Annotated in this window: 48 protein-coding genes, 1 tRNA gene and 1 pseudogene (1 of these 50 only partly in view); 32 read left to right on the forward strand and 18 right to left on the reverse strand. The window is 50.6% G+C overall.

Going from position 1 to position 57,671, the window contains the following annotated elements:
• Both mscL and NQF86_RS03110 read left to right on the forward strand, forming a co-directional pair.
• A complete protein-coding gene (mscL, locus tag NQF86_RS03105) occupies window positions 1-468 on the forward strand; it encodes a large conductance mechanosensitive channel protein MscL (RefSeq protein WP_266116131.1) in 468 nt (155 codons plus the stop codon).
• The gene (locus NQF86_RS03110; protein WP_266116132.1) at window positions 465-803 is read left to right on the forward strand and encodes a hypothetical protein; all 339 of its coding nucleotides are present in this window, start codon (window positions 465-467) and stop codon (window positions 801-803) included. The genes mscL and NQF86_RS03110 overlap by 4 nt, the downstream gene beginning before the upstream one ends.
• A 62-nt stretch (window positions 804-865) precedes the next feature.
• Here NQF86_RS03110 and secF read toward each other — a convergent pair whose 3' ends face one another.
• Together secF and secD are read right to left on the reverse strand one after the other, a co-directional pair.
• Window positions 866-1,795, reverse strand: a complete 930-nt coding sequence (gene secF, locus NQF86_RS03115; RefSeq protein WP_266116133.1) for a protein translocase subunit SecF — start codon at window positions 1,793-1,795, stop codon at window positions 866-868.
• A 5-nt stretch (window positions 1,796-1,800) separates the two neighbouring features.
• Window positions 1,801-3,339 carry a protein translocase subunit SecD gene (secD, locus tag NQF86_RS03120; protein WP_266116134.1) on the reverse strand — a complete coding sequence of 513 codons (1,539 nt, stop codon included), beginning with the start codon at window positions 3,337-3,339 and terminating at the stop codon, window positions 1,801-1,803.
• Window positions 3,340-3,493: 154 nt separating this feature from the next.
• Here secD and NQF86_RS03125 point away from each other — a divergent pair, with 154 nt between their 5' ends.
• On the forward strand, window positions 3,494-4,474 hold the full coding sequence (locus NQF86_RS03125) for a Gfo/Idh/MocA family protein (protein WP_266116455.1): 981 nt from the start codon (window positions 3,494-3,496) through the stop codon (window positions 4,472-4,474).
• A 14-nt stretch (window positions 4,475-4,488) separates the two neighbouring features.
• On the forward strand, window positions 4,489-4,899 hold the full coding sequence (locus NQF86_RS03130; RefSeq protein ID WP_266116135.1) for a superinfection immunity protein: 411 nt from the start codon (window positions 4,489-4,491) through the stop codon (window positions 4,897-4,899).
• A gap of 63 nt (window positions 4,900-4,962) precedes the next feature.
• Here the strand turns inward: NQF86_RS03130 and NQF86_RS03135 are convergent, their stop codons facing one another.
• Window positions 4,963-6,774, reverse strand: a complete 1,812-nt coding sequence (locus NQF86_RS03135) for an ABC-F family ATP-binding cassette domain-containing protein (RefSeq protein ID WP_266116136.1) — start codon at window positions 6,772-6,774, stop codon at window positions 4,963-4,965.
• A 73-nt stretch (window positions 6,775-6,847) separates the two neighbouring features.
• On the opposite strand from NQF86_RS03135, the gene cydD reads away from it, so the two are divergent.
• The 4 genes from cydD to recQ all read left to right on the forward strand — a co-directional run bounded on the left by cydD (window position 6,848) and on the right by recQ (window position 12,652).
• Window positions 6,848-8,608, forward strand: coding sequence for a thiol reductant ABC exporter subunit CydD (gene cydD / locus NQF86_RS03140; RefSeq protein ID WP_266116137.1), 1,761 nt, complete (start codon window positions 6,848-6,850; stop codon window positions 8,606-8,608).
• Window positions 8,605-10,242 (forward strand): thiol reductant ABC exporter subunit CydC, encoded by a 1,638-nt coding sequence (gene cydC, locus NQF86_RS03145; protein WP_266116138.1) that lies wholly within the window; start codon window positions 8,605-8,607, stop codon window positions 10,240-10,242. The genes cydD and cydC overlap by 4 nt, the downstream gene beginning before the upstream one ends.
• A gap of 107 nt (window positions 10,243-10,349) precedes the next feature.
• Window positions 10,350-10,766, forward strand: coding sequence for an OmpA family protein (locus tag NQF86_RS03150; RefSeq protein ID WP_266116139.1), 417 nt, complete (start codon window positions 10,350-10,352; stop codon window positions 10,764-10,766).
• A 41-nt stretch (window positions 10,767-10,807) separates the two neighbouring features.
• Window positions 10,808-12,652, forward strand: coding sequence for a DNA helicase RecQ (recQ, locus tag NQF86_RS03155; RefSeq protein WP_266116456.1), 1,845 nt, complete (start codon window positions 10,808-10,810; stop codon window positions 12,650-12,652).
• An 11-nt stretch (window positions 12,653-12,663) separates the two neighbouring features.
• On the opposite strand, the gene NQF86_RS03160 is transcribed toward recQ, so the two are convergent.
• Window positions 12,664-13,149 carry a copper chaperone PCu(A)C gene (locus NQF86_RS03160; protein WP_266116140.1) on the reverse strand — a complete coding sequence of 162 codons (486 nt, stop codon included), beginning with the start codon at window positions 13,147-13,149 and terminating at the stop codon, window positions 12,664-12,666.
• A gap of 161 nt (window positions 13,150-13,310) precedes the next feature.
• On the opposite strand from NQF86_RS03160, the gene nrdR reads away from it, so the two are divergent.
• Genes nrdR through thiL form a run of 3 tightly spaced genes read left to right on the forward strand, consistent with a single transcriptional unit; the run spans window position 13,311 to window position 15,226 of the window.
• Window positions 13,311-13,790, forward strand: coding sequence for a transcriptional regulator NrdR (nrdR, locus tag NQF86_RS03165; RefSeq protein ID WP_266116141.1), 480 nt, complete (start codon window positions 13,311-13,313; stop codon window positions 13,788-13,790).
• Window positions 13,787-14,269 carry a transcription antitermination factor NusB gene (gene nusB / locus NQF86_RS03170; RefSeq protein WP_266116142.1) on the forward strand — a complete coding sequence of 161 codons (483 nt, stop codon included), beginning with the start codon at window positions 13,787-13,789 and terminating at the stop codon, window positions 14,267-14,269. The genes nrdR and nusB overlap by 4 nt, the downstream gene beginning before the upstream one ends.
• A 12-nt stretch (window positions 14,270-14,281) precedes the next feature.
• Entirely contained in the window at window positions 14,282-15,226 is a 945-nt protein-coding gene (gene thiL, locus NQF86_RS03175) for a thiamine-phosphate kinase (protein ID WP_266116143.1), read from the forward strand.
• A 26-nt stretch (window positions 15,227-15,252) separates the two neighbouring features.
• On the opposite strand, the gene NQF86_RS03180 is transcribed toward thiL, so the two are convergent.
• A complete protein-coding gene (locus NQF86_RS03180) occupies window positions 15,253-16,431 on the reverse strand; it encodes a hypothetical protein (RefSeq protein WP_266116144.1) in 1,179 nt (392 codons plus the stop codon).
• Window positions 16,432-16,491: 60 nt separating this feature from the next.
• Here NQF86_RS03180 and NQF86_RS03185 point away from each other — a divergent pair, with 60 nt between their 5' ends.
• From NQF86_RS03185 to NQF86_RS03195, 3 genes are all read left to right on the forward strand, one after another.
• Complete coding sequence (locus NQF86_RS03185; RefSeq protein ID WP_266116145.1) at window positions 16,492-17,307, forward strand: SDR family NAD(P)-dependent oxidoreductase; 816 nt, start codon at window positions 16,492-16,494, stop codon at window positions 17,305-17,307.
• 105 nt (window positions 17,308-17,412) lie between these two features.
• Complete coding sequence (glk, locus tag NQF86_RS03190; protein ID WP_266116146.1) at window positions 17,413-18,396, forward strand: glucokinase; 984 nt, start codon at window positions 17,413-17,415, stop codon at window positions 18,394-18,396.
• A 63-nt stretch (window positions 18,397-18,459) separates the two neighbouring features.
• On the forward strand, window positions 18,460-19,101 hold the full coding sequence (locus NQF86_RS03195) for a phosphatase PAP2 family protein (protein ID WP_266116147.1): 642 nt from the start codon (window positions 18,460-18,462) through the stop codon (window positions 19,099-19,101).
• Between the two features lie 100 nt (window positions 19,102-19,201).
• Here NQF86_RS03195 and NQF86_RS03200 read toward each other — a convergent pair.
• A tRNA-Cys gene (locus NQF86_RS03200) sits at window positions 19,202-19,275 on the reverse strand.
• 153 nt (window positions 19,276-19,428) lie between these two features.
• Here NQF86_RS03200 and NQF86_RS03205 point away from each other — a divergent pair.
• A complete protein-coding gene (locus NQF86_RS03205) occupies window positions 19,429-20,919 on the forward strand; it encodes a TolC family outer membrane protein (RefSeq protein ID WP_266116148.1) in 1,491 nt (496 codons plus the stop codon).
• 98 nt (window positions 20,920-21,017) lie between these two features.
• Window positions 21,018-23,723 carry a valine--tRNA ligase gene (locus NQF86_RS03210; protein ID WP_266116149.1) on the forward strand — a complete coding sequence of 902 codons (2,706 nt, stop codon included), beginning with the start codon at window positions 21,018-21,020 and terminating at the stop codon, window positions 23,721-23,723.
• An 81-nt stretch (window positions 23,724-23,804) separates the two neighbouring features.
• Here NQF86_RS03210 and ilvD read toward each other — a convergent pair whose 3' ends face one another.
• Window positions 23,805-25,664 (reverse strand): dihydroxy-acid dehydratase, encoded by a 1,860-nt coding sequence (gene ilvD, locus NQF86_RS03215; protein ID WP_266116150.1) that lies wholly within the window; start codon window positions 25,662-25,664, stop codon window positions 23,805-23,807.
• A gap of 170 nt (window positions 25,665-25,834) precedes the next feature.
• On the opposite strand from ilvD, the gene msrA reads away from it, so the two are divergent.
• Window positions 25,835-26,377, forward strand: coding sequence for a peptide-methionine (S)-S-oxide reductase MsrA (gene msrA / locus NQF86_RS03220; protein WP_266116151.1), 543 nt, complete (start codon window positions 25,835-25,837; stop codon window positions 26,375-26,377).
• A gap of 42 nt (window positions 26,378-26,419) precedes the next feature.
• Here msrA and NQF86_RS03225 read toward each other — a convergent pair whose 3' ends face one another.
• From NQF86_RS03225 to ubiE, 6 genes and pseudogenes are all read right to left on the reverse strand, one after another.
• Window positions 26,420-27,742, reverse strand: coding sequence for an ABC transporter ATP-binding protein (locus NQF86_RS03225; RefSeq protein ID WP_266116152.1), 1,323 nt, complete (start codon window positions 27,740-27,742; stop codon window positions 26,420-26,422).
• A 3-nt stretch (window positions 27,743-27,745) separates the two neighbouring features.
• A complete protein-coding gene (locus NQF86_RS03230) occupies window positions 27,746-28,381 on the reverse strand; it encodes a hypothetical protein (RefSeq protein WP_266116153.1) in 636 nt (211 codons plus the stop codon).
• A 135-nt stretch (window positions 28,382-28,516) separates the two neighbouring features.
• Window positions 28,517-29,224 (reverse strand): annotated as a pseudogene (locus tag NQF86_RS09145) (hypothetical protein); the annotation flags it as partial.
• 93 nt (window positions 29,225-29,317) lie between these two features.
• Window positions 29,318-29,770, reverse strand: a complete 453-nt coding sequence (gene dut / locus NQF86_RS03235) for a dUTP diphosphatase (protein ID WP_266116154.1) — start codon at window positions 29,768-29,770, stop codon at window positions 29,318-29,320.
• A gap of 28 nt (window positions 29,771-29,798) precedes the next feature.
• Window positions 29,799-30,989 carry a bifunctional phosphopantothenoylcysteine decarboxylase/phosphopantothenate--cysteine ligase CoaBC gene (coaBC, locus tag NQF86_RS03240; RefSeq protein ID WP_266116155.1) on the reverse strand — a complete coding sequence of 397 codons (1,191 nt, stop codon included), beginning with the start codon at window positions 30,987-30,989 and terminating at the stop codon, window positions 29,799-29,801.
• A gap of 5 nt (window positions 30,990-30,994) precedes the next feature.
• Entirely contained in the window at window positions 30,995-31,783 is a 789-nt protein-coding gene (gene ubiE / locus NQF86_RS03245) for a bifunctional demethylmenaquinone methyltransferase/2-methoxy-6-polyprenyl-1,4-benzoquinol methylase UbiE (protein WP_266116156.1), read from the reverse strand.
• A 30-nt stretch (window positions 31,784-31,813) separates the two neighbouring features.
• Here ubiE and mutM point away from each other — a divergent pair, with 30 nt between their 5' ends.
• From mutM to NQF86_RS03295, 10 genes are all read left to right on the forward strand, one after another.
• A complete protein-coding gene (mutM, locus tag NQF86_RS03250; RefSeq protein ID WP_266116457.1) occupies window positions 31,814-32,668 on the forward strand; it encodes a bifunctional DNA-formamidopyrimidine glycosylase/DNA-(apurinic or apyrimidinic site) lyase in 855 nt (284 codons plus the stop codon).
• A 108-nt stretch (window positions 32,669-32,776) separates the two neighbouring features.
• Window positions 32,777-33,049: a 30S ribosomal protein S20 gene (gene rpsT, locus NQF86_RS03255; protein ID WP_266116157.1), complete on the forward strand. Its 273-nt coding sequence runs from the start codon at window positions 32,777-32,779 to the stop codon at window positions 33,047-33,049.
• 198 nt (window positions 33,050-33,247) lie between these two features.
• Complete coding sequence (gene dnaA, locus NQF86_RS03260) at window positions 33,248-34,723, forward strand: chromosomal replication initiator protein DnaA (RefSeq protein WP_407652846.1); 1,476 nt, start codon at window positions 33,248-33,250, stop codon at window positions 34,721-34,723.
• A gap of 74 nt (window positions 34,724-34,797) precedes the next feature.
• On the forward strand, window positions 34,798-35,922 hold the full coding sequence (dnaN, locus tag NQF86_RS03265) for a DNA polymerase III subunit beta (protein ID WP_266116158.1): 1,125 nt from the start codon (window positions 34,798-34,800) through the stop codon (window positions 35,920-35,922).
• Window positions 35,923-35,928: 6 nt separating this feature from the next.
• On the forward strand, window positions 35,929-37,038 hold the full coding sequence (gene recF / locus NQF86_RS03270; RefSeq protein WP_266116159.1) for a DNA replication/repair protein RecF: 1,110 nt from the start codon (window positions 35,929-35,931) through the stop codon (window positions 37,036-37,038).
• A gap of 108 nt (window positions 37,039-37,146) precedes the next feature.
• Window positions 37,147-39,594: a DNA topoisomerase (ATP-hydrolyzing) subunit B gene (gene gyrB, locus NQF86_RS03275; RefSeq protein ID WP_266116160.1), complete on the forward strand. Its 2,448-nt coding sequence runs from the start codon at window positions 37,147-37,149 to the stop codon at window positions 39,592-39,594.
• Complete coding sequence (locus NQF86_RS03280; protein WP_266116161.1) at window positions 39,584-40,456, forward strand: DUF3108 domain-containing protein; 873 nt, start codon at window positions 39,584-39,586, stop codon at window positions 40,454-40,456. Before gyrB ends, NQF86_RS03280 begins: the two co-directional genes overlap by 11 nt.
• 75 nt (window positions 40,457-40,531) lie before the next feature.
• Window positions 40,532-41,857, forward strand: a complete 1,326-nt coding sequence (glmU, locus tag NQF86_RS03285) for a bifunctional UDP-N-acetylglucosamine diphosphorylase/glucosamine-1-phosphate N-acetyltransferase GlmU (protein ID WP_266116162.1) — start codon at window positions 40,532-40,534, stop codon at window positions 41,855-41,857.
• Window positions 41,857-43,680, forward strand: a complete 1,824-nt coding sequence (gene glmS / locus NQF86_RS03290) for a glutamine--fructose-6-phosphate transaminase (isomerizing) (RefSeq protein ID WP_266116163.1) — start codon at window positions 41,857-41,859, stop codon at window positions 43,678-43,680. The genes glmU and glmS overlap by 1 nt, the downstream gene beginning before the upstream one ends.
• Before the next feature lie 162 nt (window positions 43,681-43,842).
• A complete protein-coding gene (locus NQF86_RS03295; RefSeq protein WP_266116164.1) occupies window positions 43,843-46,428 on the forward strand; it encodes a cation:proton antiporter in 2,586 nt (861 codons plus the stop codon).
• A 10-nt stretch (window positions 46,429-46,438) separates the two neighbouring features.
• Here NQF86_RS03295 and NQF86_RS03300 read toward each other — a convergent pair whose 3' ends face one another.
• Window positions 46,439-47,824 carry a peptide MFS transporter gene (locus NQF86_RS03300; protein WP_266116165.1) on the reverse strand — a complete coding sequence of 462 codons (1,386 nt, stop codon included), beginning with the start codon at window positions 47,822-47,824 and terminating at the stop codon, window positions 46,439-46,441.
• Between the two features lie 1,002 nt (window positions 47,825-48,826).
• Window positions 48,827-49,810, reverse strand: a complete 984-nt coding sequence (locus NQF86_RS03305; protein WP_266116166.1) for a hypothetical protein — start codon at window positions 49,808-49,810, stop codon at window positions 48,827-48,829.
• Window positions 49,811-49,960: 150 nt separating this feature from the next.
• On the opposite strand from NQF86_RS03305, the gene NQF86_RS03310 reads away from it, so the two are divergent.
• Window positions 49,961-50,104: a hypothetical protein gene (locus NQF86_RS03310; RefSeq protein ID WP_266116167.1), complete on the forward strand. Its 144-nt coding sequence runs from the start codon at window positions 49,961-49,963 to the stop codon at window positions 50,102-50,104.
• A gap of 526 nt (window positions 50,105-50,630) precedes the next feature.
• Here the strand turns inward: NQF86_RS03310 and alr are convergent.
• Window positions 50,631-51,674, reverse strand: coding sequence for an alanine racemase (gene alr, locus NQF86_RS03315; RefSeq protein WP_266116168.1), 1,044 nt, complete (start codon window positions 51,672-51,674; stop codon window positions 50,631-50,633).
• Window positions 51,675-52,066: 392 nt separating this feature from the next.
• On the opposite strand from alr, the gene NQF86_RS03320 reads away from it, so the two are divergent.
• From NQF86_RS03320 to spt, 3 genes are all read left to right on the forward strand, one after another.
• Window positions 52,067-53,815 (forward strand): fatty acyl-AMP ligase, encoded by a 1,749-nt coding sequence (locus NQF86_RS03320; protein ID WP_266116170.1) that lies wholly within the window; start codon window positions 52,067-52,069, stop codon window positions 53,813-53,815.
• Window positions 53,816-53,892: 77 nt separating this feature from the next.
• Complete coding sequence (locus tag NQF86_RS03325; RefSeq protein ID WP_266116171.1) at window positions 53,893-54,147, forward strand: acyl carrier protein; 255 nt, start codon at window positions 53,893-53,895, stop codon at window positions 54,145-54,147.
• Complete coding sequence (gene spt, locus NQF86_RS03330) at window positions 54,144-55,343, forward strand: serine palmitoyltransferase (protein WP_407652847.1); 1,200 nt, start codon at window positions 54,144-54,146, stop codon at window positions 55,341-55,343. Before NQF86_RS03325 ends, spt begins: the two co-directional genes overlap by 4 nt.
• Window positions 55,344-55,418: 75 nt before the next feature.
• Here spt and NQF86_RS03335 read toward each other — a convergent pair whose 3' ends face one another.
• Together NQF86_RS03335 and NQF86_RS03340 are read right to left on the reverse strand one after the other, a co-directional pair.
• The gene (locus tag NQF86_RS03335; RefSeq protein WP_266116173.1) at window positions 55,419-56,360 is read right to left on the reverse strand and encodes a hypothetical protein; all 942 of its coding nucleotides are present in this window, start codon (window positions 56,358-56,360) and stop codon (window positions 55,419-55,421) included.
• Window positions 56,353-57,321, reverse strand: a complete 969-nt coding sequence (locus NQF86_RS03340) for an acylglycerol kinase family protein (protein WP_266116174.1) — start codon at window positions 57,319-57,321, stop codon at window positions 56,353-56,355. Before NQF86_RS03340 ends, NQF86_RS03335 begins: the two co-directional genes overlap by 8 nt.
• Before the next feature lie 226 nt (window positions 57,322-57,547).
• Between NQF86_RS03340 and NQF86_RS03345 the strand changes: the two genes are divergently transcribed.
• Window positions 57,548-57,671, forward strand: partial view of a metallophosphoesterase family protein gene (locus NQF86_RS03345; RefSeq protein ID WP_266116175.1) — the 5' end (the start) only. The gene runs 731 nt beyond the window's last position; 124 of the gene's 855 nt are visible here — the first part of the coding sequence; its start codon is at window positions 57,548-57,550; the stop codon falls past the right edge of the window.

Raw genomic sequence — 57,671 nt, forward strand, 5'->3', positions numbered from 1 at the left:
ATGAGTCTTCTCAAAACACCCGGTTTTAAATCACCTGGCTGGCTCACTGACTTCCAGAAATTCATCATGCGTGGGAACGTGGTGGATCTGGCGATCGGTGTGGTGGTTGGTGCTGCATTCAGCTCCATTGTCAGTAGTGCCGTGAAGGATATCCTGACCCCGGTTCTGGGATGTCTGACGGGTGGTGTGGATTTTTCCAATGTCTTCATTACTCTAAAGGGCCCTGTGAAGGCGACTTTAGCAGAGGCGCAGAAGGCAGGGGCCGTAACCATCAATATTGGGCTGTTCCTCAACGCTGTTATTCAGTTTCTGATCATTGCCTTCTTCATTTTCTGGGTGATGCGGTTGATCAGCAAGCTGCACCGTAAGGAGGAGGCTAAGCCTGCGGCTCCACCGCCGCCTTCCAAGGAGGAGGTGCTTCTGACAGAGATTCGCGATATTCTGGCGGCGCGTTCATCAGAAACATGAGCTGTTTTTCGTTCGTAAAAGAAGCGGGACGTTGCCTTACGATAGGCGGCGTCCTGATGGCTGTGCTGTCCGTTCGAGAGGTGAAGGCAGATGATGCTGCTTTTGGGGTGCCGTTGTCCCCTAATGCGCATTTATATTCCTATTTCATCATCAATGGGATGGCTCGTGGTGCCTTTCTGATGGGACGATTGCATCAGAAAGATATGCCCACCCTCATTCAGATGGATGAGCAGACGCGAAAAGTGATGATTCACAATCTGGATTCCCAGACCATTCGTTCGGATTTTAAGGCGGATCAGATACTGACCCGTTATCTTAGCCTTATTCAGAAGTGACGGTTTGAGAGGGTATAGGGTGTATAAAAAAGGGGGCTTTAATGAGCCCCCTTTTTCATATGTCAGCCTTCCTTGCGAAGTCTTTTCTGCCCCATCAGGAGCAGAAGCGGTGCGGCAATGAAGATGGAGGATGATGTTCCAACAACAATGCCGAACAGCATAACCGTAGCGAAGCCGGTCAGAGTACTTCCTCCGAATAGGGCCAGTGGGAGCGCTGCCAGAAAGACCGTCATGGAGGTTCCCAATGTTCGGTTCAGCGTCTCATTGATGGAAAGGTCCAGCAGTTCCTTCAGGGGCATGGTGCGGTATTTACGCAGATTTTCACGCACACGGTCATAAACCACGACCTTGTCGTTCGTGGAGTAGCCCAGAATGGTCAGCAATGCTGCCACCATAACGAGATCAAACTCGAAACGTGTGACGACCAGAAAACCAATGGTTTTGGTCAGGTCCAACACCAGCGTGATGACGGCGCTCAGGGCAAATTCACGCTCAAAGCGGAACCAGATATAGATGAGGATCATGCCAAGGCTGAACAGGAGGGCCAGCACGCCATCCCGGAATAGCTCTGAGGAAACAGAGCCACCAACAGCATCGGCTCTCTGAATCTGCACACCGGGTACGGCCTGCACAATGACAGTTCTTACATGATCTACCAGCTGTTGGGTAACGTGCTCATCTTCACCACCACGGGGTAGGTTAATAGCGATGCGCATATCCTGCGGTGATCCAAAAGATTGTACGGATGCCGCATTGATATGACCAGCTTTGAGGATGGCCCTCATATGAGCAGGGTCTTCTGCAGTGGGAGAATGTGTTTCCACAATGACGCCACCACGGAAATCGAGCCCCAGATTAAGACCTGGTGTGAAGAATAGGATCACCGAGGCGATGGATAGAAGGGCAGAGATGATCAGACCGGCATGGCGTCCACGCATAAAGTGGATCTGTCGGTCATCACGTACGAAACGGAGAAGGGGACGAGAAAACATGATGATTAGACCGGCAATTCCTGTGGGCGTTTATGGGCGTACCAACGGACAATCAGCATGCGTGAAAGAACCAGTGTGGTGAACAGCGTGGTTGCAATACCGATGGTGATGGTCAGCGCAAAGTTCCGGACGGCACCTGTGCCAAAGACAAACAGCATGACATGGGCCAGAAATGCCGTGGCATTACTATCAATGATGGTACCTGTAGCCCGCTGGAACCCTGCCTGAAGGGCCTGAAGGGGTTTACGCCCCTGACGGACTTCTTCACGGATACGCTCATTGATGAGAATGTTGGCATCCACGGCCATGCCGAGGGTCAGCAGAATACCAGCCATACCCGGTAGGGTGAGTGTTGCCTCAAAGAGAGACAAGATTGCCAGAATCATAATGAGATTGGCAAAAAGGGCAATATCTGCATACAGGCCGAAGCGGCCATAGAATAGCAGCATAAAGAGCACGACCAGCACGAAGCCGACTGTGAGGCTGATGACGCCTGCATGAATGGAGGCCACGCCAAGGCTCGGGCCGATGCTTCTCTGCTCTACAACGGTAAGCGGAGCGGGAAGGGCGCCAGCACGCAGCAGCAAGGCGAGGTCGGAGGCGGAGCGGGCTGTGAAATTGCCGGTAATGATTCCCCGGCCAGCCGTGATGGGGCCATTAATGACAGGGCTTGTTAGAACACGACCATCAAGAACGATAGCAAATGGCTTGCCGACATTCTGCGTTGTGATGCGTGCAAAATCGTCTGCGCCTTTATTATCAAATTTCAGTTCAACAACCCATTGGTTGTCACTCATGGTAGCGGCTGCATCTGCCAGGTTGGCGCCATCAACGTCAATTCGGTCTTCAACGGCAATCTCTCCACGACCCTCCGGCAGAGGCAGCATCGTTGCGCCCGGTCCGGCATGGGTTGGGTCTGGAGCGACCAGATGGAAGGTCATGCGGGCTGTTGTGCCCAGTAGAGACTTAATGCGTTGAGGATCGCTGATGCCGGGCAGTTCCAGCACGATGCGATCTTCACCTTCACGGGCAATACTGGGATCAATAGCGCCGGTGCTATCAATACGGCGCCGAACGATCTCAATAGACCGTGAGACGGCTTCGCGAGCCCGGTTGCGAATGGACTCTTTTGTGAGGCTGACGACAAAATGGCCATCTTTTTCACTAATGGCTAATTCGCCTGGGGTAGAAGGTGTCAGGTCTTCCAGAACCTTCCGATCATTGTCCTTTTCACTTTCAGCACGAGGAGTGACTAAGACGGAGGTTGTGGCATCATCACGCTGGATAGCACCATAGCCTAGATGAGCGCTTAACAGGCCCTGACGGATTTCGCCTTCAAGTGACTGGAGACGGTCATGCTGGAGTGTCTTTGTATCCAGCTGCAACAGGAGATAGGAGCCCCCTCGCAGGTCAAGACCGAGATGCACTTGATGCCATGGCAGGGACTGTGAGGGAGATTTTATGAAGTTGGGGAGGCAGAGAAGGGCACTTATCAGGCAGATACCCACCACGCCCAACATCCTGAGGCGGCTATAATACAACATAGGGGGTTAGAGAACCTCAAAAAACGTGGAAAAAGAGGCCAGAACTAATCTCGCAGATGGGTGCGACCATGCCCTTTTAAGTATTTTATTGCAACCATTATGCAGGGCTGGGTGGCGTCTTGCACAACCTTGCACCAGTGCTATGATTCCGATGATGAAAAAGAGACAGACCCTTGATGTGGCAATTGTAGGGGCCGGTTATTTTGGCCGTTTCCATGCTTTGCAGGCTACCCGCCATGAACGTGAAAATCTGGTCGGTCTTTATGACCCGGACCATGACCGGGCCCTTGTTGTGGCTAGAGAGGCGGGGACATCAGTTTTTAGAGATTATGAGAGCCTGTTAGCGCATTGCGAAGCGGTCATCATCGCTTCACCAGCAGAAACCCATTATCATCTGGCGAGACAGGCACTGGAGGCCGGGTGTCATGTTCTGGTGGAGAAGCCTCTTTCATCGACAGGATGCGAAGGTGAAGCGCTGGTACGTTGTGCAGAGGAAACGGGGCGTGTTCTTCAGGTAGGGCATCTTCTGCGTTATTCGGCAGAGCATCATGCCATCAGCACCCGCATTAGGCATCCTCTTTATATCGAGGCAACACGGATTGCCCCCTATAAGGAGCGGGGCACAGATGTTTCGGTTGTGCTGGACCTGATGATTCATGATCTTGATTTCATCCTCTCCCTTGTGGACAGTCCGATCCTGCATATTGATGCTATGGGTGCTGCTGTTTCCAGTGCCCATGAGGATATCGCGAATGCCCGTGTGCGTTTTGAAAATGGATGTGTTGCGTCCATCACGGCCAGTCGTATTTCTCTCAAAACAGAACGGAAGATGCGTCTGTTCGCACAAGAGGGGTACCTGTCTGCGGATTTTATGAGTCGAAAGCTGGTGTTTATCAACCGTTATGAGGGGATGCCTTTGCCCGGCGGTAATGGCTTCCGGCGTCAGAGTGTTCACTGGCAGGATCATGACAATCTTGCGGCCGAGCATGATGCCTTCGTGGCGTCCTGTCTGGATGGTGCGGCCGTGACTGTTGACGGGAAGGCGGGGCTTAGAGCTCTTGACGCCGCCCTGAGAGTTGGAAAAGAGATACGGGCTGCGCAGGACATGGTTCGGCGTTCGGGCCTGATTGATTGAGAAGGGATATCTTTGTGGACGTAACTGAATATACGCATCAGATTAATGCGATAAATCCATATCTCAGCCTGCTCATTTTTGCGTTTTTGATGCTCGCTATGCTGGCACTGTATTTTCTGCCTAGCATCATAGCTATCGTAAGGCATCATCCGCAGAAATGGTTGCTGGTTGCGTTGAACGTTTTTTCCGGCTGGACAGGTATATTATGGATTGGTCTGCTTATCTGGTCTCTGTGGTCAAAAGAGCAGCTGGTCTCTTTTCAAGACAAGCAGGGATGGGGACCGTATCAGGCTCATGACAGGACGCAGTCCTTCGGCGGCACGTCTGCTGATACGATGGAACAGCTTTATCAGATGAAGGAGCGTGGCGCCCTGACGGAAGCTGAGTTTTCCAAAGCTAAGGAACGCCTCATCAACAAGCTTTGATAGGGGGCTTCTCTCCGGCCTTCTGATGTAGGTCGGAGAGAATAGGGTGTCGTGTGGGTGGCGTCAGCCTTCCAGTTCTTCCCGTTTGCTTTCTAGTTCAACCCAGCGTTCCTCTGCTTGACTGAGTTTCTGCTCGGTTTTTTCCAGTGTTACCGTAATCTTTTCAAACCGTACGGGATCACGATTGTAAAGCTCCGGATCGGCCAGAGCGTTCCGGCAGAGGGTGGCGTCCTTTTCCAGTTTTTCCATGAGTTCAGGCAACTGGTCGAGTTCCCGCTGTTCCTTATAGCTCAGCTTGGCGGCTGCCTTATTCGTGGGACGGGAAGAAGCGGGTTTGTCACCTGCTGAGGATGCAGAGTCTTTCTGCTGCCTCTCCGCTGGGGAACGTCCTTTACGCTGGGCCAGCATGTCGGAATAACCACCGGCATATTCAATCCAGCTGCCATCTCCTTCAGCTACAAGAGTGGACGTTGCCAGTCTGTCTAGAAAATCACGGTCGTGGCTGACAAGAAGAACCGTACCGGCATAATCGCCGATCATGTCCTGCAACAGGTCTAGAGTTTCGAGGTCCAGATCGTTGGTAGGTTCGTCCAGTACGAGAAGGTTGGAAGGGCGGGCAAGGGCGGCAGCAAGAGCAAGACGGCCTCTTTCCCCACCGGAAAGATGGCTGACAGGTGTGCGGGCCTGTTCGGGGCGGAAAAGGAAGTCCTTCATGTATCCGATGACATGACGTTTCTCCGTCCCGACCTGTACCATTTCCCCATGCCCATCCGTCAGGAAGCTGGCAACGCTCTGGTCGCCATCCAGAGCACTGCGCTGCTGGTCCAGCGTGACCATTTGGATGGAAGGACTGCGGCGGATTTCACCTGTCTGTGGTTCCATGTCACCGGTCAAAAGGCGGAGAAGGGTTGTCTTGCCGGCACCGTTGGCACCGCAGATGCCCAGCCGGTCTCCCTTGGTGATTTTCAGTGTCAGGTCATGGATGAAAGAACGGTCTGGATATGACCAGCCTATTTCCTCGGCAGCGATAACGATCTTGCTGGTATTCTCAGCTTCACTTACGTCTAGTTTCAGTGTGCCCCTCTGGCGGGAGGCGATGTCACGCCGTTCGGCACGCAGAGCGGCGAGTTCGGCAACACGGCGGACATTCCGCTTTCGGCGGGCCGTGACACCGTAACGCATCCAGTCTTCCTCACGGGCGATCTGACGGTCAAGCTTGTGTGCGGCCCGTTCAGCCAGTTCGATCTGTTCGTCACGCCATGATTCGAAATGGGCAAAGCTGGCATCAAGCCGCTGGGTAGTGCCTTGCTCCAACCAGATGACGGCTTTGCATAATGTTTCCAGAAAACGTCGGTCATGACTGATGATGACCATACCTGCACCAGAAGCAAGAAGCTCTCTTTCCAGCCATGCAATGCAGGGGAGGTCCAGATGGTTGGTCGGTTCGTCAAGAAGAAGGAGGTCTGGTTCGGTTGCCAGTGCACGAGCTAAAGCGCTGCGCCGGGCTTCCCCACCGGAAAGGCTGGCGCATGTCTCATCGCCACTCATGCCCAGCTCGCTCAACATAGCACGGGCCCGGTAATGGGCTGTTTCAGCAAGGCCGGCCGTTACATAGTCGAAAACGGTCTTCCATGCGGAGAGGTCAGGTTCCTGCGGAAGGTAATGAACCTTCAGTCCGGGCTGAAGGAAGCGGTCGCCACTATCCTGTTCCAGCTCTCCGGCTGCAATGCGCAGCAGGGTGGATTTGCCAGACCCGTTCCGTCCGACAAGGCACAGCCGTTCGCCAGACATGACGGAAAATCCGGCGCCGTCCAGCAGGGGCCGGCCGCCCAGTGTGTAGGAGATGTTCTGGAGATTGAGAATTGGTGCAGACATGCGTCTGATGTGAGGAAAATAGAGAGGATTTGCAATACAAAACAGGCTGAAGGAGGAGAGAAAGATTTTTCCGATGGAAAACTTTCATTCTGTCTGTTTTTCTTTTTCCATCTTCGCCTGTATATGTCTCCGCATGAAGGCAGACAAGAAGATGCTCAAAGGCTGGGTACGGCAGCAAAATCGCGCCAATCGTCCAGCTACCATGATATTGGCCCTGATAGGGATGCTGAACGTCCTTGTCGGAATGATCCTGATATGGAGCCTTGCCTCCATTCTCGCACGACTTCTGACAGGGGGACAGGGTCTGGATTTCCGTTATCTGGGACTGTTCATTCTTGCCTCCGTTCTTCGTGTCCTGCTGGGGTATGCTCAGGAGCTTCTGGCCGTTGCCAGTGGAGAAAAAGCCCGTAAGCGTCTGCGCCGTGAACTGCTGGACCGTTTCTTTGCTCAGGGACCGTCACTGCTTCGGCATCAGCATAGTGCCTATCTCGCCTCTATGTTGACGGATCGTGTTGAGGCTTTGGAGGGATATTTCTCTCGGTGGATGCCAGCCTCTGCACTCTGGGTCGTGGCGCAGTGGTCTGTTGTGCTGGTTGTGTTCTGGCAGAATCACAGGGCTGGTCTCATTCTTGGTGGGTGCTGCCTTTTCCTGCCTGTCTTTCAGGCTGTTTTCGGTATTGCCACGGCTGTGGCATCCCGGCGTCAGATTCTGGCTCTTAACCGTCTTCAGGTTCGTTTCCTTGACCGTATCCGGGGCATTGCGACCATCGTGCTGTCCGGAAATGCAGAGAAAGATGCGCAGGCTTTAGGGCATGCTGCTGACGAGCTGCGCCAACGTACCATGAAGGTGCTGCGTGTGGCTTTTCTAACGTCTGCTTCAACAGATATTGCGATGATTGTAGCTCTGGTCTGGATCGTGATTGATCAGCGCCATGGCCTTCTTCATGTCGGTTCCGTGCCGCAGACAACAGCTATTCTATTCGCTGTTCTTATGGTTCCGGAAGCCTTTGCGCCGTTCAGGGCTCTGTCCGCCGCCTATCAGGATAGGGCACAGATTACCAATAGCGGCGAAGCCATACAGAAACTTCCAGCCCTGCCAGTCTCTCAGGGAATAAAGACGGCTACTCATCAGTCTGTCCCTCAGCGGTCAGACCGTGGGATAGAGCTGAACGTAAGAGATATTTCTTATAGATGGGTAGAGGATCGCCCTCTGGCTCTGGCCGATGTGTCATTTCATCTCAAGGCTGGAGATATTGCTCTTTTGACGGGCCTTTCCGGTGCTGGGAAGTCAACTCTCATAGAGATGCTTCTGGGATTCATCCGGCCTTTACAGGGAGAAGTGCTGCTTGGGGGCGCTGATCTTCAGGGATTGAAACCGGCAGATGTGACCCGTCAGATTAGTTGGATCGGACAGAAGCCCGTCATTTTTGCGGGTACGTTGCGGGACAATATCATGTTTGCCGCTCCGGAGGCTTCCGAGGCGCAGCTTCGGGCGGCTCTGGAAGCATCATCAATTACGGACTACCTGCCTCTTTTGCCTGATGGTCTGGACACTCAGTTGGGTGAACGAGGGTTTGGCCTCTCTGGTGGGCAGGCTCAGCGTATTGCCATTGCCAGAGCATTCCTGAAAGATGCGCCTTTGCTCATTATGGATGAACCTACAGCTCATCTTGATCCGGCAACTGAGAAAGACATTCTGGTTGCTCTGCGGCGGCTTCTGGATGGGCGAACGGCTCTGATTTCTACCCATTCTCCTCAGTTCCATAATATTGGTGAGACGGTGCGTCTTGTCATGGAAAAAGGGCGGATTACGGCACAGGAGACATTGTCATGACGCAGCTGCGCCCCTTGTGGAACGTATGGAAAGCTCGCTGGGCTCGCCTCCTGATCGGACTTCTTCTGGCTGAACTGTCAGTCTGTTCAGTCTTTCTCCTTATGGGGCAGACAGGCTCCCGGCTAGGGTTGATTGCTGTTGGAGCTGCGGCTGCCTTCGGTATTCTGCGGTTTGCGGGTGCAGCCCGTATCATCCTGCGTTATCTGGAACGTCTAGCAACGCATGATGCTACCTTCCGGGTGCTGGCTGATATCCGCCTCTGGTTCTATCGCCGGCTGGCTCATGGTGCTGCGGCAGGGTTGGGATTTCGGCGTTCTGGTGATTTGCTGTCACGCCTTGTTTTAGATGTTCAGAGTCTGGACAGTCTTTATCTGCGCATTCTGGTGCCACTGGCCACGGCTCTGCTTAGCTTGCCGATTGTTATTCTGGTCTGTCTGAAGGGAAGTGTGCTGCTGGCCATTTGTGTTGGCGTCATTTTCTGTCTGACGGCCTTTGTTCTTCCGGCCTTCATGGCAAAACTGTCCTATCGTTGGGGACCAGAATTGCAGCGGACGCAGGCTGAGATGAATAATCAGGCCCTTGATCTTGTAGGGGGTATGCGTGAGCTGAGAATCTTCGGGCAGGAGGAAGCCGCTACTAAGCGTTTCCTGGATGCAGAGAGTGCCTTTTATACAGCACAAAGGCAGCAGGGACGGGCCATGGCGCATATTCATGCGCTCTCGCTCTTGCTGACACGGTTGGGTGTCATTTGTGCTCTGGGGGGCTGCGCCGGGCTGTTCTTCCCTAAAGAACAGGCAGTAGTGGGGATTACCGTTCTTTTTGTGGTTATGACGGCATTGGATAATGTTGTGGATTTGCCACGTGCCGGTCTCCTGTTCGGGCAGGTGCGTCATGCTGCTGAGCGTGTAGCAGAAGCGACAGTTGTACCGGAAGGTACCCCTGATGAGGGAACGCTGCCTGTGCCGGCTGGGTCTGAAATTGAGGTCAGAAATGTCACGTTTGGCTGGACAGCAGAGCGGACGGTTCTGAAGAATATCAATTTCAGGCTTCGGGAAGGTGAACGGGCTGCACTGATCGGCCCCTCAGGTGCGGGTAAGTCCAGTCTTGCGGCTCTACTGCTTAAGGTTGTCTCTCCTCAGGAAGGGGAGATCATTCTTGGAGGTGAGGATATTGCCGACATCAGCACAGAGGCGTTGAGGAGTCGGGTTGCTTGGTTGTCTCAGGCAAGTCATTTATTTGATGATACAATCCGGTCCAACCTTCTTCTGGGGCGTGAGCATCTATCTGACGAGGCTATGTGGGTAGCTTTGGAACAGGCGCAGATCGCTGACTTTGTTCGCTCTCTGCCGGATGGTTTGGATAGCTGGATTGGCGAAAATGGGTCGCATATTTCTGGTGGACAGGGGCGGCGTATTGCTCTGGCCAGAGTTCTTCTGTCTGATGCACCCGTCCTGATCCTTGATGAGCCGGGAACAGGGCTGGATGTGGAAACGGAACGGGCTTTTCTTGACACGCTAAACAGTCTTGACCGTTCCCGTACCATTCTTCTTATAACACACCGTCTGACAGGTGTTGAGCAGCTGGATCATCTCTGGATGCTGCAAGATGGTGTTTTGAAGTCTCATGCTCTGTGATGGGGGGAGTGTTTTTACTGCCCCTGTAGCAAGAGCATATTGACCACAGGAAAAAGCACGGGCAGTTAAGGATGGTATTTTCTGTAATGGATGGGAAGGATGTTACCATGAAAAGGGTTTCTGCTATCGTGCGCCGTCTGGCCCCTGTGGGAGCAGCCTCCCTCGTGCTGGCCGGGATGCTTTCAGCCTGTGTTTCGCACCCGCCTCGGGATGATTATGTCGTCTTCTTCGACAGGGAGTCCGTTAATCTGAGCCCGACAGGGGAGGAGATTATCGCTGAGGCTGTGGATGCTGCTCACAAACGCCATATTTCTAAAATTACAGTGTCTGGTTCTGCCGGTAAAAGCGAAGACCCGGATGTGTTGAAGAAACTGGCTGACGCCCGTGCAGACAATGTCATTGATGTTCTGGTGAAAGATGGCATTAAGCGTGAGGACATCCATAAGGAGTCGTCCGTACCGACAGCTGTTGAGGATTCCCGTGTTGCGCTTCGCCGTGTCACGGTTCATCTGGGGGCACATTGACACTCGGGTATGATTATCAAGCTGGGGAAACGTGTCAGGGTATAGGAAACCCGATAGATCGTTTCCCTCGGCATGTTGGTGACACTCCAGAGGATGTCCTTCATCGGGTTTTTGGCTTCCAGACCTTTCGGGGGTTGCAGGAAGACGCCGTCAGCGCTGTAATGAATGGTGAGGACGTGTTGGTCCTCATGCCGACAGGGGGAGGCAAAAGCCTTTGCTATCAGGTGCCTGCTTTGTGCCGAAAGGGCGTGGGGCTGGTTATTTCCCCCCTGATAGCGCTCATGGAAGATCAGGTAGCCGGGTTACGCCAGCTGGGTGTGAGGGCGGCCTCTCTCCATTCCGAAATGGACTATCAGGACCAGCAGACGGTTCAAGAAGATCTGACATGCGATCAACTGGACCTGCTCTATATTTCTCCTGAGCGCCTGCTCACATCTTACACGCTGAATCTTCTGAAACGATGCCGCTTGTCGCTCATTGCTATTGATGAAGCGCATTGTGTTTCTGCTTGGGGACATGATTTCCGGCCCGAATATAGAGAGCTTGCTAACCTGAAGCAGCTTTTTCCGGGCGTCCCACGGATAGCCCTGACAGCAACGGCTGACCCTCGGACACGCAGTGATATTCTCACGGCGTTGGATATGCCTCAGGCTCATGTTCTGATGGGAAGTTTCCATAGGAAAAATCTTTTTCTTCAGGCACAGCCAAAATTATCTGAAATCCGTCAGGTGCTGGACGCATTGAGCCGCCATATGGGGCAGGGGGCAGCCATCGTTTATTGTGGTAGCCGTAAGAAAACAGAAACGATGGCCCGTCAACTAAGGGAAAAAGGCTATACGGCCTTTGCCTTTCATGCCGGACTTCCCCCAGCGGAAAAGAAAAATGTTCTGCTGCGTTTCCGTTCCGGTGAGCCCATGGTTGTGGCAGCGACCATCGCTTTTGGGATGGGAATAGACCGACCTGATGTCAGGGCTGTTATTCATCTCGATATACCGGCTTCACCAGAAGGCTATTATCAGCAGATTGGCCGAGCTGGGCGTGATGGTGAGTCTTCTCATACATTGCTGCTCTATAGTGGTGAGGGTGTTGCGCGGGCTCGTTACTGGCTGGAGGAATCTCAGGCACCAGAGGGCGAAAAGCGTGCCATGCAGGGGCGGTTAGAGAGCATGATCTCTCTTACGGAAACAACAGGCTGCCGAACGCAGGCCATCCTTGCCTGTTTTGGGGAAACGCTGCATGAGCCCTGCGGCCACTGTGATAACTGCTTACACCCTCCATCAACGTTTGATGCTACCGAGGCTGCTCAGAAAGTGCTTTCCACTATCTACCGGACAGGGGAGCGTTTTGGGGCATTACAGCTGATTGCTGTCCTTAAGGGAAAAATGACTGAAGCAGTGGAACGTCATGCCTTGCATCATCTTTCCGTCTTTGGGATAGGCAAAGACAAAACAGACACATGGTGGCGTATGGTCATACGGCAATTGATTGCACGTGGAGCCATCGGCATGACGGGCGATCATGGGGGGCTTGGCCTTCGGCGGGATACTGCCCGCCCCATATTGAGAGGGGATATTGTAGTCAGCCTGAGGGAAGATGCCTCTCTGCGCCATGCGATGGCAGCATCAAGCACGTCTCAGAGCGATCCGGCTGATGACCTCTCAGAAGAAGAACATCAGTATTTTCTGAAGCTGAAGATGTGGAGGCGGGAGGAAGCCTATCAACAGGGGATCCCGCCCTACATCATCTTCCGTGATGTCACCTTACGTGACATCATTAAGGCCCGACCTGCTAGCAGGTCGGCACTGGGAGATATCCGGGGAGTTGGTCAGAGCAAAATCGAGCGTTATGGCGATGCTGTCCTGACCATTCTGAACGGTCCTTCGTAATAAAAAAGGGTTCAGGGCCCGACATGAGGTTCTTCAACGATGGGCTGCATGGTGAAGGATGCAGTTACATCACCGATATTCTGGAAGTGAAAGATGAAGTCCATCTTGTTGCCCGGTTTAAAGGGTACCTTCAGGCTATGGCAGATCAGATGATAGCCGGTTGTGGGGAAATATAGTGTTCCTTCATGCGGGACGGCCATTCTCTGAAAGATGTTATATGTTTCCCGCGGGGACTGGATTGCAACCTGACTATTACGGTTTGACGTGACCGATGCGCAGCCGGGGGAGGAAATGCCTTGCAGTAGGAGGTCAGTCTGCCCCTGATTGGTCAGGGCAAAGGTCCCAAAGGCGAAAGGCGCATCCTTGTAGCGGGTGTGCAGCGCTGTATCGGTAATGGAAATGTCTTTGATGGAGGGGGTGGTGTTGTCGGCAGCGAGTGCGGTACCCGTAGCCAGGCTGGCCAGCATGGCCATCGTCATCAGGGAAGTACGCATCATTGTTTCCGTTATCCTTGTTTCTGCTACCTGAATTGAGGAAAATGTAGCGGGATCATAAAGAAAAAGGCCCTTTCATATTCCTCAATGCTGCTATTTCCGATAAACTGCGTTGCATGTGGGGTCAAGTAAGACCCTGCTCTGGTTGCTTTTTGGAATATGCCATGCACTGCCCTTTTTGCGGAAATCAGGAAACGCAGGTCAAGGACAGCCGTTCTACAGAGGACGGAGCAGCTATCCGCCGGAGGCGTATCTGCTGTGCCTGTACTCAGCGTTTCACGACCATAGAGCGTGTGCAGCTTAGAGAGCTGACCGTTATAAAAGCGGATGGCCGTCGCATTCCTTTTGAACGTGACAAGTTGGCTCGTTCCATTCGTATCGCTTTGAGAAAACGCCCCGTTGATGAGGTCCGGCAGGAAAGGCTGCTTAATGGGCTTGTCCGGCAGTTGGAATCATCAGGAGATCAGGAAATTCCGTCTTATAAGATCGGAGAGCTGGTCATGGATGCTTTGCGTGATGTGGATGGTGTGGCCTATGTCCGTTTTGCCAGTGTTTACAAAGATTTCAGGGAAATAGAAGCCTTCTCAAAGATTCTCGTGGATATGAGTAAGACTTCCAATCCTCCCTCTCAGGAGCCTTCATGACTGAATCGTCATCCTCTACACAGCGGAAACGCAGCCGGACCATTGCCCGTATGGCAGCAACGCAGGCGCTTTATCAGTGCGAGCAAACAGGGGCTAATCCTGAGAGTGTTTTGATGGAGTTCATCCGGCATCGGCATATCGCTCCCACGGCCAGCTTTGAGGAAGGGCATATCCCTGATGCAGACCTTAACCTGCTAGAGGAGATCGTTAGGGGTACGGTTACTCGGCAGGATGCTATAGATCAGGCATTAACATCCCTACTGCCGGAAAGCTGGCCGCTGAATCGTCTTGATCCGGTACTCCGGGCTTTGCTGCGGACAGCTATCGGGGAAATTATGGCGGGTCTTCCGGCACAGATTGCCATTAATGAGTATCTGGACGTTGCTCATGGGTTCTTCAGTGGTGATGAGCCAAAGATGGTGAATGGTATTCTGGATAAATTTGCTCGTCAGAAAACTGGTGAGCGGGAGGCAGAATAAGGATCGAACGTCATGGGAGAATTTGATTTCATAGCTCGCCATTTTCGTTCATTAGCGGGCGAGGGGGCTATGGAGCTTCGCAATGATGGAGCGACCATGCGTCTATCTGCTGGCGAGGAGCTGGTCCTTTCGAGCGATACCATGGTTGAGGGGCTTCATTTTCTCCCTGACGATCCTGCCGACACGATCGCCCGGAAGCTCCTGCGCTGCAATTTGTCCGATCTCGCCGCAATGGGAAGTCGCCCTCGGCATTATATGCTGAATGTCAGCCTTCCAGCCGGGCGTCATTATGATGATGGTTGGTTTGCACAATTCGCTGCTGGGTTGGCAGCAGATCAGAAGCAATTCAACATTAGTCTGTTGGGAGGGGATACCACAGGTAGCCCATCTCCATTGATGCTGAATGTCACCATTCTGGGAACGGTTCGTCAGGGCGAAGCCTTGCGGCGTGATGGCAGCCGTCCAGGAGACGGGGTCTGGGTTACCGGGAATCTAGGTCGGGCAGCTCTTGGGTTGCAGGCACGGCTTGGCAGGATTGATGGCGTTGATGAGGCGTTAGTGCAGTTTTATCGGGTGCCCATGCCGCGGGTTGGGCTATCGCTATATGGCATTGTCAGTGCGGCCATGGATATATCCGATGGTTTGGTGCAGGACTGTGGTCACATAGCAGAGGAATCGGGAACAGCGATTACTCTGTTTGAAGAAAAACTGCCTTTTCTGCCTTCTGTTAAAGCTCATATGACCCATCACAGGGAATTGATCCTGTTGGGGGGAGATGATTATGAGCTGCTTTTAACCTGTCCGGTAGAGAAAGAGGCAGCCTTACAGGCTCATTGTAGTGAGCGAGATGTTCCCGTTACACAAATAGGGGAAGTCACCGCTGGCAGCGGTGTGAAGATGCTGGATCGCCGAGGAGAGCCCATACAGTTTTCACGGACGGGCTGGCAGCACTTTTGAAATGACAAAGACCCTTCTTCCCAAAATCAGGAAGCAAGGGTCTTTTCATAAAGACGATGTGTTTTGTGAGGGTGTGGCACGAGCGATTCAGCTAGATTACGCATGCCTGTATCGTTTTCCAGCACCCAGCCCAGTTCGACCCATTTGTAAGGCAGTGTATGGCCACGGCGCATGAGCTCAACAATGGCGAGTGAAGGTAAGAGTGATCCCAGCATGGTGCCACGCAGCTTGCTTGATACGCCAAGCAGAATGACGCGGGCAGAACGGAACTTATGCGTTGCTAGCCGGTAGCCCAGACGCATCCAGCCAAGAGGAGAGGGGGCACCACCCAAGTCACCGGCAATATCGTAAAGATTGGGTAGCACCATCGCCATGGCTACGGGCTCACCATTCTGGTCAATCTGTACATAGTGTTCAGGACGTAGAAGGGGCTTGATCTGCTCGATCATGGCCGACATTTCATAATCCTGCATGGGTACAAAATTATATTTATGCGACCACGCATCATTATAAAGCTTGCGTAGAACTTCACCCTGCGCCGTTATTTCTTTCTTCGAGAGATCACGGGTCGTGATGCTGCTGAGACGTCCTTCGCCCAGCCTGAGATTGCCGGGGACCTTGAACTTATTTTCAGTATTTTCATCAAGCTCCAGTCGGTAGCTCAGCAGATCCTGTGCTTTTTCGTAACCGGATTGACGGATAAGCTCATCTAGTCCTTTTGGATGCCATGGAATGGCGATCATAGGGGCAGAAAGCTGCCCTTCCACCATCGTCCCAGTCTCCGCATTTCCACTGAGGGTTACTGGGCCACGCACCTTAGAAATCTGCCGTTTTTTCAGCCAATCTTCAGCAGCCTGTAGAAGTGCGGAAACAATTGGTAATTCAGGCAATGCATCTAGCGCCCCAAACTGACCGATCACTTCCTGCCAGTGCTCAATTGCCTTAAGATCGACTATAGCAGCGATTCGCCCAACAGGCCGATCACCACGCCAGGCGAGGAAGTACTGAATTTCCGCATGGCGAAAAACAGGCGCTTCCTTGGGGTTGAGCAGATGTCTCTGCTCCATGTCTAAGGGGGGAACGAACCCGTCCATTCCCTTATAGATATGGCGTGGAAGTGTGATAAAACGACGTAGATCTCCCCGTGTTGTAACGGGACGAACATCGACCTCGGCAGACTGAGAGTTTGGCGCTTCACATTGCATAGCAATGGCTATACTCGTACACGGGCTTTCCCGCTAGAGGGCAAAAAAGAAAGGGGCTTCATGTCCAGACCAGAAAAGAACACAACGACGCTCCGGCATCACATCCTCATAACTGGCGCTTCCAGTGGCATCGGAGCCGCCTTGGCGGAGTATTATGCTCGCCCTGGTGTTCATCTGACATTGTGGGGCAGGAGTGAAGAAAGACTGGAAAAAACGGCGACTGCTGCGCGTACGAAAGGTGCCAGTGTCGATACACTCAGCATTGACCTGACTCAGGCCGAAGTGGCTCTGAAGGAGCTTATCAAGGCGGATGATAAGCTGGCTGTTGATATTCTGATTCTTTCTGCTGGTATGGCTGATATTCGTCCTCATAATGCTTTGGCAGAATCAGCTGATACGGCTCTCAAGATGTCGATGGTCAATTTTGCCACACCTGTTGCCATGGCGACTGAGATGGCTAACCGTATGGCTGCCCGCCGGCATGGCCGTATCGGGATCATGGGGTCTGTCGCATCTTTCCATGATCTGCCTCTGGCAACGGTTTACAGCGGTTCCAAAGCAGGGTTGGGGCGCTTTAGCACGGCACTTCAGGCGGCTATGACGCCGTATAATGTCCGTGTCTGTCTCATTGCTCCGGGTTTCATTGATACGCCCATGAGCCAGCGACTGGATGGTGAACAGGCCTTTCTGGTGCCAGTGGAAAAGGCCGCTCGTAAAATTGCCCGTAGCATCAATTCAGGTAGAAGCGTGTTGGTGTTCCCATGGGTGTTCCAGCTGACCCGGCTGTTGGAAATGGCGTTGCCGCGGCCTATTGCACACAGAATTCTGCGCCGTTTGGATGTTATGCAGCACCCTGAAGGAGAGGGGGGGGCGTAATTCATTTCAATATGATCGCCTTCCGGTAGGTGGGTGCTTGCAGCTATGAGGTTGGCGTGGGAAAAGGGGGCAATATGTCTCTCTGCGCATTGAAGGAAAGATCGCATGAAAGAAATTGTTGCGCTTGATATCGGTGGGACCCACGCCCGATTTGCCCTTGCCAAAATTAAGGATGGGCATGTTGTATCCCTCGGGGAAGCCACAACGCTGAAATGTGCCGAACATGCCTCTCTCGCTCTGGCATGGGAAGCGTTCGAGCGGCAGCTGGGCCGACCTGTCCCACGTGAGGCTGGGATTGCTGTTGCTTGTCCGATCACGGGTGACGTGCTGAAGATGACCAACAATCCGTGGATCATCCAGCCAGCTCAGCTTGGTAGCCGTCTGAAACTTGATGATTTCGTGCTGGTCAACGATTTCGGGGCTGTAGGGCACGCTGTGGCCCAGGTTGGCCCCGAATATATGAACCACCTTTGTGGCCCTAATATTGATCTTCCTTCTAAGGGAACCATTACCATTCTCGGCCCAGGGACGGGCCTTGGTGTTGCTACCCTTTTGAGGGGGGAGAATGGGTATCATGTGATCGAAACAGAAGGCGGTCATATGGATTTCTCACCGTTGGATGCAATTGAAGATCACATTCTTCGCGCACTGCGTGATCGCTTCCGGCGTGTTTCTGTTGAGCGAATCGTTTCTGGTCCCGGACTGACCAATCTTTATGAGGTCATTGCTGAGCTGCAGGATCGGCCGATTACCATCAAGGACAATCGGACCTTGTGGACCACAGCGATGGAGGGAAGTGATACACTTGCTTCTGCTGCATTGGAGCGCTTTTTCCTGAGCCTTGGCGCAGTTGCTGGAGACTTGGCACTCGCACACGGAGCTCATGGTGTTGTTGTTGCTGGTGGGCTTGGTCAGCGTCTGGCGCATATTCTTCCGCAATCGGGCTTTGCTGAGCGTTTCCTTGCCAAGGGACGCTTTGAAGCCATGATGGGGGAGATGCCTGTGAAGATCATTACCCATCCACAGCCGGGCCTGTACGGTGCTGCGGCTGCTTATGCAAGTAAGGTCGCTCATTCAGATATGGCATGAGCGATCGGGGGCTGGTGATGGAGCTAGCCCCCATTCTTTTGCTGCATCAGAGTGTATAATTTAATGCGTTTTTCAACGGTAATTTTATCAGGTCTTGTTTTGCTGGCCGGATGTTACGGCTTTGTGACTGGTCAGTATCAGAATACTCACTCGGATGCGTGGTTGGCGCCACCACCTGATATGATGTCGGCAGAAGCTGCGGAAGATAAAAAAGTCTATCTTGCAACTCGTCAGTTAGAAGGATCTGAACGGTGGCATCAGGCCATGTTGGATGCAACTCTAAGTGATGAGGAAACCGTTCAGAAGTTTTTGGATATAGGTCACCTGCGTCTGACCGATGCGGATAGACGAGAATTGAAAAGGCGTCTTGAAAAAGCTCAGGCGCTGGCTCGTTCGGCCATGTCACGAGAAAAAGATATCTGGCGCAGAAGGCGTCCTTTTATTGATTACGGAGGAAGAACGTGTGTTGTTAATTATAAGCGCTTCGTTACCAGTTGGTCTTATCCTTCAGGGCATACGGTGAGAGGTTACACAATTGCTTTGATATTGGGAGGAATGTTTCCCGATAAAGAGAAGAAGTTATTGGAACAGGCCCATGAATTTGCGGAAAGTCGTGTTATTTGTGGAATGCATTGGGTTTCAGATGTTCGAGCAGGGGAGCAGTTTGCACGTAAATTGTATGAAACGGTAAGGCGAGTAAAGTAAAGTCGTAAATCTATAGTTGGCATAATCATTATTTTATTTTCTTTTAAATTTTTAACTAATCACAGAAATGAAAGGTAATTTTAGATGTAGGGAAGAACACTGGAGGTCTGGGCGGGAATCGAACCCACATACGCGGATTTGCAGTCCGATGCATAGCCATTCTGCCACCAGACCTCATGTGTTGCCCCCTTATTAAAGATAAATGCATAAGGGTCAATAGGGAAAAACGCTGTAAGGCATTTTTCACTTATTTTCAGAGACATTCTCCCTTATAATCCGCCTCGAACCTATCCCAGTAACTGATGATCAGACCGGCGATCCAATCACATGAAGTTTCTTCCTTTGTCATTTCCGAGAATCAAACGGTCCATTCATCTTGGGGGTAGCCTGTTCATATGCGTCAGTCTGATATCAGAAGGGGCCTATGCTCAAAACGCTCCAATGGCTGCAAACAATCCAGAATTTATCCCACATACGCTGAATGAAGCACTTTCCTTAGCTTATTTAACAAACCCTCAATTACGTGAAGCCAGAGCTCAATTACGTGCGGTTGATGAACAAATGTCAGCGGCAATGGGAGGGTGGCGACCAACTATCTCAGGAAGCGGTGCCCTTACATATTATAAAGGGGAAAGCAGATATGAACAGCAAACTACAGTAAATGGACAAAAGGTAAAATTCCCCAATCTGCAACGCTATAATAGCGGTGGATACAATACATCAGTGACACTCAACCAGCCTATCTATCAGGGTGGTAAAACAGTTGCTGGTATTCACATGGCTAAAAACCAGATTTTTGCACAACGGGCCCGTTTAATCCAAATCGAGCAGGAAGTGCTTTATAATGCCATGGATGCCTACGTCCGCCTTGTTGGAAATAAGCAACTTTTGCAGGTCAGTATCAATAATGAACGCTCTCTGCAGCAACAACTTGATGCTACAAACCGGCGCTTCAGATTAGGGGAACTCAGTCGAACTGATGTTGCACAGGCACAGGGGGCTCTGGCAACAGCGACAGCCGAACGGCAACAGATTGAAGGAACAATACAGTCTATCCAGGCAACTTATCTTCAGGCAGTTGGCGTTCCTGCTCCACCTGATCTAGTTCCACCTCAGCCGCTGGCACTTCCGGTGAAAACGGAACAAGAAGCGGTCATGGAAGCCGTACGAAATAACCCTAATGTTATCGCTGCTCTTTTCAATGAGGCACAACAGAAAGATAACATTTCGGTGCAGATCGCAACCATCATGCCAAAACTATCAGCTGGTTTGGGCTATCAAAGATCTCGTGACCAAGGTCAGGATCATTCACTGCAGGATAATAAATACGCTTCGCTCAATCTTCAGGTGCCTATTTATCAGGGAGGGAGTGAGTACTCTGCTATCAGACAAGCTCGACAAACTGCCATCGCTGCCCGGCATGAAGTTGATGTCCAGCGACGTTTAGCCCTTCAGCAAGCATCAGCAAGTTGGCAATTCTACGTAGCACTTAAGGAAACACTCGAAAGTCACAAAATTGCTGTCTCCTCCAATCTTGCAGCTCTTGCAGGTGTGGAGAGACAGGCTCTTGTCGGTACAGCTACAACTTTGTCCGTATTACAACAGCAGGCAACATTACTGCAGGCACAGAGAGATTTAATCCAGAACGTCACATCACTGGTTACAGCATCTTATGATATTGCCCGTTCTATGGGTAGGCTGACAGCTGTGGACCTTAAGCTGAATGTTCCTCTCTATGATGAAAAGGCTTATTACCGCGCTGTTAAAAATCGACTTTGGGGTATCGGAGACTATCAGACGAATCTTCCGGGGCGCTAAGAAAACAAAGATTTTCAAAGGCTGCCTATCGGCAAGTTTTTCTGCTGATGGTATGAAAAAACCCACCTTACACGATAAAATCAACATTCTGGGAAACCATGTCTGAACATACCCCCCATGCCGCTCTAACTGAATCTCAGCTGGAAAAGGCTTTTATCCCGGCAGACTACGAGACAACGCTATATTCCCAGTGGGAAAAGGATGGCATTTTTACAGCTAAGGTAGAAAATGGTGCCCATCCTTATTCTATCATGTTCCCACCGCCTAATGTGACAGGGACATTGCATCTAGGGCATGCTCTGACATTCACATTGCAGGATATCCTGATCCGTTGGCAACGAGAGAAGGGGGCCAATGTACTCTGGCAACCCGGAACCGACCATGCAGGTATTGCCACCCAGATGGTCGTTGAACGAGCATTAGATAAAGAAGGCATTAACCGGAAAACTATTGGTCGCCCCGCTTTCATTGAGCGTGTCTGGGAATGGAAAAAAGAATATGGCGGCACAATTATCCAGCAGCTACGCCGCCTTGGTGCCTCTGCTGACTGGACACGTGAACGCTTTACCATGGATGAGGGGCTTTCACGGGCTGTCCGTAAGGTTTTTGTTCAGCTTTATAACGAAGGCCTGATCTATCGTGATCGGCGTCTAGTTAACTGGGACCCTGTTTTTCGATCTGCCATTTCCGATCTGGAAGTGGAGAACAAAGAAACAAAGGGCTCCATGTGGCATATCCGTTATCCTCTGGAAAACGGCAAAACAATTACCATTGCCACAACACGGCCGGAAACGATGCTAGGTGACGTTGCCGTAGCCGTTAATCTTGAAGATGACCGCTATGCCGATTTAGTGGGGCAAAAAATCATTCTTCCGCTAACGGGTCGTTCCATCGTCATAGTAGCCGATGAACACTCAGATCCGGAGAAAGGAACAGGGGCGGTCAAGATCACCCCAGCACATGATTTCAATGACTTTGAAGTTGGTAAACGGCATAACCTCCCTGCACCAACCATTCTTGATGAAAGCGCCTGCATCAGCCTGGATGAAATTCGCTCCGAGCTATCAGAGCATGATGGTATAAGCGATCTAACATTCGTTCAGTCTTTGGAAGGTCTGCATCGCGATGAAGCCCGTAAAAAAATCATCACACAACTGGAGGAAATGGGCTGGCTGGAGAAAGTTGAACCACACGTTCTGCAAGTCCCTACGGCCGAACGTGGTGGAGCCATTGTTGAGCCGAGACTAACCCTGCAATGGTACTGTGATGCGCCAAAGCTGGCACAGCCTGCCGTCGATGCTGTCAAAAATGGCAAAATGGTTTTTGAGCCTAAACAGTGGGAAAATACTTTCTTTGCATGGATGAGAGAGCTCCAGCCATGGTGCATCAGCCGTCAGCTCTGGTGGGGACATCAAATTCCAGCGTGGTACGGCTCTGACGGGAAAACCTATGTCGCTGAAAGTGAAGCAGAGGCTCAGAAACAGGCGGGGCCCTCCGTAACACTGACACAGGACGAGGACGTGCTGGATACATGGTTCAGCTCAGCACTCTGGCCGTTCACCACACTGGGGTGGCCTGAAAAGACCGCTGAACTGGAGTTCTATTATCCCACCAGCACATTGGTCACTGGCTTCGACATCATTTTCTTCTGGGTTTCCAGAATGATGATGATGGGTCTCCATTTCATGGGGGATGTACCCTTCCGCAAGATTCTCATTCATGGTCTCGTCCGTGACGAGAAGGGACAAAAAATGTCCAAATCGCGCGGCAATGGTATCGATCCACTGGATCTGATTGCTGAATATGGCGCTGATGCAACTCGACTTGCTATCGCAGCCGGAGCGGGCTTAGGTCGTGATATTAAGCTGGGCAGGGGGCGTGTAGAAGAACATCGCGCCTTCATTACAAAACTGTGGAATGCTTCCCGCTTCTTACAGATGAATGATGTGAAGCCTCGTCCGGACTTCAACCCATCAGAAACAAAATCCATACTTGCCCGCTGGATTCTGGAAGAAGCCCGTAAGGCCGTCACACAAGCAGATTCAGCGCTGGAAGCATCTCGCTTTGATGAATACACACGGTGCTGTTACCATTTCGTCTGGAATATCTTCTGTGATTGGTTTGTAGAATTTTCCAAACCGACCTTCCGGGTAGGAGGGGCTGAAGCAGAGGAGCTCAAAGCAGCAGGGGCTCATGTTCTGGGCATCATCCTGCGTATGATGCATCCGGTCATTCCTTTCGTTACGGAAACACTCTGGCAGAAGCTTGGTTATCAAGGCCCGTTCGCAGTTTCTAATTGGCCGGAACAGACACAGATTCCGGGCGCAGACGCTGCAGCAGATGAAGTGAATTGGGTTATCCGTCTCATCAGTGATGTGCGAACCGTTCGTTCTGAAATGAATGTGCCACCTTCACAGAAGGCACCTTTGTTGCTGCGTGACGCCTCTGCGCAAACGATTGAGCGTGCTCATAAATGGCAAGCAGCTATTGACCAAATGGCTCGAGCTTCTGAGGTGTCACCACTTACTACTGAACCTCCTCATATGGCTGCCCAGATCATTCTGGATGAGGCAACCATCTTCCTGCCACTTGAGGGAATCATTGACCTGGATGCTGAAAAAGCCCGCCTAAACAAAGAAATCGCACGACTGGAAACGGAAATAGGTAAGGTGGACAAGAAGCTTTCTAATGAAAACTTTATCTCCCGTGCAAAACCTGAAGTCGTGCAAGAAAACCGAGATCGCCTGTCCAGCTTCCAACAAGAACTAGAGAAACAGAAGATTGCTTTGGGGCGCATTAGTTAAATTACCCCCGCTGGCACCATAATAAAAAAGGGCCTGCCTCTCTTTTATGAGGCAGGCCTTCCTATTTTTATAGTTTCAGTTTTACTGCCGTTTTTTTACAACAATCTGAGATAGATCACGCACAGCTCCATGAGCAGCGCTGGTCGTCATGGCAGCATAGGCCTTCAGTGCGGTAGAAACTTGCCGTTCACGGTCAGGCTGCCATCCTGCAGAGCCCTTTGCATTCATATCAGCCCGGCGTGCGTCTAGCTCATCCTCTGAAACATCCAGATGCAGCAGGCGTGCAGGAATATCAATGATGATGGAATCACCTTCATGGACAAGACCGATCAGGCCACCTTCTGCAGCTTCAGGTGAAATATGACCGACTGAAAGACCTGAACTGCCACCAGAAAAACGGCCATCAGTAATCAGAGCACAAGCCTCGCCCAGCCCCATGGACTTGAGATAACTTGTCGGATACAGCATTTCCTGCATCCCCGGCCCACCTTTAGGGCCTTCATATCGAATGACAACTACATCACCGGGAGCTATCTGCTTGCCCAGAATGGCGTTCACGGCAGCGTCCTGACTATCAAAGACACGGGCACGCCCACGAAACTTCAAGATATTTTCTGCAACACCAGCCGTCTTCACAATGGCACCATCAACAGCCAGATTTCCGTACAGCACGGCAAGACCACCATCCTGAGAAAAAGCGTGCTTCTTATCTCGCAGAACGCCTGTCTGACGGTCTTTATCCAGCTCCTTATAAGTACTGCTCTGAGAAAAAGCTTCGACAGTTCTTACCCCTCCCGGTGCAGCCTGAAAAAGAGCAGCAGCTTCATCATCATTAGCCTGCATGATGTCCCAATGCTTGAGGGCTTCAGACAGGCTTGAGGAATGAACTGTCGGAATGCTGGTATCCAGCAGTCCTGCCCGATCCAGCTCTCCTAGAATGGCAGGAATACCACCAGCACGATGGACATCTTCCATATGCACATTCGCAACGGAAGGTGACACCTTACAAAGATGAGGCACCTTGCGAGAGAGGGCGTCAATATCACTCATTGTGAAATCAACCCCGGCCTCATGCGCAGCCGCCAGAAGATGCAGCACCGTGTTCGTAGAACCGCCCATAGCAATATCCAGCGTCATGGCATTGGTAAAGGCTGCCTTTGTAGCGATGCCTCGGGGCAAAACGGTTGCATCATCCTGCTCGTACCAGCGCTTGGCTAATTCCACACTCAGGCGCCCAGCCTGCAGAAAAAGGTTTTTCCGTTGGCTATGCGTGGCCAGCAAAGATCCATTACCCGGCAGAGATAAACCCAAAGCTTCGGTCAGGCAGTTCATTGAATTTGCAGTGAACATGCCGGAGCATGATCCACATGTCGGACAGGCAGAACGTTCCACTCGCTCGGACACGTCATCACTGACACGTTCATCAGCAGCGGCAACCATGGATGTTACAAGATCCACGGCCCGTTCAATGCCATCCATATCCGCTTTGCCAGCTTCCATAGGACCACCAGAAACAAACACTGTAGGAATGTTCAGCCGCAGGGAGGCCATAAGCATTCCCGGTGTGATCTTGTCGCAGTTGCTGATACAGACCAGCGCATCAGCACAATGCGCACTGACCATATATTCTACAGAGTCAGCGATAAGCTCCCGTGAGGGGAGGGAGTAGAGCATTCCCCCATGCCCCATGGCGATCCCATCATCCACGGCAATGGTATTGAATTCTCTGGCAACGCCACCGGCTTCCTCCACAGCAGAGGCAACCAGTGCGCCCATGTCTTTGAGATGAACATGACCGGGGACGAATTGGGTATATGAGTTAGCAATAGCAATAATCGGTTTGCTGAAATCACCATCCTTCATGCCCGTTGCTCTCCAGAGCGCACGGGCCCCTGCCATATTGCGGCCACGGGTGCTAGTATGGGAGCGGTAAACGGGCATTAAAAACCTCTTTCAGATAGAAACGTTTGATGGCGTTTTATAGCAAGAAACATAATGATAAAACAAAAAAACTGAAAGATATGAAAAGCGTGATCTACTCCCTCTGGTTTAAACCTGTTCCGGGCATCATATGCACGATACTCATCGTTTTATGTCTATAGGACCATATCATGACACAGACATCATCCATCATTCTCGGAGGCGGCTGCTTCTGGTGTGTTGAGGCTATTTTTAACGGGTTGCGAGGTGTTGTATCGGCAAAACCTGGTTATGCTGGTGGGCATACGGAGCAGCCGAGTTATAAAGAGGTATGCACAGGCAAGACAGGCCATGCCGAAGTCGTACAGATTATTTTCAATCCCGTAGAGATCAGTCTTGAAGATATTCTACGAGTTTTCTTTACAACGCATGACCCCACCCAGTTAAACCGTCAGGGAGATGATGTAGGTTCTCAGTATCGCTCCGTCATTTTTGGAGATAAAGCGCAACAGACTACGGCCCGCTCTATTCGAGACGAAATTGCTAACCAGAATATATGGGACGCTTCACTTGTGACTTCCATTGAAGGCCCTGCCCATTTTTGGGAAGCCGAGGAAAGTCATCACGATTATTTTGCCCGTAACCCAGAAACGGCTTACTGCTCTGCCGTTGTAGCCCCGAAAGTGGCCAAGGCTCGGAAACTATACCGAGACCGCCTGAAAACAGCTGAATAACCAACCATTGGCCATCAGAATGAGGGAATAACTCACATTCCCTCATTCATCATCTTCTAGCAGGACCCTGTCTGTCTCCTCATCATACCCAAAGAGGCTTGCATACCGGGCCCATGATATGGCCGTGTTCAGTGTCTGACGTGCGTAGGATGTGGACATGGTATCTTCCAGTTTCCGCCGGAAAATATCCGCATCCATGGCATGACTGCTGCGTTCGTCCAGAGTGCCACGAATCAGCCTCAATAGCGGTACGGCATGGAGCAGGGCTGTCCTCATAATGTCACGGCGTGCATCTGCATCGCCTTCTACAAATGTACGGCCCGTACTGGTGAGCATAATGTCACCATCCTCAAGCTCAGCAAGATCGAGGAGCTGCAAGGTCTCGCCAAGGGGAAAAAGGTCATCCAATGTCATCTGAAGCTGGTTAGCGAGCTCAGGCAGATCGGCTCGGCCTGAAAGAGGCGCATGGTCCAACGCCTCCATCAAACCTACCAGCAGTTCAATCGAAATATCTGGCAGAACGATAAAGGAGCTACTTTCATCCTGTATCTCATCCTGCTTGGCAACAGACAAATCAGCTTCTGAAACACTGGGAGCTCGTAATGTCATGAGCGTGTAGATCTGATCCACGAAATGCCGGAAGTCATTATCCTGCCTGTTACGTGGATGAGGGAAGGGAACCACAACCTCATGAGTGATACGACCCGGCCCAGAAGAAAAAAGCAAAATCCGATCGCACATGAGTACGGCTTCTTCAATGGCATGCGTTGCTAGAACCATTGCCTTCAATGGTCCAAGCCGGTGTTCCTGCCAGAGTTCTATCAGGTCAGTTCTCAGATTTTCTGCACTTAGATGATCGATATTTAGAAACGGCTCATCAAGCAGCAATATTTCTGGCTGTCGGGCTAAGGCACGGATAAGAGATGCGCGTTCTTCCAAGGCCCCGGAAAGCTCTCTAGGATACGCCCCTTCATAACCGTCCATATCAAGCACGGCGATGATGGCATCAGCGATCTTTTCCCGTTCCTCTTTTGGCTGACGTTTGGCTTCTAGAGCAAGAAGCACATTTTCTCTAACCGTCAGCCATGGGAAAAGCACATCATCCTGTAATATGATCGAAACAGCTTCCAGAGCCTGAATAGTAGCCTTTTTCTCTTTCCAGAAAACGTCCCCCGTTCTGGGAGTATCCAGCCCGGCCATGATTTTCAAAAGGCTCGATTTTCCCGAACCCGAACGCCCGACAAGGCCGAGAATCTCACCTTCTCGAACCTCCATATTGACCTGTTCAACAATTGGCACGTCCTGATTGCGTGATTTACGCGCAAATTGTGCACAATCAGTCAGCCGTAAGAGTGTCGCACTCATGAACTAGATCCTATAACGATGCGCCATGCGTTCCTGAAGGGGGATGAAAATACCCCAGCGCACACAGGCAGCTAACAAGGTCATCAGACACAGAAACAGAAGCTGCATTCCGTAAAGATGTTTCTGAAGCAGGCCAAGCAATACCGTATTATGCTCTGCATCCAGGGTAGCGACCATATAGACACCATCCCAGAAGAAAGGCAGCACGATAGTACCAGCCTGAAGAAGAACCGGGCAGATTAACGGGAAACGAACATTCCTCCATAAAGAAAAAGAGGGCAGGCGCAAATGCTGCCCCATTGTTACGAACTGTTGCCCCATCGGTCCATTTGCATAGCCTAGGACAATCCAGCCACACATTCCCATAACTGCCATTGCGGGGAGTATCACCTGCGGTAGGTGGATGGCCAGCCATGGGAAAAGGAGAGGAACAGGGAGTAGAGCACCCGTTAAAGAGACTTTCCTAATCCAGCGTCTTGTTTGCCCAGTATATCCAAGCAACAGCCCTCCCACATAGGCCCAGAATCCCCCAACTATAAAAAGGGCAACAGCCAGATACCCTAAAGGCCCCAGAATGGTCAGAGCTCCTTCTGGCCATGGCCAGAATCGATAGGAAAGCAGAATTGCCGTCAGAATCATCCCGGATATTCCGACCCATATGACATACCGGCCGGAACTTCTATTTTTTGCAGAATGCGCAAGGTCGCAGACTGCATAGCGCCGTCCGTATCCCCTTAATGGAGCGATCAACCCGTGCTGGACCAGAAAGACCAACAGGATCATTAGGCTGAAAAGACCAACAACAGCTGATAGGTCATGCCCTCTGATGGCAGACAGAAATGTTCCCCCTAATCCCAGAGCTTTATGAGGCATGAATAGAGAAACAATCATCTCCCCACCGAAGATGCATAGCCAGAAATCCGGAAGATTTTGGAGAACAGACCTGACAAGGTCAGGAAAAGCGAACGGAACATGCAAGCGCCAAAAACTTTGCCAACGGCCTAATCGCAGCGCTCGGGCAGTCTTCAAAAAACCTGCAGGAATATCATGCCCGGCTTCAAGAGTAGCATTAACGCTTCTGGTCAACAGGCTGAACATGGCTATTGCAGCCACACTCCAGAATGCAGGGAAAAGAACGCACACAGGCCCGAGCAGACAAAGTGACGGTATTTCTGCCAACACGGCCGTCACTTTTGACAAAATCTGCCGGGCTCCTGCTGAACAGGCAGCCACAGATAATAAGACACAATGCCCCACAGCAGAAAGGAGCAATGCCACTACGACTTTTTCAAGAGACCAGAAGATTCCTTCCCACTGCACTGGAAAGGCTGCCGGAAAAGCATAACTGCGATAAAAGCCGTACAATATGCCAATGGCCAACAAGGAGCAGGAAATGCCACTTCCTCGATAGGCCAGAAGCCAACGCATGAATTTACTTTCCAGTTTAGAAAGATACGCAAAAGGCCACGACTGTCTTCTCATGATGTGCCCAAAGTTAGATGGACTTTCATAACTGGACCTTAACAGTTAGCCTCATAGCTCCACGGGCGGCCTATTCAACGTGGGCTCGATCGGTCAGTGACCAGTGCTGCCAAAGCCACCTTGTCCTCTTTCCGTTTTATCAAGGCTGGTACATTCCTGCCACTGCATTCTTACTACAGGCGCCAGAACGCCCTGCGCCACACGCATGCCACGTTCAATCACAAAATCTTCTGTCCCGGCATTAATGAGAATAATGCGGATTTCACCCCGATAATCCTCATCAATTGTCCCCGGACTATTAGGCACCATAATTCCATGTTTCAGGGCGAGCCCAGAGCGGGGCCGTATCTGCAATTCATACCCTTCAGGCAAGGCAATACATAATCCCGTTGGAACAAGAACACGTTCACCTGGCTTGATGACGAGCGTTTCATTCACAGCGGCTTGGAAATCCACACCGGCGGCTCCGGCCGTTCCGTAAGCTGGAAGTTCCAGACCTTCAGAATGAGGGAGGCGAAGAATGCGAACATCCACGATATCTGACATGGCTCTTAATATTCCTCAAAATGACGTTTCAGACTCGTGCCTGAAAAAATTGTGCTACTCGATCAGCCAGACGATGGGCCAGAGACGGCTTATCCATTTCCGGCCATGCTTCTGTTTCATCACCTGTTAGAAAGAGAACCTGATTCCGCTTTCCACCAAAGCGGTGTTTGGTCACATCATTGGCAAGAAGCCAATCACAGCCCTTTCTAAGCCGTTTCTGTTCAGCATGTTTTCTCAGGTCATCCGTTTCTGCAGCAAAGCCGACCACGAGAGTAGGGCGTTGGTCATGTCTGGATAGCGTTGCCAAAATGTCAGGATTTTCAACAAGCTTTAAAACAGGAGGAATACCATCACCAGATTTTTTCATCTTGCTGGCATATGCGACATCAGGCCGCCAGTCACTGACAGCTGCCACGCAGATAGCCGCATCTGCTGGCAACTGCTCGAGACAAGCGGCTTTCATGTCCTCCGCTGTTCGCACATGAATACATGTCACATTGGCAGGAGGGGATAATGAAACAGGACCGCTAATAAGCCTCACATCAGCACCATGTTGTGCCAAAGCGTCCGCAACAGCATAACCCTGTATCCCAGACGAATGATTGGAAATGAAACGTACCGGGTCGAGAGGCTCTACGGTAGGACCAGCTGTAACAATGATCCGCTTTCCAGATAGATCAGTTCTTTTGGAGAGCAGATTACGAACGGATGACACGATATTTTCTGTCTCAGCCAGTCGTCCGGTACCTTTTTCCCCACACGCAACATCACCCGGTACGGGCCCTATGAACGTCACCCCTCTCTGCCGGAGCAGAGAATAGTTAGCCTGAGTAGCTGGATGGCTCCACATATGCGGATTCATAGCAGGGGCAACAATGATAGGTGCCTCTGTTGCCAACAGAATGGTTGTTGCCAGATCATCAGCCATGCCCTGCGCCATACGGGCCATCAAGTCTGCGGATGAAGGGCAAACCAGCACCATATCTGCCGATCTGGCCAAGGCAATATGACCGATCCTGCTCTCCTCACCCGGGCGGAAAAGATCGGTATGAACAGCCTGCCCACATAAAACTTCCAACGATAGTGGCGTTAAGAACTGTTGGGCGGCTTCTGTCATGACAGGAATGACTTCCACCCCATCACGCTGAAGCTCTCTAGCAACATCCAGAGCTTTATAGGCAGCAATACTACCACTCAGAATGAGGATAATCCGTGCCATGCTTGTTAGAGCCGCCAGCCTGAATGAATTGCCACGATCCCACCGGAGAGATTCTGATAGGTTACACGTTCCATCCCTGCATCACGCATCATTCCGGCAAGTGTTTCCTGATCCGGGAACATACGGATGCTTTCTGCCAAATACTGGTAACTTTCTGCATCACCAGCAATCATCTGCCCCATACGTGGCAGAACCTGAAAGGACCATGCATCGTAGATAGTCGAAAGAGCCGCAACGTCCACTTTAGAAAACTCAAGACAGAAAAAACGTCCACCCGGCTTCAGAACACGCTGGACTTCTCTAAGAACGGCATTTTTGTCCGTGCAATTCCTCAGCCCGAAAGCCATTGATACCCGATCCATAGACGCATCAGGAAAGGGAAGCGCCTCGGCATCGGCCACGCAGACATCCATACTCCCGATCAGCCCGGCTTTAATGGCACGTTTTCTACCGACTTCAAGCATAGCTTCATTAATGTCGGACAAGACCGCATGTCCGCCACCACGACGCAGCCACCCGAAGGTAATGTCCCCCGTGCCGCCGGCTAAATCGAGCAGTTTATGCCCCGGCTGAGGAGAAAGCATGGTGACGAAAATACGTTTCCAGACCCGATGAATACCAAGTGACATGGCATCATTCATGACATCATATTTGCCAGCAACGCTTTCAAAGACCTGCCGGACAAGTGGCTTTTTCTCGTTTCGCGGTACGTCACGATAGCCGAAATCAATCGTATCAGCCTCGAAATCAGCTGACTGAGAAGATGAGGTGTGAGAGGAATGGTTTTCTGTCATGCGACCATCGTTATCTCATTGTGGATATTTATGCCAGAACTCCCAGAAGTCGAAACCATCCTCCGAAGTATGAAGCCTGCTCTGGAAGGGCAGTATATAACCTCTATTGAGGTCAAACGCCCTGATCTTCGTACACCTTTCCCTCCCGGCCTATCGACCATTCCGCTCCACAAAACCGTCATTCAGTTACGCCGCAGGGCCAAATATATCCTGATCGACTTCCAGCATGGCTGGAGTCTGCTCATCCATCTGGGAATGTCTGGACGATTATTTATCGATCCTGCTTCGCAGAACATCCCACCACGCAGGCATGAACATCTCGTGATATGGACGAATAATGGCCACCGTATCGGCCTAGTTGATCCCCGCAGGTTCGGCATGGTCTGTCTTTTCCCGACAGATCAAGAAGCACAGCAGCCTCAATTGAAACATTTAGGGGTAGAGCCTTTATTAAACACATTTACACCGGAACGGCTCGCAACCCTTTGTGCTACAACACGTATGCCCATTAAGAACGCCTTGCTGGACCAACGTAAGGTAGTGGGATTAGGGAACATCTATGTCTGTGAAGCCCTATTTAAGGCTCGCATTCATCCTGCAAAAGCAGCAGCTGATCTGACTCGGAAGGAGATCAGGCGGCTGCACGGATTTGTGAGAGAGATTCTACAAGCCGCCATAGCGGCAGGAGGGTCCACTCTACGAGATTATGTCCGTACAGACGGTCAGCCCGGAGCTTTTCAAGAGCTTCATCTTGTCTATGGCCGAGAAGGGGAAGAATGCCCCGTATGTCGTTCAGAAAATCGTCATTCTGTGATCATGCGTATAGCACAAAGTGGTCGTTCCACATTTTTCTGTCCACACTGTCAGAAAAATCCGCATAAATGAGTGTCCATATCGGTGCAGAATAAAGACAGAGCTTGACGCAACGCTGGCAGGAGAGTAGAGGGTCAGACATTATTTTTTAGCGAACTATCCGCAGGAAACCTGAAGCCCATGGCAAACAACGCATCTGCCCGTAAACGCATCCGTCAGAACGAGCGCCGCCGTCTGCGCAATGCTTCTCGCCTGTCCCGTATGCGTACCTTCATCAAGAGTGTTGAGAAGGCTATCCTGTCCGGCGACAAGGCAGCAGCAGCAGAAGCTCTGCGGGCTGCTCAGCCTGAGATGCAGCGTGCAGCTGGCAAGGGCGTTATTGCTCGCAACACGGTCAGCCGCAAGCTGTCTCGTCTGTCTGCCCGCATTAAATCCCTTTCTGCTGCTGCCTGATCAGTCTTCAGAGCAGGGAACCGTTCTGCTGCATTGTCGGCAGGACGGTTTTGGGCGCGCCTCTTAGGGCGCGTTCTTTTTTTGCCACCTCAAAAACAGTCAGAGCATTCTGCTGTCCAGGCAAAAACACTTGATTACCCCTCCCGCCGGGCTCTACCCTAGCTGGAGGCACGTGAGACCAGAGTACGGAGATCAGAAGTGGAAAAAGCTCAGTCCCAGGACGCTGCTATGGCCCCTTCTGAAACAGACTCTCTCAAAATATCCTGGTTGCGCATCTGCGAACGCCTGAAAAGCGAAGTAGGTGATGTAGAATACAGGATGTGGATTCAGCGCATCACACTTGGCCCGCTGGATGAAGATGAAATCGTGCTGTACCTGCCGGAACGCTTCCTTAGGGACTGGGTGAGGGCACAATATGGTCAACGACTGCAATCTCTTTGGCGTGAAGAAAGTCCTCTCGTTCAACATGTTGAGCTGAGAGTTGATAAAAAAGCCCAGCGCGCAGCATCAGCCGATGAAACGCCAGCCCCATCCGAACCCACCATGCCTGCCCGTTCAAACATCAGCATAATGGCAAAGGAAGATGCAGCCGCTTTAGAGCGTGAGAGTAGCTCTCCATCCCACTCGACAGGGGGGGAAGTCCGAAATGATTTGGCTGTCCCATTAGACCGCCGCTTTACGTTCGATAATTTTGTGGTCGGCAAACCGAATGAATTTGCCTATGCCTGTGCTGGCCGTGTTGCTGATCATCCGGCAAGCCCCGGTTTCAATCCTCTATTTCTTTATGGGGGCGTTGGATTGGGGAAAACGCACCTTATGCATGCTATCGGCCTTAAGCTAATCAGCCGTGGCAATATCTCGGTCGCCTACATGTCGGCTGAAAAGTTCATGTATCGTTTCATTGCCTCCATGCAGTCTAAATCTCAGATGGAGTTTAAAGAACAACTTCGATCAGTTGATGTTCTGATGATTGACGATCTTCAGTTCCTGATCGGGAAGAACAGCACGCAGGAAGAATTTTTTCATACATTCAATGCGCTGGTTGATGCAGGAAGGCAGATCATTGTCAGTGCCGACAAAAGTCCTTCCGATCTATCTGGTCTAGAAGACAGGCTTCGTACACGACTGGGCTGCGGCATGGTGGCAGACATTCATGCCACAACCTTTGAACTCCGTATCTCTATCTTGGAGGCTAAAGCCAAAGCTTCCGGTACGCCTGTTCCACCGAAAGTTCTGGAGTATCTGGCTCATAAAATCACGACCAACGTACGCGAGCTCGAAGGCGCTTTGAATCGCCTTATCGCACATGCTGATCTGGTAGGCCGACCTGTCACGCTGGAATCAACACAGGATGTCCTCAAGGACATGCTCAAAGCACATGAACGCCGCGTCACGATTGATGAAATTCAGAGGAAAGTTGCCGAGCATTTCAATATCCGACTGACAGATATGTCGTCTGCTCGTAGGGCAAGGGCCGTAGCACGTCCGAGACAGATAGCTATGTTCCTCGCCAAACAGCTTACGAGCCGAAGCCTACCAGAAATTGGGCGAAAATTCGGAAATCGTGATCATACAACTGTCATGCATGCCGTTAATCGTGTTTCTGAGTTGATGGAACAGGATCCCGGTCTGGCAGAAAGTGTGGAGCTGCTACGGCACATGCTGGAAAGCTGAAGGCACCTTTTCAAACAAGATGTTATTTTGCTAAAGGGACATATTACTCGTCCCGATAAGGCTGTGGGGTTGTCATGAAGTTTACGGTTGATCGCGCACCGCTCCTGCGTGCACTGTCCCATATTCAGGGTGTTGCCGAAAAGCGCAATACTATCCCCATTCTGGCCAATGTTCTGATGGAACATGACGGCGAAATTCTGCGCCTGACGGCAACGGATATGGAAATTGCTGTTGTTGAAGAAGTGCCGTCAGAGGCGACCCGTGCAGGGTCAGTAACAGTACCGGCTGCTGTCCTTTTCGAAATTGTCCGTAAACTGACCGATGGTGCCTTGATCGAATTTGAGCAGGCAACATCTGAAGACCCGCTGCACCTGCGGGCAGGCCGGTACGCCACCAGCCTGAACGTTCTTCCGGTTGATGATTTTCCAGCCATGGTCGCAGGGGATTTGCCACATCATTTTGACATTCAGGCAGGTGATCTTCGTGGGCTGATTGATCGGACCCGTTTTGCCATGTCCAATGAGGAAACCCGTTATTACCTGAATGGCATCTACCTCCACATTGTTCTGGAGGGAAAGAAGAATTATCTGCGTGCCGTAGCAACAGATGGCCACCGCCTCGCCAAGGTGGATACCCCAGCACCCTTTGGTGTCAAAGGCATGCCGGGCATCATCGTACCTCGTAAAACGGTTACCGAAGTACGTAAGCTACTGGATAATGATGGTGCTTCTGTTGAAGTGGCTCTTTCTGAAACACGTATCCAGTTCCGCATCGGCTCCATTCTGCTGACATCCAAACTTGTTGATGGCACCTTCCCAGAATATATGAGGGTCATTCCTCAGAACAATTCACGCATTCTTCGTGTCAGTAAGCAGGACCTTGCCGCCGCTGTGGGCCGTGTCGCAGCCATTAGTCAGGAACGTTCCCGACCGGTAAAACTGACTATCACAAAAAATCATCTAACACTTTCTGCAATCAGCCCTGATCAAGGGATTGCACAGGAGGAGCTGGATGAAAATAGCGTCACGTATGACAGTGATGACGTGGAGATTGGTTTTCAGGCCCGCTATCTCACGGATATCACCGATCAAATCGATGCCGAAGCTGAATTCGCACTGGCCGATAGCTCATCTCCAACCCTGATACGGGACACGGGACATCCGGACGCCTTGTATGTCCTGATGCCTATCCGGGTCTAAGACCCTTTGCGGTTACGGCGTCTAACTCTAACGGATTTCCGTAATTATGGACGCTGTGTCTGGAGGCCTTCATCTGCACTCTCTGTGCTAACAGGAGAGAATGGCAGCGGTAAAACCAACCTCCTAGAGGCCCTCTCTCTGCTCGCACCAGGGAGAGGGCTTCTCGGATCTCCTTCTCATCTTTTACCAAGGCATGGCCGTACCCAATGGGGTGTGACGGCTGACCTTGAGAAGAATGGACACCAGTTTCATCTTTCCACAGGCATGACAGAGGGTAGAGGGCGGCGCACTTTCCTTCTGGATGGAGAAAAGCCCCGGACACTCAGTGAGGTAGCTCAGCTTTATCCCTGTGTCTGGCTTACCCCACAGATGGACCGTCTGTTTCTTGATGGAGCCTCAGGGCGGCGACGCTTTCTTGATCGTCTGACAGTCGCTCTTATTCCCGATCATACCCAACAGATCATGGCGCATGAGCGCTCTGTTATGAGCCGGAATCGTGTCCTTCTCGAACAGCCCCATGAAGCTGCCTGGCTCGATTCACTGGAAACATCCATCAGCCGTCACGCAGTTGCGGTAACGGCGGGCCGCATGAATCTGATCGAGACTCTGAAAGAAACCCCCTTCGGGAACAAGGCCTTCCCTGGTACTGCACTAGAGCTTCACTGTCCCATTGCTCAAGCGCTGGAAAAGAGACCTGCCCTTGAGGTTGAAGATTGGCTCCGTCATTCTCTCCAGCAGGCACGTTCCCATGATAGAAACCGCAAAAGTACATCTCTAGGGGCACATAAAGCTGACATCAGCCTACAGGATGCAGAAACAGGTAGGGATGCAACTCAATCCAGCAGTGGGCAAAAGAAGATCATGCTGCTCAGCATCATTCTGTCTCACGCGCAGGCTATCAACAGAACGTGGGGCGTTCCCCCCATCATTCTTCTGGATGAGCCGCTAACCCACCTTGATGAACGATGTCGCCGCATTTTGATGGAAAGCCTTTTAACTTTGCAAACAACCACCATCATGACAGGAACAGAAGCTGACCTTTTTTCGCCCCTCCAAGGTATGGCTGAGTTTCTGCATATCCGTGATGGTTCGCTTCAATCTGACTCAACCTGTTGAAACGAGGAGATTCATAGGGATAAGGGAAGGGCAGCACTGGTCATTGCAGGCCTCACGCAGTATATTCAGTTCTCATATCCGTCATTGTACCCGGAGTAATGCGTAGGCATGTCAGAATCTCATAACCAGCCGGAAATCCAGTCTTCCGATCATGAGGAATATGGCGCCTCCTCCATCTCGGTTCTGCGGGGTTTGGATGCTGTCCGTAAACGGCCGGGCATGTATATCGGTGATACAGATGACGGCTCTGGCCTACATCACATGGTTTTTGAAATCATCGACAATGCCGTTGATGAGGTTCAGGCAGGTTTCGCATCCTACTGCATTTTAACCCTCAATGGTGATGGTTCCGTTACCGTACGCGACAACGGGCGCGGCATCCCAACGGATATGCACGAGGAAGAAGGCATCAGCGCGGCTGAGGTCGTGCTGACAAAACTTCATGCTGGTGGCAAATTTAACCAGAATTCCTATAAGGTTTCTGGCGGGCTGCATGGTGTTGGGGCCGCCGTAGTCAACGCTCTTTCAGAAACCATGGATGTCCGTATCTGGCGTCAAGGGAAAGAACACGTCATCCATTTCCGTCATGGCGAACGGCTGGCCCCACTTGAGGTTGTAGGCGAGTCAGACGAGGAAAACGGGACGGAAGTTACGTTCAAACCCAGCTCTGAAACCTTTTCCAAAACCGAGTTTGATTTCAGTGTGCTGGAAAGGCGGGTCAGGGAGCTGGCTTTCCTGAACTCTGGCATGAAGATTATTCTTCGTGATGAACGCCACAGCGAGCCAAAAGAAGTTACCTTCCATTATGATGGTGGGCTATCTGCTTTTGTAAAATGGCTCAATAGCTCCAAAACAGCCCTGATTGATCCACCAATTACTGGTGAGCTGGAAGATGAAACATCTGGCATTCGGGTAGAGTTTGCTCTTTGCTGGAATGATAGCTTTCATGAGACCATGCTGTGCTTCACCAATAATATTCCACAGCGTGATGGTGGAACCCATCTCGCTGGCTTTAGACAGGCGCTGACACGTGCTGTTGGTAAATATGCTAGTCAGTTAGGCGGCCGGAAAGAAACAAACAACCTTACAGGTGAGGATATGCGGGAAGGACTCTCCGCTGTCCTATCCGTTAAAGTCCCCGATCCGAAATTTTCTTCCCAGACAAAAGACAAGCTGGTTTCTTCCGAAGTTCAACCCGTGGTGCACACCATAGCGGCGGATATGATTAGCCACTGGTTTGAGACGCATCCTAAAGAAGCTCGGATCATCATTGCAAAAATTGCTGATGCAGCCAGCGCACGCGAAGCTGCCCGCCGTGCTCGTGAACTGACACGCCGGAAAGGTGTCCTGGATGTTTCTTCTCTACCAGGGAAGCTGGCAGACTGTCAGGAGCGTAACCCGGAAGGTGCAGAGCTGTTCATTGTAGAGGGTGACTCTGCTGGTGGCACAGCCAAACAGGGCCGTGATCGGCGTTTTCAGGCAATCCTGCCGCTACGAGGTAAGATCCTCAATATTGAACGTGCTCGTTTTGACCGTATGCTAGGGTCCGCTGAAATTGGAACTCTTATTACGGCTCTTGGGACAGGCATTGGCCACGGACCGGCAGAGCAGGGGGGCTTCAATATTGATAAGCTCCGCTACCACAAAATTGTCATCATGACAGATGCTGATGTGGATGGTTCCCATATCCGGACATTGCTGTTGACTTTCTTCTTCCGGCAGATGCCGCAGCTTATTGAGAATGGCCATCTTTATATCGCTCAGCCTCCACTGTTCCGGGCTAAACGTGGACAGGAGGAGCGTTATCTGAAGGATGAACCGGCTCTCGATACGTACCTACTGGATAAAGCGCTGCATAATGCATCTATGACATGCCATGATGGGCAGGTCATGGAAGGAGCGGCCCTGCGTGATGTCATCGATCGCTTCAGTAAAATTGCTCAGGATATGAGAGCTCTATCTGCCCGTATTCCACTCTGGGTTATGGAGCAGGCCGCCATCAGTGGGATCATCAATACTGAAGCGAATATCCGGGAAAATGCATTGGATGATTTCGTGAAGCGTCTTGATGCTGCCTCGCCTGAAAATGAACGAGGCTGGCAGGCAGAGGCTGATAAGCAAAGTGTCACATGCCGCCGTTTCCTTCGTGGCGTTGGAGAACGCCATACATTCGAAACAACACTTCTACGCTCCAGTGAAGCCCGGCGCTTGCAGGCCCAAACTGACTGGCTGGCAACCTTCTTCCGCAAACCCGTAACATTGAGGCTGGACCAGAAAGAATATGAGTTCTCTGGCCCTGGCATGATGATGGAGCAGATACTTGCTCAAGGACGGCGGGGGCTGGCAATCAACCGCTTCAAAGGGCTGGGAGAAATGAACGATGAGCAGCTCTGGCATACCACGCTTGATCCTGCCACACGCACTCTACTGCAGGTTCAGATCGGTGATGTAGAAGAAGCAGGACAGGTCTTTTCCACCCTGATGGGGGATGTTGTAGAACCCCGTCGTGAGTTTATCGTTGATAACGCATTGAAGGTTGCCAATCTTGACGTTTGACCTGTCTTTTCTGTCCCATCGTCCTGTCTTGCGCCGTTTTGCAGGATTGACGATGGCCATTTCCTTTCTTTTCGGGCAGGCCGAGGCTCAGGCGGCTGGAGCGGAACAGAAAGCTACTGACCAAAATACGCATCTGCATTACAGCGTGTTTGTCCACGGCTATCATGCACTGAACGCCGATGTAGACTACGTCATGCAGCCTTGGGGATATGGCATAGAAAGCCACCTTTATACCGCTGGGCTGGCAAGTTGGTTTCTGACACTCAATTTGATGAGCAGTGCCCAAGGGCGTTTCAATGGTGCTGAGATTACCCCTGTTTCCTTCAGTAATAAGGGGTTTTCCCGTGGGGAGGAGCGCAAGGCTCATATAGACTTTGACCTCTCTGGGCCACATGTAACTGTTCTTTTCCCACCGGAGAAAAAACGGGAACCATTGCCGGAAACAGAGCTGAAGCAAGCTGTTGACATGCTAAGTTACCTTGTTGCTCTGACGCACCGTATGCAGGTCAAACAGAATTGCACCTTCGGAAAACCTATCTTTGATGGGGTTCATCTTTCCTATCTGGATATGCACGGTCCAGACAAAACATCTATGCCCAAGGACCATAATCCGTTCTTCAAGGGCGAAGCCCAACGCTGCGACTTTACTGGTCGGCAGATAGGGGGCTTCTCGATTGGCTCCCCTTTCAAGGCGGCACAGTCTGCTCCTCATCCGGGTACGGTCTGGTTTGCGCATGATGAAAAAGCCGGACTATTACCCGTACGTATTGAGTTCAATCATTACAAAATGGGTCTGATCCTTGTTGTGCTCCAGACAGCACCACAATTTTCCACCATATCACACGGCAATCAGGTACATTAATGTCATTGCCCCCTGATGGGGCATCCCAGTTTTTACTTTCCCATGGCCTATAATAGGCTTCAGGAGGCATGACTTATGAGTTCTACGACCACAGCCGTAATTCTGGCCGCCGGTATGGGGACACGTATGAAATCCCGCCATCCCAAAGCCATGCAGCGTCTGGGAAACCAGCCGATGATCTGTCATCTTATCAAGACAGCTCAAAGGGTTGTGGATCGTATCGTGGTGGTCATTGGACCAGATATGGATGAACTGGCCAGACTGGTCGCACCACATAAAACGGTGATCCAAACTGAACGTCTTGGGACCGGACATGCAGCTAAAACGGGGTTGGATATACTGGATGCAGGAAAAGCCATTATCCTTTATGCAGATAATCCTCTTTTAACAGCATCCACCATGCGAGAGCTGCTTGCATCACAGAGTGATAACGAGCTTTCTCTCTTAGGTATGAAACCTCGTGATCCGGGCCAATATGGCAGGATTGTTACGGGAGATAATGGTCACGTTAAACGGATCGTTGAATATAAAGATGCCTCAGAAGATGAGAGAAAAATTTCTCTATGCAATGCGGGTATGATGTGTGCTGATGTTCAACATTTTAAAAAATGGCTGGCAGATATTAAGCTCAACAACGCACAAAATGAATATTATCTAACGGATGTAGTGGCTTTGGCTGCTCAACAAGGATCAGTCACGTATGTTGAAGGCACAGAAGATGAACTGGCAGGCGTCAATTCCCGTGCCGAGTTAGCTCAGGCAGAACTGAGATTACAGCAGAGATTACGGCGACAAGCTATGGAGCAGGGGGTAACTTTGGTTGACCCCTCAAGCATTTTCCTTAGCTCTGATACTATCCTTGCACAGGATGTTATAATCGAACCTAATGTGTTTATCGGTCCAGGCGTTGTTCTGGAGGAAGGATGCACAATCCGTGCCTTTTCTCACCTTGAAGGATGCACCGTAAAACCAGGAGCAATGGTTGGTCCTTACGCCCGTCTACGACATGGAACAGTCTGCCATGAAAATAGTCATGTTGGTAATTTCGTAGAACTAAAAAATACCAACCTTGGCAAAGGTGGGAAAGCCAATCATCTCACTTACCTGGGGGATAGTGAGATCGGTGCTGGTAGCAATATTGGCGCAGGCAGCATCACATGCAATTATGACGGCGTGTTTAAACACAAGACTGTCATAGGGGAACGCTGTTTTATAGGGTCGAATAGTGTCATGGTGGCCCCTGTTAAAATAGACGATGAGGCCATGACGGCAGCAGGAAGTGTCATCACTAATGATGTTCCTTCTGGCGCCTTAGCATTTGGGCGGGCACGACAGACAAACAAGGATGGTAAGGGGCGAACCCTTCAGGAAACATTGCGACAGAAAAAGGAGCAAGGCTGATGTGTGGTATTTGTGGCGTTGTCGGGTATCAGCCTGCTACTCCGATTGTATTCGAGGGGCTACGGCGTCTGGAATATCGTGGTTATGATTCTTCTGGCATTGCTACCGTAAATCATGGCCAACTTTCACGCTGTCGAGCCGCTGGTAAGCTTGATAATCTGAAACATGCCCTGGAAGAAACTCCACTTACTGGCACGACAGCTATAGGCCATACAAGATGGGCCACTCATGGAGCTCCCACAACTGGCAATGCCCATCCGCATCAGGCGGGGCAGGTAGCGATTGTCCATAATGGGATCATCGAGAACTTTTCTGAATTAAAAAGTCTTTTGGAGGCAAAGGGGCGCTTCTTTGAGACCGAGACAGACTCTGAGGTAGTAGCCCACCTTTTGGATGAGCATATTCAGCAAGGGATGCCCCCTAAAGAAGCTGCTTTTGCAACCATCCGGCAGTTAAGAGGTGCTTACGCCATTGCCATGATCTTTGAAGGGCATGACAATCTGCTTATTGGTGCCCGTCATGGTGCGCCGCTGGCAGTCGGGTACGGTAATGGCGAAATGTTTCTTGGGTCAGATAGTCTGGCTCTGGCACCGCTCTCTAACCGTATTACCTACCTTGAAGATGGCGACTGGTGCGTCTTAACACGAGAACAAGTTGAAATTTTTGATGCAACCGGCAATGCGGTTAACAGGCCAGTGCAGACAACATCTCTTTCAACGGGGCAGATTGGGAAAGACGGATATCGTCATTTCATGGAGAAAGAACTTCATGAGCACCCTGTCGCCATTGGTCAGACATTACAGCGGATCATAGACCCTGTAACCCGCCGCATTGTACTGCCTGAGATGCCGTTTGATGTAGCTAACCTGTCCCGTGCTACAATTACGGCCTGTGGTTCTGCTTTTTATGCCGGTATGGTTGGGCGTTACTGGCTGGAAGAATTAGCCCGTCTTCCTGTTGATATTGATGTTGCTTCGGAATTACGTTACCGGCAGCCACCGCAGCCAGATCGTGGCCTTGCTCTACTTATTTCGCAGTCAGGTGAAACAGCGGATACGCTCGGTGTTCTGCGAGAACTCAAAGCCGCAGGGCAGAGTATCGTCTCTGTTCTTAATGTAGAACACTCTACCATGGGGCGGGAAAGTGACCTCGTTTTGGGGATGGTCGCAGGGCCTGAGATTTCCGTAGCCTCCACTAAAGCTTTCACAGCTCAGCTATCCGTCCTTGCTGCTCTGACGATTGACTTCGCTCGTAAGCGGAATCTCATTGATGAACAGAAAGAGCGTGAGCTGACTGACAGCTTGTTAGACCTGCCGTCTCATGCACTGGAAGTCCTTAATCTTTTTGAGCAGATACGCACTATGGCACGTGTTATCGCCCAAGCTCGTGATGTTCTTTATCTTGGTCGTGGCATATGTATGCCAGTTGCACAGGAAGGTGCTCTGAAGCTTAAAGAAATCAGCTATATCCATGCTGAGGCTTATGCAGCAGGTGAGCTGAAACATGGTCCTATCAGTTTGATTGATCAAAGCGTGCCTGTGGTGGCCATTGCACCCTCTACCATCCTTTTTGACAAGACACTCTCCAACCTTCAGGAGGCCCGTGCCCGTGGGGGACGGATTCTCGTCTTTACGGATGCCAAGGGGACAGAACGGCTTAAAGACGTTGCTGAACACGTCATCGTGCTGCCTGATGTCAATGCATTTGCAACGCCTATCCTATACGCCATACCTGTTCAGATTCTAGCTTATGAGGTCGCCCTTCTTAAGGGAACAGATGTGGATCAGCCTCGTAATCTGGCCAAATCTGTTACCGTAGAATGAACATATTCCCGTAACAGGGAATAATCTGTCTGTTTTTACAGAATAATGGCAGGGCTTTCCTATGGAAGGCCCTGCTGCCTGACCGCAGGAGGCTTGCTTGCGGTCTGTTTTATGCGTAGTCTCCAGAAGCTACAATGCGGATGACAGGAAGGGAAATACCAGATGGAGATAGGGCTTGCTGCTGTTTTGCTGACCCTTGTTTTTCTCCTTTTTCTTATCAGTTTCATTCCGCCGCTGGCCAAGAAAATCAACCTACCTGAAACGGTCATCATCGCCCTTCTGGGTATTGCGCTGGGAAGCATTTCGTCTCTCATAAACAATTCCATGGGACTGGACCTTCTTGAAGGACCAGCAGGGGCCTTATTATCCTTTCCAATTAATAGTGAGGGGTTTCTTCTCATATTCCTGCCTCTCCTTGTATTTCAGGGGGCAATGGGAATTAATGTCAGAAGTCTGACGCATGAGATTGCAACGGTTCTCTTGTTGGCGATCGTAGCCGTCATCGTATCCACGGCAACTATCGGGTTTGCCCTTTATCCCTTTGCCCAACAGAGCCTTGTAGCCTGCCTGCTTCTTGGGGCCATCGTGGCCACGACTGACCCTTCAGCTGTGGCCAGTATCTTCCGGGAAATTGGTGCAGCGGCACGGCTCAGCCGTCTGGTGGAAGGGGAGGCCCTGCTGAATGATGCCGCTGCCATTGCCATTTTCACCATTCTGGTAGCAGCAATTACCGCTCATCATCAAATCAGTTTCAGTGAAGCCTGCATCGACTTCCTAACTAATTTTGCCGGAGCCGTCATTATCGGTGTGGCCGTGGCCCGGCTGGCCCTTTTCATGATTACGGCCATCAGTGGTTATCCTGCAGCAGAAATTACCCTATCCCTTGTTCTGCCTTATGGGGTCTATATTCTTTGTGATGACATTCTGGGCTTTTCCGGGGTTGTTGCAACGGCTTCCGCTGGTTTGACGATATCCGCTTTCGGTCCATCCACGTTCCGTCCTCAGACATGGCGCTTCCTTCGGGAGCTTTGGGAGCAGATTGAGTTCTGGGCTAGTACACTCGTTTTCATGCTGGCAGCCATGCTCGTTCCCCGCATGATGATCGGTATTACCCGCTGGGATCTACTTCTGATTCTCATTGCCAGCTTGGCAGGCCTTTTTGCTAGAGCAGCCGTCATTTTTGGGCTCCTGCCCATTCTAATCGTGACCCGTCTATCACCGCCCGTGCCAACACGGTTTAAAACGACCATGGCATGGGGGGGGCTGCGCGGCGCCATTACGTTGGCACTAGCACTAGCTGTGAATGAAAATCCGCATATCAATGATTCCATCACACATTTCGTAGGTATTGTTGCTACGGGGTTCGTACTGGTTACGCTGCTCATTAATGGAACAACACTACGTTCTCTCGTGCTATTCTTAAAGCTGGATAAGCTGTCTCCCATTGATGAAGCTCTACGAAACCAGATTATCGGTATCGGCCTTAGTCATGTGGCTCAGCGTGTTGCTCACGTGTCCGATGAACTCAGTTTTGGCACTCGTACACGGGGTGGGGTCATCAGCCGATTGGAGCAAAGGGCTGAAAAAGAGAAAGCCAGCAACAGCTTTGAGACAGCCCTGACAGATAAAGACCGTGTCAACATGGCGCTTCTAACCATCGCCAACCAGGAGCGTTCTTTGCTGCTGGACCTGTTCCGTGTTCAGGGCCTTTCAAGCAGACGTGTTATTGAGACACTCCTGCGGGCAACAGAAGCTATTGTGGATGCAACCCAGCTGGAGGGACGCTACGGCTATGCAAAGACACGCCGTAAGAGCCTCCAACCCTCATGGCGCCTCCGCTTTGCACAGATGTTGCATAAGCGCTTGCATATAGACCGTCCTCTCACAGTCTGCATGATGGAACGCTTTGAGACGCTTATTATTTCTCATCTAGTATCTACGTCTCTGATCCGCTTTGTACGGGAACGTATGGAGCCCACTCTGGGACTGCGTATTACAGAAATCGTTTCTGAAGTTTTGGGACGTCAGCGCAAACTTTTGGATGATGCCTTAGCTACCCTGAGGCTGCATTACTCAGGATATTCGGAAGCGCTGGAAAGCCGCCTGCTGCGCCAGATTGCCCTTCGTCTGGAAGATGAGGAATATGCCACTCTGGCTAAGGATAATCTCATCTCACAGGAGCTACATCGTGAACTGCATCGCTCCATTGAACGGCAGAGAAACCGACTGGATACACCGCTTCGCTTTAACCTGCGTAGCGGGATTGAGCAGCGCCTTCGTTCTTTCCCTGCCTTTAATGGCGTGCCAGATGGAGCGCTGCATGATCTGGCTGGGCGGGTTTTCATCTGTTTTCTTTCACCCGGTGAGGTGCTGATCCGCAAAGGTGAGCGTATTCATACAATTTATGCTCAGGTTGCCGGTCTGGTTGAAAATACAACCAGTGCAGACGAGCATGAAGTCATGCTAGGGGCAGGGGACCTGATTGGAGCCAATAGCCACATTCAGGGATTGCGTGCACAGAATACCGTACGCTCACTACAGTTTTCCCACATGCTGGCTATTCCAAGAGCAGATTTTGACAGGCTGTTGAAGCGTTTCCCCATCGTGAAACGTCAGATCATGAAACGTCATGACATGCGCTTGAAAGGCTCATTGGAGGCAAGTGTCGTTGTAACACGAGATGGCAACACCATCTCACCAGCTCATGAAGCCGGGTTCATCATCTCGCCATTCATAGAGAAACGCTAATTTCCTGCTTCTAAGCGGGGGCGGTGGAGAAAAGTCGGCTAGCCATACGGCTTGAAGCAAGCAGTAGAATGGTGGAAAGCAGAGCTGCACCAGAATGAAGCCCCCAAAACAGAATATCGGGAATCTGGTGCAGCATTCCTGCCAATTTGCCAACCATCAGATTTCCCAGAAAAATATGGAGCGTAAAGCAGGAGATTAGTGTCGTATTATGTCGCTCTGGGGCATAACGGGAGAAAAGAGCCATACCAATCGGGAATGTCATCCCGCAGCCAATATCATTGACGGTATGGAAGGCCACGCCCCACCATAAGCTTACCTGATGAGGTTCCGGGCAGACATACTCTCCGGCGGCCAGAAAAAGCGGACCGGATGTGGCAATGGCACTCCCAATGATGATTTTGGTCATATCATGCACAGTGCCATAACGACCATCGTACCAACGCCAGAACCAGAGCACGAGAAAGCCCGTAATCATGCTTATGACGCTATCCAGCGATACGAGCGTGCTAACTGGGCAGGTAATACCAAGCACCGTCAGCCGGTAATGTTCTCCGCCCCAAAGAAGATAACCATCCATGATCTCCTGATTAGGCAGAACACCAAGCGCAAACACGACAACAAGCCAGAGCAGGAAAAGGATGCGCTGTTTCTCCACTCTGGAGCAGCCTGTCTGTTGGGTGTTACTATCAACGGTATGGAAAGGACGTTCTACCGGAAGGTACCGGCGCCCTATGATATAACCTCCCAGTCCCATCATCATGGCACAGACTGTTGTGATGAAGGCCCAACGCCATGCAATCGTACCTAGGAAAGCACAGAGCAGGGGGGAGATAATGGCCATGATCTGAATACTCTGGCTATAAATCTGATAGGCATCCGACCGACGACGATCTTCCAGATGATAGAGCGCACCAACCTGTGCCTTAAGGCTCCCTGAAAAACCAACACCAAATAGAAACAGCCATAAAGCCAGAACAAAACAGGCTTCTATCGCCATAAGGCAAAAACTAAGCGTCAGCAGACTGATACCAATGACGCCAGAACGTGTCCGCCCTAACCCACGGTCGGCAATGAAACTCCCCAGAAAAGGCGCCGCAAAAATAACCGCCATAATGAGACCGGAAAGACTACCTGCCGTGGCATCCAACCCTTTCGGCGCATATAAGGCGTGGTTGATGCCAAGCAAAGAAGGAAGACCTACGACCTTTGCTGCTCGCTCTGGATGCTGGAGCATGTCTTTCAGATAGACCACCAGTACGGAGAGCATCCCATATTGAGCAAAGGACAGCCAGCCTTCTGTCCAAAATAAAACCCATAAGCCTTTGGGATGGCCCCAGCTATTTTCTAATGCGAGAGATTGATGAACAAGAGCAGGGGGAGGCTGGGTATGTGGCATGGAGGTCTATTATCTATGACGGATGGGGAGTTTACAGCTTAAAAAATACCGCATTATATGAGTGACAATTCTTTTAATCAGATCATCTGAAAAATGTCATCCATGTAGGCCTTTTTATCTATCATACAACCATCTTTAAGGTGCTTGCCACTACATCCAGTCCATTGGCAGTCTGTCTGTTCTACCAGTATGCTTTTCATGAATTACTGAGACCAGAGAAGACATAGAGAGTTTTCATCTGATCTCGGTTCGTTCTGTGCTAATTTTCCTGTTTCTAAGGTATTTCTTTTCAATAAATCGTCTTCCTTTTTCTGCAACGACTACATAAGAGGCGATTTTTCCACGCTCTATCAGTTCGTTCTTTATTATGTCATTATTAGATTAGTGCCTTATTTTCTCGTCAATATTTAAGGTTTTCATGACTATCTCCCAAGATTGCCTGAATGACGCCAGAATATCACAAAAAGCAGTCCAACGAATGGAGATTCTTTGCCCATCATATGACCGCTTTTGACGTTCCAGACTGATATTCTGACGGGTTTACCTGTGCATGTCTATTCCGCCTATCATCGGTTAAGGCAGCGTTCTATCGGCCTTACGGCACACGCTTTCTTAACCGGGCAGGGGTTCATCATTCGTCCAGCCGCAAGGGCGTGTCCGTATGAGAAGGAACCAGCATACAGCCATAAACGCATATACGGGCCTTTCTGGGCATGTTTCTGTCTGGCTAAGTTGATGCGGGGCAGGGGAGTAATCAAAGAAAAGGGTCTCTATACTTTATATAGGTGACTTATGGAAAAAGATTTAAACGCAATGACACGAGATGAATTAATTGAATATATTATTGTATTACAGAAAGAACACGAAGAAGAAATTGATGCAATAATTAAATCGTATGATGAGATAGAGCCATTTTAATAATATTGACCCTATCTCATTACTAATTCACCGCAAAACTGTCAGAAGATTGGACTGCCCAACAATTCTGCGATGTTCTGTTAATCAGACAAACCACATTTTTGATTTGCCCGTCTTTTTTTTAAAGTCTTCACATTCTTTATCAAAGTCTTTTCTTACCTTATCCATATACCAATAAAATTTTTCTTCCTTTGCCAACCAATCATTTTTTGCGATCCCATTTTTCTTGATATAGTCCTGCGTGTGATCAAAAACTTCACCCCATCTAGGACGATATTTTTCCATGACACTTTTGCGACCTTCTTTTTCTTCACGATCAAGGTCAACCGCATCATTATAAATCTGCTTGAAAGTCTGTTCTCTAAGACTGCTTATAGAGACCATCGCTTTCATAGCCAGTTCATCATTTCTCTCAACTGCTTCATTCCACAATAAAGAGGCTCTATTCCAGAACCCTCTCAGGAACATTTCTTCATACACTGACAGATAAATATAGCCATCTACCGGTTCTATGAACTTAGGCTCCTCCTCATAGAACCTCTTATGCAGCATGTCATCAATATCAGGAAGATCAGTTTTTTTAAGACGGACACCTGAACGATGTTCATAAACTGGCACAACAGCACCATTTGAATGATAATAATAAGCCATGTTTAATTTACGACCAAAGGTGTCCTCTTGTGTTTCCTGAAAGTCAATAAACGCTTTCAGCATACCAATGACACGCATATAGCCAAAACGCTGACAGTCATGAATAATCTTTTCACGCTTTTCCAGAATCAGTTCACGTTCCAGACGAGCGCATTTGGCATCAGATTCATCAATTTGACGGTCTTTGAGCATAATGGTGTCAGAATAACTGTTACGGCGTTCAACTTCCTTGACGAGAACTTTTTTCCACTCATCAGAGGCAACTTGCAGTCCTTCTCTGTAGGCATCAGCAACAGCTTTATTCAGATGTTTTACATTACGTCTTTCAATCAGATAATCAACGACAGAACTGGCACCCTCATACAGTGCCCCACCCAGACCTTCAACTAAGGCTCCACCAAAATATTCAATAGCCATTTTTCTAACCTCCACACCAAGAAAACAGGTTTATAATGGAGAGTGTTCTGTCGCTCTGTCTATACGGTAACGGTTCATTTTCCAATTTTCACACTTTTTTAATTTAGCCTCATACAAGAAGGTCGCTCTAGGATTAAGACAATGGCTCATATGAAGATTGCAAAGACCGCCCATAAGGAAGACGGTTTGCGCCCCAACCAGAAGACACTAGAGGCCATCACACGTCTCAATCGGGGTGAGGGGCAGCGTTATTCCAGTTCTGATGAGATGTTCAAGGCTCTGGATAAGCTGTGAAGGTTCGGCTGGTTTCTGTTCCTGATGCTGCTTTTCTAGATGATTATAAGGGCCACTTACAGAAGCCCTTGGTTGGGTTTAATTTTAAATACGGCCAGCCAGTGAACAAAAAAGATTGTGAGTCGATTAGCTTCAATCATCTTTCTCTAAAAGCTCATAAATATGCAGCGGGGGAGGCTAGGACAGTACACGAGCTCCGTTAATCCTTCATGAGCAGTATGATCTGCACGAGGGTAAATGTGGCGATGGTGAGGTTCGTAAAGTTCTCGACATTGTGGGCAATGGTCAGCTTCAGTTCAGATATGCGGTTCTGACTGGTGGGCCTTGTGTTGATGTGGACTCACTGGAAAGTCGCATAATATATATTATGTAAACTCATATATACTAAAAAATTCATTCCCAGCCATCCATTCAGGTTACATTGCCAAATTGACCCTTCCTCATTTCAATGTATGCTTGTTTTTAAAAATTTAAAAACCCTATTAATTATGCCAACTTTATTTATATAAGACCATCCTAACCCTTCCTATCCTACCTCTCGATAAAAACGTTCAAATCTACCACCTAATGCAGTCAATACCTCATAACCAATCGTGCCAGCTTGTCTGGCAATCTCAGCAAAACTTTGTTCCTGTCCAATAACTGTCACCCAATCACCTTCCTCCAGCTCTGTTCCCGTCACATCCACCGAAAGACTATCCATAGAAATACGCCCTAACACCGGCAAACATTCCTTCCCCTTCCACAAAGCACCGCCTCGCGAAAATGATCGAAACACACCATCAGCATAACCAATACCAACAGTTGCCACGCGCATGGCCCCCTCAGCTTTGTAAGTTAATCCATAGCCAATACGCGTCCCCTCTCTTATCTGTCGAATTTGTAGAATCTGTGCTTCCAGACCTATGGCCGAAATGAGACGTTCTTTTTCACCTTCCTGAGGAGCAAGACCGTAAAGAGCTATCCCGGGACGAACCATTTCAAAGTGATAAGCCTCTCCCAGAAAAATCCCAGAAGATGCCGCCAAAGACCGTGGAACACCGGGGAAAGCAGCGCTCATTTTCAAAAAACATGCCAACTGTTCTTCGTTAGCACGATCCTCGGGCTGGTCAGCACAAGCTAGATGACTCATCACCAAGACAGGCTTCAGCTCTTTAACAGCCTCATCCCTCATATCTTCCCATGAAATGCCAAAACGAGACATCCCAGTATCAAACTGCAGAGCCGCCGGATGCTCCCTTCCCGCCTTTTGACAAAAATCCCGCCACTGTCGAACCTGTCCAAGACTATTGAGTACTGGAATCAACCCATACTTCACCATAAAGTCCGGCTGGTGTGGCAGGAAACCATGAAGGACAAAAATCCGCTTCTCAGGGCAATAACTCCTGAGCTGACGCCCTTCTTCCGGGTGTGCCACGAAAAAGGTCTGAACAGTATCTGCAAGGCATGAAGCGACCTCCCGCATGCCCACCCCATAAGCATCCGCTTTTATAACAGCAGCGCACTCTGCCTTCGCAGCATATTCTGCCAGATAAGCATGGTTCTTCCGAATGGCGGACAGATCCACCATTAGGCGCGCACTTGTCTGCTTGCAGGATTGCGTCACGCCAGATCCTTCATATTGTTGCTCTACCGAATTACCTAACCAATCTTACAGAAAAGATCTTCATGGGAAATTGTTATTTAACAATAAATTTTTTGCCATTTGTCTTATTCTTTCAGGGGGTTCTGATGCCTCTCACAGCAGAAAAGATAAGATTTTTCCTACCAGTTGCAATTTTGTCCGTGAAATTTGTGACATATGCTTGAGGCATGAGGGAGTTTTGTATTAGAGAGCATGGCACGCCATGCTGTCCTGCGCCTGCCGGACAGTCTTTGCCCTGATATGCAGGGGTTAAGAATTTTTGATTTCGCAGGGGCCTCAGGATTTCATCCGATGGTCCAAACGGAGCTAGTCCAGGTTTGACCGAGGCCAATCAGAAACCCAATTCCACGCTTTCCATTACGCCCAGCCGTTCAGGGATTGAACGCCGTTATGGAGACTTCCCCAGCTTCCCCGCTGCCCTTGATTATGCGGCACAGGGCAAGAGTGGCTTCAATATCTATTCTGGGCGCGGCACCCTACTGGAAGCCCTCCCGTACAGCAAACTGCGCCAACAGGCGCACGCTACGGCACGCCGCCTGCTTGGCCTAGGTCTCAAAACAGGTGACCGGGTTGCTGTTATTGCCGAAAGTGATGGCGATTTTGCTCGTATTTTCTTCGGCTGTCAGTATGCGGGCCTCGTCCCTGCTCCCCTACCCTTGCCGGTCGCCTTTGGGGGCAAAGAAGGCTATATCAACACGCTAAGGGGTATGATCACCAGTGCGGATGCTCGTGCTGTTGTCATACCGGATGTCATAAGCGGGTGGACAGCTGATATTGTCGCTGACTTCCCACTACTCTTTGGCGGATCTCCCTCCGAATTGATGGCCCTTGAGGAAAAAGATATTCCTCTCCCTGAAATCGATGGAGATGCTCTTTCATACCTGCAGTTTTCCTCTGGCAGTACCCGTTTCCCTATGGGGATCAGCGTCACGCAGAGGTCCGGTATGGCCAATGCGCATGCTATCGCCAAATATGGATTGCAAGTCTATCCCAGCAGCGATGAAAGAGACGATCGCTGTGTATCTTGGTTGCCACTCTACCACGATATGGGCCTTGTCGGGTTCTTCCTGACTCCCATGACCTGTCAGCTCTCGGTAGACCTACTCCCTACACGTGAGTTCGCCCGCCGCCCTCATGTATGGCTGGAACTTATCGCCCGCAACAAAGGGACCATGTCTTACAGCCCATCCTTTGGGTATGAGCTCTGTGCCCGCCGTGGGGTGCGAGAGGAGCTTGACCTCTCCTCATGGCGCATTGCTGGCATTGGCGGGGATATGATTCGTCCCCACATCATCCAGAATTTTGCCACTGTATTCGAGCAGTGCGGTTTCAGTGGCAAAGCCTTTGTTGCAAGCTACGGCATGGCAGAATCAACGCTAGCTATCAGCTTCGCTCCATTGGATGTGGGTCTGCGGGTAGATACAATTGATCTTGCTGCCATGGAACAGAAAGACTATGCCAGCCCTGCTGATGAGACGACCCAAGCAGCTCGTGATTTCGTGCTGTGCGGTGTATGTCTGCCAGAACATCAAATTGAGGTCCGTAGTCCGTCTGGGCGCGTTCTGAAAGAACGTGAAGTCGGCACTGTCTATGTACGTGGTCCCAGCCTGATGTCCGGCTACTTTAACCGCCCTGAGGAAACAGCCAAGGTCCTGTCCGCCGATGGATGGTTGAATACTGGTGACATCGGTTACATGTTGGATCAGCAGATCGTCATCACTGGCCGTGCAAAAGACCTCATCATCATCAATGCCCGAAACATCTGGCCGCAAGATCTTGAATGGGCTGCTGAGCACGAAATTGCTTCTCTGCGCTCACGCGATGTTGCTGTATTTTCGGTTGATGAAAATGAAGGGGAAAAAGTCGTTGCTCTGGTTCAGTGTCGCTTCACTGAAGAAGAACCACGCACCAAGCTGAAAAACGATCTGGTTGCCCTCTTTCGCCGTTTGCATAGCATCGATGTTGATGTCGTTCTTGTCCCGCCACGCTCCCTTCCACAGACCTCCTCTGGAAAGCTGACGCGTGCACGCGCCAAGACCATGTATCTTAACGGAGAGTTTACGTAAGAGCCGAAGGGACTATCCCCTAACGGGGGAAGATTATATACTTCCCCCTTCTTCGCTTGGTCACAGAGGGACAAGACATGACAGACAGTGTTTCCGATATCTCCCATATGATTCTCCAGAAACTTCTGGAAAATCCAAAGGTGCCGCGTGACATCTCTGGAGAAAGCCGCATCGTTGAAGATCTGGCCTTTGACAGTCTTGCCGTCATGAACTTTGTGATGGAAATTGAAGATACACTTGATGTCTCCGTTCCTCTCGATAAACTGGCAGACATCCGTACAATTGATGATCTGGCAGCCTGCTTGCATGCCATCAAGGCGGAGCAGGTATGAGCGCAGGACTTTTTGACAAATACGCTACGTTAAGGGGGAACTATGAGTCCCTCATGGCAACAAGTCCCAGAAACCCTTTTGGAGTTGTTATTGAACGCCCTCTCTCTGCTACCGTAGGTATCATCGAGGGGCGTGAAACACTCCTGTTTGGGACCAACAACTATCTGGGTCTTAGCCAATCAGAAGCAGCACGTGATGCCGCTATCCGTACTGCCGAGAATATGGGTGTAGGCACAACCGGATCACGTATCGCCAATGGCACATTTGGCCTGCATCAAAAACTGGAAAAAGCTCTGGCAGACGTGTTTCAAAGAAAACACGCCATGATTTTCTCCACTGGCTACCAAGCCAACTTGGGCACAATTTCGGCTCTAGTCAATAAAGATGACATCCTCTTTCTTGATGCTGACAGTCATGCCTCCATTTACGATGGTGCCCGCCTTTCAGGCGCACAGGTAATTCGCTTCCGTCATAACGATCCGGCTGACCTCGAGAAGCGTGTTGCCCGAACCGACAAAGCAACAGGTGCTCGCCTCATCATTGCCGAAGGCATTTATTCCATGACAGGGAATATTGCCCCTCTCAATGAATTTGTTGAGGTTAAGAAGCGCCATAACATTCCTCTGATGGTTGATGAGGCCCATTCTTTTGGCGTGCTGGGTGCCCATGGGCGTGGTGTCGCCGAACTTCAGGACTGTGAAAAAGATATCGACTTTATCGTTGGTACATTTTCCAAATCCTTGGGAACAGTGGGCGGTTACTGCGTAACTGATCATGATGAAATTGATCTGATGCGCCTCTGCTCTCGCCCTTATATGTTCACGGCCTCCCTTCCCCCCGAAATCATCGCGGCTACACTTGCGGCTCTGGAGGAAATCAAAGACAGGCCGGAACTGCGCCAGAAACTACAGGACAATGCAGCCCGTCTGCATGGTGGTTTCAAGTCTGTTGGGTTGAACACGAGCAACTTCATTTCTCCGGTCATTGCCGTGACCTTAGAAGATGTCCCACAGGCCATAGCATTCTGGAATGCCCTTCTGGATGCTGGCGTTTATGTCAATCTTTCCCTACCTCCTGCAACACCGGACAATCGTCCTCTACTGCGCTGCTCCGTGATGGCCGCTCACTCTGCGGAAGAAATCGACCGTGCTGTGGACGCATTTGGTAAAATTGCCAAAAAACTGAATCTCACCTGATTTCTCAGTAACAATAAAAAAGCCCCTTATCCGTCCTTAACAAGGCGTTGGATAAGGGGCTTTGTGCATTTTGGGTCAGGCATCTGACCTGAAACGCAATCTTCGGGCCCTCCAAAGAAATAAAGGTAATGTCAGAACCGGGTGTTTTCGTTCAAAATTGGAAACTTGAATGACCTGCCCCGTATGACGCTGTATCTTCCATAGAAGATACGAAATACCATCTGTAAACGTAAAGGCTGCTTTTATCAGACGCACTACATTCAAAGGCTTTCCGGTAGCAGCAACATGCTGCCAACGTCTTATAGCTTTAACGCGAGCCTTCTCTGTTAAGACAGGATACAGGCAGGCATTTTCATCCTCCTGATAAGGGATAGATGCCTGTTCCCATGCGTGTAGAAGAAGCTCCCTATATCGTTCTTCCCGGCCTGCCAGTAAATTACGGCTTCTACCTTTTTTCTCAACGCGCAATTCTGCCGCATACGTCTTGGTAAACAACTCATGCCAGTATGTTGCAGCCTGTCCCTTCTCGGGGCCAAGGAGAGCAGCCCAGCATGAAGCTGTCACAACACACTGACTGACAGCCTTAAGAATATGATCGGCGCTTTTCCCATCTCGTACCCAAACCATTCGGACTGGCTGACAAAACCGGGCCCAAATCGTTGTATCAAGCGTAAATAACGTACTGCGCTTCAGAAACTGACCGATGGAGAGGAAGGCAACCTTGGCCCGAAGAACACGTGTGCCTACCTCATGTTCCATATAATAGACGTTGGGTGGCAGAATATGATTTGCCCAGCGCGCAAAACCGTTCCCGCTCAAGCTGACAGGACGATCCGTGATAACGTAAAAATCCAGTATCCCATCGAAATCCACATCCCGCAAAACCGAGCCATAAAACAGTATGCCCAGCGGATGGGTTTTCAACGTCCCGGCAATTGCTCCGGCAAAATCGGACACTTCATCAGGAACAGAAGTCGTCAGCTCCTTTATAAGAAGCTGGTTGATGGCCTCAGACATGCAGGAACCTGAAGGCTGGTCCCTTTTCCAGCATTACCCGACCACTTGTTGAAGCCGGAAAGACCTCACCATCCAACACAAACTCACTCTCGGTTTCAAGCAACATGTTTCCAACTACATCGCTGATATAGTCATCATGCGCTCTCAACCACTCCGGTGCCCGCCCCCTGAGGAGGTTATAGCAAGCCCTAGGCAGGTCCTTCGGACAGGACCGTACATTCAGAAAATGAAAGCCTTCCTTATGAGCTTCATCACTCCAGAAAGGCCAGATACCATGAGAAAGCTTCTCTAACCCTGTCACCATATAAAGGAAGCTTCTTCCAATATTCTTCACAGCATTTGAGCCATCGGCATCTTTCATCGACCAGCTCAGACCGCTGCCATACATCCATGACTGACGACTACGCCGAAACAGAAGATTCACGAAACTACTAAAAAGCGTGAAAAACACTGCCAGATCATGCGGGGCAAATTTCAGAACCGTTGGGGAGTGGGCAATCCTTACGGCACGGGCATACCCAGCACAACCTCCAAACATACCCAATACGGACTCCCGATCATCATCGGGCCAGGATAATCTAATCGGAGTGCGGACCTTACTTTTAAGCCCTGCCGGACGCATAATTCGATCAATGGCATCTTCACCCTGCAAACCGAACCCTACATCTCCGGCAATCAGATTAGTATTGCCAGCGGGAAGAATAGCCACAGCTGGCAAGGGGCCATCACAATACGTGTTGGCGATAGCCGTCAGACAAGCGCTGACCGTCCCATCCCCCCCACTGATGACAATGAAATCCACCCCTTTACGTTTCAGTTCAGACAGATGTTCTGGAAGATGACTATCATTCAAAGCAGAAACACAGAAATCCCCCATCTTCCGCTGTGCCATGCGCACAAACCGGCCTTTATCCTGCGTATTTTTGCGACTATTGGGATTATGTATCAAGGCTGGCTGCACGGTCTTTACTAATCTCTGTATCTATCCATCACAAACCCGCCCAGAAACAATAAAACCCTGCTGTTTCACAAGCTGGTCGAACCCCTTTAACATGGCTATGCTAAGGGAGCCAGCAGGGAGTTTCCCTGAAAAGACCGTTTCCCATCATGATCATGGTGCCATAATGCCTTCCGCTCTGTCCGCCACCTCTTTTTCCCGGCGTGACCCCTCCGTTTGTCTGGCTCACATGTCAGACCCTCATCTACCACCTCCCGCTATTGCATGGTCCTCTTTTCTCAACAAAAGATTGCTCAGCCGTATTTTATGGCGCAGCAAACGCCGTCACGTCTTGCGTCCTGATGTCACCGCAC

The sequence above is a fragment of the Bombella pluederhausensis genome (genome assembly GCF_026385525.1).
GTDB classification, from domain to species: domain Bacteria; phylum Pseudomonadota; class Alphaproteobacteria; order Acetobacterales; family Acetobacteraceae; genus Bombella; species Bombella pluederhausensis.

Excerpts from the sequence above, each read along its gene's own strand:
- rpsT (WP_266116157.1), top strand. The coding sequence starts at position 32,777 with ATGGCAAACAACGCATCTGCCCGTAAACGCATCCGTCAGAACGAGCGC.
- NQF86_RS03195 (WP_266116147.1), top strand. The coding sequence starts at position 18,460 with ATGCGTTTTTCAACGGTAATTTTATCAGGTCTTGTTTTGCTGGCCGGA.
- mscL (WP_266116131.1), top strand. The coding sequence starts at position 1 with ATGAGTCTTCTCAAAACACCCGGTTTTAAATCACCTGGCTGGCTCACT.
- spt (WP_407652847.1), top strand. The coding sequence starts at position 54,144 with ATGAGCGCAGGACTTTTTGACAAATACGCTACGTTAAGGGGGAACTAT.
- NQF86_RS03110 (WP_266116132.1), top strand. The coding sequence starts at position 465 with ATGAGCTGTTTTTCGTTCGTAAAAGAAGCGGGACGTTGCCTTACGATA.
- NQF86_RS03305 (WP_266116166.1), bottom strand. The coding sequence starts at position 49,810 with ATGGCTATTGAATATTTTGGTGGAGCCTTAGTTGAAGGTCTGGGTGGG.
- NQF86_RS03295 (WP_266116164.1), top strand. The coding sequence starts at position 43,843 with ATGGAGATAGGGCTTGCTGCTGTTTTGCTGACCCTTGTTTTTCTCCTT.
- secF (WP_266116133.1), bottom strand. The coding sequence starts at position 1,795 with ATGTTTTCTCGTCCCCTTCTCCGTTTCGTACGTGATGACCGACAGATC.
- NQF86_RS03335 (WP_266116173.1), bottom strand. The coding sequence starts at position 56,360 with ATGTCTGAGGCCATCAACCAGCTTCTTATAAAGGAGCTGACGACTTCT.
- glmS (WP_266116163.1), top strand. The coding sequence starts at position 41,857 with ATGTGTGGTATTTGTGGCGTTGTCGGGTATCAGCCTGCTACTCCGATT.
- coaBC (WP_266116155.1), bottom strand. The coding sequence starts at position 30,989 with ATGGCACGGATTATCCTCATTCTGAGTGGTAGTATTGCTGCCTATAAA.
- NQF86_RS03160 (WP_266116140.1), bottom strand. The coding sequence starts at position 13,149 with ATGATGCGTACTTCCCTGATGACGATGGCCATGCTGGCCAGCCTGGCT.
- msrA (WP_266116151.1), top strand. The coding sequence starts at position 25,835 with ATGACACAGACATCATCCATCATTCTCGGAGGCGGCTGCTTCTGGTGT.
- NQF86_RS03325 (WP_266116171.1), top strand. The coding sequence starts at position 53,893 with ATGACAGACAGTGTTTCCGATATCTCCCATATGATTCTCCAGAAACTT.
- glmU (WP_266116162.1), top strand. The coding sequence starts at position 40,532 with ATGAGTTCTACGACCACAGCCGTAATTCTGGCCGCCGGTATGGGGACA.
- thiL (WP_266116143.1), top strand. The coding sequence starts at position 14,282 with ATGGGAGAATTTGATTTCATAGCTCGCCATTTTCGTTCATTAGCGGGC.
- secD (WP_266116134.1), bottom strand. The coding sequence starts at position 3,339 with ATGTTGTATTATAGCCGCCTCAGGATGTTGGGCGTGGTGGGTATCTGC.
- NQF86_RS03185 (WP_266116145.1), top strand. The coding sequence starts at position 16,492 with ATGTCCAGACCAGAAAAGAACACAACGACGCTCCGGCATCACATCCTC.
- NQF86_RS03205 (WP_266116148.1), top strand. The coding sequence starts at position 19,429 with ATGAAGTTTCTTCCTTTGTCATTTCCGAGAATCAAACGGTCCATTCAT.
- gyrB (WP_266116160.1), top strand. The coding sequence starts at position 37,147 with ATGTCAGAATCTCATAACCAGCCGGAAATCCAGTCTTCCGATCATGAG.
- nusB (WP_266116142.1), top strand. The coding sequence starts at position 13,787 with ATGACTGAATCGTCATCCTCTACACAGCGGAAACGCAGCCGGACCATT.
- mutM (WP_266116457.1), top strand. The coding sequence starts at position 31,814 with ATGCCAGAACTCCCAGAAGTCGAAACCATCCTCCGAAGTATGAAGCCT.
- NQF86_RS03225 (WP_266116152.1), bottom strand. The coding sequence starts at position 27,742 with ATGAGTGCGACACTCTTACGGCTGACTGATTGTGCACAATTTGCGCGT.
- cydC (WP_266116138.1), top strand. The coding sequence starts at position 8,605 with ATGACGCAGCTGCGCCCCTTGTGGAACGTATGGAAAGCTCGCTGGGCT.
- NQF86_RS03150 (WP_266116139.1), top strand. The coding sequence starts at position 10,350 with ATGAAAAGGGTTTCTGCTATCGTGCGCCGTCTGGCCCCTGTGGGAGCA.
- NQF86_RS03180 (WP_266116144.1), bottom strand. The coding sequence starts at position 16,431 with ATGCAATGTGAAGCGCCAAACTCTCAGTCTGCCGAGGTCGATGTTCGT.
- NQF86_RS03300 (WP_266116165.1), bottom strand. The coding sequence starts at position 47,824 with ATGCCACATACCCAGCCTCCCCCTGCTCTTGTTCATCAATCTCTCGCA.
- cydD (WP_266116137.1), top strand. The coding sequence starts at position 6,848 with ATGGAAAACTTTCATTCTGTCTGTTTTTCTTTTTCCATCTTCGCCTGT.
- ilvD (WP_266116150.1), bottom strand. The coding sequence starts at position 25,664 with ATGCCCGTTTACCGCTCCCATACTAGCACCCGTGGCCGCAATATGGCA.
- dnaN (WP_266116158.1), top strand. The coding sequence starts at position 34,798 with ATGAAGTTTACGGTTGATCGCGCACCGCTCCTGCGTGCACTGTCCCAT.
- alr (WP_266116168.1), bottom strand. The coding sequence starts at position 51,674 with ATGGTGGATCTGTCCGCCATTCGGAAGAACCATGCTTATCTGGCAGAA.
- NQF86_RS03210 (WP_266116149.1), top strand. The coding sequence starts at position 21,018 with ATGTCTGAACATACCCCCCATGCCGCTCTAACTGAATCTCAGCTGGAA.
- nrdR (WP_266116141.1), top strand. The coding sequence starts at position 13,311 with ATGCACTGCCCTTTTTGCGGAAATCAGGAAACGCAGGTCAAGGACAGC.
- NQF86_RS03230 (WP_266116153.1), bottom strand. The coding sequence starts at position 28,381 with ATGATTCTGACGGCAATTCTGCTTTCCTATCGATTCTGGCCATGGCCA.
- NQF86_RS03135 (WP_266116136.1), bottom strand. The coding sequence starts at position 6,774 with ATGTCTGCACCAATTCTCAATCTCCAGAACATCTCCTACACACTGGGC.
- NQF86_RS03125 (WP_266116455.1), top strand. The coding sequence starts at position 3,494 with ATGAAAAAGAGACAGACCCTTGATGTGGCAATTGTAGGGGCCGGTTAT.
- glk (WP_266116146.1), top strand. The coding sequence starts at position 17,413 with ATGAAAGAAATTGTTGCGCTTGATATCGGTGGGACCCACGCCCGATTT.
- dut (WP_266116154.1), bottom strand. The coding sequence starts at position 29,770 with ATGTCAGATATCGTGGATGTTCGCATTCTTCGCCTCCCTCATTCTGAA.
- ubiE (WP_266116156.1), bottom strand. The coding sequence starts at position 31,783 with ATGACAGAAAACCATTCCTCTCACACCTCATCTTCTCAGTCAGCTGAT.
- NQF86_RS03310 (WP_266116167.1), top strand. The coding sequence starts at position 49,961 with ATGAAGATTGCAAAGACCGCCCATAAGGAAGACGGTTTGCGCCCCAAC.